Below are 57,671 nucleotides of genomic sequence, written 5' to 3'. Positions count from 1 at the left end.
AGAGGCAGATGGCAGATTTGTGTTATATGAGGACGATTTTGCTACTTTTGATTTTGAAGAAAAGCAGAAGCGGATCATAATCGAGAAACATCCGGGCAGCAAGCTGACGATACAAACAGAAGCAGGAGATACCTCAAGATATCGGTTCATATAATGAGGAATTGTTTCAGAACCAGACAAAATGCTTTTTGCATGTGGTCTGAAGCGTTACAAAGAACAGAAGGGATGAAACGCTATGGAAAATCTGTGCCTTAAAATTATGAATAAAAACATGGAGGCTTTGGCGGTAGCCAGAGGGGAAGACGAAGTGAATCTGGTCTATGCCGGAGAATACCAGGATGGAGATATTATTATCCTGGAAGTGTCTGAGGGCAGCCATTATGTGTGGCTGCAGTGGGATGATGCAGTAGGGCGGTCTTTAGTATATGTCACCGGAAATGTGACTTACAGAATTCCCTTCGGAGACCGGCGGATCAACCTGTCGCCCAGAGCTTTTCTGGGCAGGAAGCATCTGCTGTCGGCAAAGCTTGCCAAAGACTTTGAAATAAAATATTACCGCAATATGGCATATAATGTATGTGATCAGCATGAAATCGAACATCTCTATCCTCATGCTACGGCAAACGTGGAAACCAGAGGCGAGGCTGTATTTGCAGCGCAGAACGCTATAGACGGTATCACAGTGAGCAATTGTCACGGAGAATGGCCGTATCAATCCTGGGGAATCAACAGACAGGAGGATGCCAGAATCCGGATCGACTTCGGAAGAGAGATCCTGGCGGATACCGTAGTGATCTATCTGCGGACGGATTTCCCCCATGATAACTGGTGGCAGCAGGTGTCTCTGGAATTCTCCGACGGCAGCCGGATGGATGTCGCCATGCAGAGAAAAGAAGGATCTCAGAAGATCGCCATCGGGCAGAAGAAAATCAGCTGGCTGGAAATGTGCGATATGAAAAAATCTTCGGAAGCTTCTCCGTTCCCGGCACTGACACAGATGGAAGTGTATGGCACGGAAAGCGTTGATAAGGAGAAATAAGGAATGTTTCGAAATGGCGAAATGTGGCTGGATGACAGAGGGGAACCGATACAGTCCCATGGCGGATGTATCATACAGTATAAAGATATGTGGTACTGGTACGGAGAACATAAAGGAGCGGAAAACTGCCCCGGAACCACCAGGGTGGATGTGATAGGTATCAGCTGTTATTCCTCAAAAGATATGCAGAGCTGGCACTATGAGGGATTGGCACTGGATGTGAAGGACAGCCCGAAAGGCAGTCTCATACAGCCGGAAAATGTCTGCGAGCGTCCGAAGGTCTTATATAATGAAAAAACCGGAAAATTTGTCATGTGGATGCATCTGGACACTCCGAATTATACTTATGCGGGAGTAGCGGTAGCCGTAGCAGACCATCCCATCGGTCCGTTTACTGTGATCAGGGAAATGCAGCCGAACCGGACGGACAGCAGGGACATGACACTTTTTAAGGATGCGGACGGTACAGCGTGGTTGGTGCACAGCTCCGACTGGAATAAGACGCTGCGCCTGTCCAGGCTGACGGAAGATTTTACGGATGTAGATGGATTTTATGCATCCGCTCTGACGGATCAGACCAGAGAGGCTCCGGCACTCATGTACCGGGATGGAAAATATTATATGATCACCTCCGGATGTACCGGATGGCAGCCAAACAGTGCGTTATATGCCGAGTGCGATCATCTCTGCGGTCAGTGGAAGCTGATCGATAATCCCTGTGAGGGCGACAATTACAGACGCACCTTTGAAGGACAGAGTACTTATATTTTTGAAAAGGACGGGAAGACATATCTGATGCTGGATCACTGGCATCCGGAAGATCTGAAGAGCTCAGGATACAGCATTCTGCCGGTCGAAGTGGTGGAAGGAATATTGTCTGTCATCTGGCAGGAGAATTTTTGCGGATAAATGAGAAACGGGAGGTTTTGTTATGATTCATAATCCTATTTTAAAAGGCTTTCATCCGGATCCGTCCATCGTTCGTGTCGGAAAGGATTATTATATTGCAACATCTACCTTTGAGTGGTGGCCGGGGATCCGGCTGCATCACTCCACCGATCTGGTACACTGGGAACTGATCGAGTATCCGCTAAACCGGACTTCTCAACTGGATCTGCGGGGCGTGGGTGCATCCCAGGGAGTCTGGGCACCCTGCCTGACTTACGATAAAGGCACGTTTTATCTGCTGTATACCGTGGTGACGGCCTTCTATTGTAATATGTACGATACGAACAATTATCTGGTGACGGCAACGGACATTCACGGTCCATGGTCCGAACCCATAGCGTTAAATAATTTCGGCTTTGACCCATCACTGTTTCATGACGATGACGGCAGAAAATATATGGTAAGCATGGTAACAGATCACAGAGTGCCGAAAAAATATGTGGGACGTCTGGTATTGCAGGAATACGATCCGGTGCAGAAGAAGATGACCGGACCGGTGAAGGACATTTACCGGGCGGATAAAATCTTTTTGGAGGGACCGCATATTTTCAAGCGAAACGGATGGTACTATCTGTTCTCGGCGGATACCGGCACGGGAGAACTGCACGGGCAGACCATACAGAGATCCCGGGATATCTGGGGACCTTATGAGATGTACCAGGCAGACTTCATGGAGAGAACCGCGGACAATGAGGCCTATTCCATCCTGACTTCCAGGCATCATGAGGATATTCTGTTACAGAAATCCGGTCACTGCGATCTGGTGGAGACACCGGAGGGAGAATGGTATGCCGTGCATCTGTGCGGAAGAGCTTCCAACCGCAGAAATCCGGCAGATGCAGTAAGATTTGCCGGAGCGAGACGCTATATGCTGGGCAGAGAGACCGCCATTCAGAAGATGAAATGGACAGATGACGACTGGTTGGTGATGGCGGATGGTAGTACCGAGCCGAAGGAATATGTGGAGGAACCGGCGGGAAACAGCAGCACAACAAAACAGATGATGGAAGCCGCACAGGAAAGCATCGGCAGAAATAACCGGGATGATTTTACGACACCGGTGCTGGATCCCGATTACCAGTCTCTGCGTATCCCTATGACGGGGCATTACCTGTCTCTGACAGAGCGTCCCGGGTATCTGCGGATGTACGGAAGAAGCGGCCTTTCATCCAAATTCTCTCAGACCTTGATTGCAAAACGACTGACGGAATATGATATGGAGATATCCACAAAGCTGGAATTTGAACCGGAAGTGTTCAAGCAGATGGCGGGACTAATCTTAATGTACGATACGGATAATTATCTGTATCTGCATGTCTCCCGGGATGAGGACTGCGGAAAATGTATTACGCTGTTAAAGGCAGAAAACAAAAAATATGAATATCTGACAGAATATCTGCCGATCTATTCCGGATTGCCCATCTATCTGAAAGCGGATATGCGAAACGGTTATATTACGTTCGCCTACCGGCTGGAAGGCAGCGACTGGCAGACGATCGCAGAAAATATTGACGGCAGCTTTATGTCTGACGAAGCCTGCACGGAAGGGTGGTTTACCGGAGCTATGGCTGGAATCTGCTGCCAGGATCTCACTGGATTCGGCAAGTATGCTGATTTTGACTGGTTTGAAATGAAAACAAAATAGGTTCTTAAAAAAATGTACTTTGACCTTAAAAAAGTGCATTTTTTTTATGTCTGTAAATTGCTATATTACAATTACAACAACGGAAGGCCAACCGGAAAGTAATACATAAGCACGAAACAATATAGCAAGGAATCAAGGAGGTTACTATGAGAAAGAAATTACTGGCAAGTGTTCTGGTAGCAGCAATGGCAACAACCATGTTAGCAGGCTGCGGAAGCACCGATGACAATACAACAGGAAGCACTGCTCCTGCAGCATCCACCACAGAAAGCGCAGCAGCTACTACAGTAGCAACTGACGCAGAATCCATCGTGTCTGCACCCACCGAATTAACATTTATCTTCGCAGATGGTGATGAGGGAGCCAAGGCTTCCATGAACGAGATCGTTAACAGATTTAATGCGACATATCCCGATATTACCGTGACCATCGAGCCCGGTAACGGCGGTGCTTACAGCGAATTCATCAAGACCAAGGACAGCGTCGGAGAATTCCCCGATGTCATGGAGATGAGAGATACCGCAATGTATGTAAGAGCAGGCAAGCTGGAGCCTCTGTCCGAGGAGATTACCTCCCTGTTCCGCACCACCACAGAATTTAACGGTCAGGTATACACCGCACCTCTGTCCGGTGAGAATACCCAGGGTATTATTTACAACAAGAAATATTTTGATGAAAATGGTCTCACAGAGCCGACCACATATGATGAATTTATGACTCTGTGCCAGACCATTAAGGATAAAGGCGATATGGCACCGATCGTAGTCGGAGGTCAGGATATCTGGCATATGGGCTTTTTGTTCCACAAGGCTTACAATGATCAGGTACTGAGCAAGGATCCGGATTTCATCGAGCATTGCTACGAGGGAACCAAGGACTTCTCCGATGAGACCATGAAGGCAACCTTCCAGGAGCTGAAGGATATCTTCCAGTATGCACAGGATGGCTGGACTTCCACTCCCGATGCCCAGATCACGACTTTCCTGGTAAACGATATGGCAGCGATGATGTATTCCGGTACGCATATGTTCTCCCAGATCGATGCAGCAGATCCTGACTTCGAGTATGGATGGTTCGCAATTCCCAGTCCCGATGGCAAGACCCGTCTGGTAGGTGGTGCTGGCGTCGGCGGTCTGGCAATTTCCGCAGAAGCAGCCAAGGATCCGGACAAGAAGGCAGCAGCAGAAGCTTTCATCAAGTTCTTCTTTGCACCCGAGAACTACAAGGTATACTGCGAGACTCTGAACTTTATCCCCACTACCGTAGATGAGCCTCAGATGGATGTATCTCCTGTATTCCAGGAGGTTATCGATGCCAATGCAAGTGCAGATGACCTTGCACCTATGTGGAACGGTCGTGTAGGCAACAACGAGCTGCCCCCCGATTTCAGAAACTTTACCTACAAGACACTGACTGAAGTGCTTCAGGGAACCAGAGATATTGATTCTGCCTGTGATGAATTAAATAAGACCTGGCAGGTAAGCATGCAGAGCTTTAACCCCGTTACAGGTGTGGGAATCGAATAATCCACGGATTAGAGAGGAATCTCGTACTGTCAGGTAATTCTGACAGCTACGGGATTCTTTTTAGAAAGGAAGGAAATGCAATGCAGAAAAAAAGAAAATTCGATAAAACAGCCTTTGTGTTTATCGCTCCGGCATTTATCTTTTTCACACTGTTTATTATCGTACCGACGGTCTCCAGTGTATATTACAGTTTTACCTCCTGGGATGGCGTAAGCCCGAATGTAAAATTCATCGGACTGGCGAACTATAAAGAGATCTTTACCAGTGCACGTTTTGGAAATGCATTGAAGAACACAATATTACTGACGGTATTTATCTCTGTATTCGAAAATGCATTCGCGTTGGCACTTGCATTGATCGTGGATAATGTCAGATGGGGCAAGAATTTCTTCCGCAGTGCATTTTACGTTCCGGTTCTGGTCAGCGGTATTGTATCCGGTTTCATCTGGAAGATCATGTACAATTACAACTTTGGTACCATCAACACGATCCTGAAGGACATCGGCATGGGTGATTTTCGACAGGACTGGCTGGGCAACAATAAGCTGACACTGATCATGATTGGCGTAGTACTGGTATGGAAGGGTGCAGGCTACTATATGATCATCTATCTGGCTTCTCTGCAGAGTGTATCCCCGGACCTGATCGAAGCAGCACAGATCGATGGCGCAAGCCCCTGGCAGCGTTTTAAGTCCATCACCGTGCCTCTGATCTCCGGTGCATTTACCATCAACTTTACCTTATCCCTGATCAACGGATTAAAGGTATTCGACCAGATCAACGTTATGACGGACGGCGGCCCCGGATTCACCTCCGAGACACTGGTATACCTGCTGTATAAGGTAGGCTTCAACGAAGGCAGACAGGGCTTCGGTACCGCAGTCGGCATTATGCTGTTGTTTATCATCATTATCCTGAATACACTGCAGCAGAAATTCTTAAGAAGCAGGGAGGTGCAGATGTAATGAGCAAAGAAAAAGTTGTCAGAAAGCCCGTGGAGAAGATCAAACCCGGACAGATCGTATTATTTGTAGTTACCATTCTGCTGGCGATCCTGTTTCTGTATCCGGTATTCTTCGCACTGATCTCCGCATTTAAGAGTAACGGTGATATCCTGAAGAACCCGATTGCATTACCGACCTCCTTTTATACACAAAACTTTAAGGATCTGTTTGCACAGTCCGATTTCGCTACGGCAATCCTTCACTCCGTGTTCCTGACTGTGGTATCAGAAGTATTGATCGTATGTATTGTGCCTATGGCGGCATACGGGATTGAGAGAAGAAAAAGTAAGACAACATCCCTGATCTACACCTATTTCCTGGCAGGTATGATGATTCCTTTTCATCTGTACATGTTCCCTCTGTTCAAGGAGATGAAGGTTTTCCATATCTTCGGTAATATGGTGGGACCTATCGTATGCTATATTTCCGGCTCCATTGCATTCGGCACTCTGCTGTATTGCAGCTTTCTGAAGGGCATTCCTCTGGAGATCGAAGAGGCTGCACAGATTGATGGATGTACCCCGTTCCAGACCTTCTGGAAGGTTACCTTCCCTCTTCTCGGACCCTGTACCGGTTCCATGGTGATCCTCAATGGTCTGGGAATTTGGAACGACTATCTGATGCCTTATCTGGCACTGCCCAGCGGCAAGGCGAAGACCATCACTGTTGAGATCGCATCCTTCGTAGGACAGTATACCGCCAGATGGGATATCGTATTTGCAGGAACCGTGATCTCCATCGTGCCTGCGCTGATCATCTTCTGTATGTTCCAGAAATACTTCGTAAAGGGAATTACCGCAGGAGCAGCCAAGGGTTAGGCAAGTTGCGGAATGCATTGAAATTTGTTATTCTATAACTATGCAGAGTCATATGTCGGGATTCTGCATAGTTATTTTTATAATACGGGGTTTACGGTAGTATGGTAACGGTTCATTACCGGGACAACCTGGTCAGGAAGGAAACAACGAGAGGGGTAACTTTATTGAAACATTTTAATCTTTATCACAAATTTGCCCTGACAATGATATTGCTGGGGCTTTTGCCGATGCTCCTTCTGGCAACCTTTATTGCAAATAAAATGGTCAGAGATTACTCCAGGGCATTAAGTGCTCAATATGACCAGGCCTCAGAATATGTATTATCCAGTATGGAATCGGTATTTGATAATTATAATACGATATCCAAAATGCCTTATTTTTATAATATGGGTGTGGGAAACGGAGCAGACAGCTATCTGTCCTTCGATCATTTCCGTAAGATCCTCACAGGTGAGGAATATGAAGCGGAATCCATGGAGACGGACAGACAACGGGATATGCAGGGATTTCTGCAATATCTTCAAAGCGTGGACAACTATATTAACAGTGTTCATGTCCTTGCGGAACAGGAGAATGGGCAGAAGCTTTCTTTTCACTACAGTGTATACAATACCTTCTTCTCAAATGAAGAAAAATTCGAAGAACTGGTGTCCTATGAAGGACTGGACAGGGAAAACAAGAATCTGATACTGATACCGCCCCATACAACAGCTTATTATTATGGCGAGCCGGAGCAGGTATTTACCATAGCCAGGAATTATTTTGACCTGCGGGGACCGGTTGGACATACTCCGTATGTAGCTACGATTTTTATAGATGTAGATTTAAAGCGGATAGAAAAAATATTTCAGAGTGTTGATTTTACAAGTAATGAGCAGATCTATGTGGTAGATGAGAACGGAAAATGCTTTTACAGCAATGACGAAGAGGTTATCGGAAGTGATCTGGGGCAGAAGCTACAGGAAATTCAAAATGACAAGGAACGTTTCGTAGTCACCGCAGATGGAAAAAAATACGGTCTGTCAGTGTACATTTGTATGGATGCAGGGGTCGCATTTTCCGATATCCGTAATATGCAGAGGTTGATGTATGGTTGTATCTTAATTTCCATCCTGTTGTTGTTTGCGGGTTCCTTCTATTTTTCCGACAGACTGACAAAACCTATGCAGCGTCTGGTGAATCAGATGAAGAAAGTGGGAAAAGGTAATTTTGATATCGAGATCCCGGTACAGAGCTCGGATGAGATTGGGACACTGGCGGAAAGCTTTAATGAAATGAGTCGGGAACTGAAAAAGTATATCGATCAGTCCTATCTGGCACAGATCCGGCAGAATGAGGCAGAACTAACGGCATTGAAGTCTCAGATCTATCCCCATTTTCTGTATAATACGCTGGAGATCATACGAATGACGGCGCTGGAAGATGAGGAGAAGAGCAAGGTTCCCGAGATGATCGAGGCACTGTCGCAGCAGATCCATTATATTATCGGACCGATGCAGGATCTCGTACCGTTAGAGCAGGAGATCGATATTGTCCGGAAATATGTGTATCTGTTGAATTGCAGGATCAGTGGTAAAGTGAAGCTGATGGTAAACGCCCAGGGAGCTTCCATGATCCAAGTGCCTAAGTTGATTCTCCAGCCTTTGGTGGAAAATGCGTATGTGCACGGCATTAAGCCAAAACAGGGAAGCGGAAGCATTATGATCGAGGTACATAATAAGGGAGATACACTGGGAATTTCGGTGATGGACAACGGTGTTGGCATGGATCAGGACAGCATCGATAAGATTCTTCAGCTGTTACAAGGGGATGCTCCCGGTATCAAGAACCAGTATAACTGGCAGAGCATCGGACTGAAAAATGTTCATGACCGTATCCGCTATCTGTACGGTGAAGAATATGGAATTCAGATTACCAGTACGGTCGGGGTAGGTACCATGATCAGCGTGATATTGTCCTGGAATACTGAGGAGAAGGGAGAGAACCTGGATGATAAAGATGATATTGGCGGATGATGAACCGGTAATCACCAGAGGAATCCGGAAACTCATCGACTGGGAACAACTGGGAATTCAGATCATAGGGGAATATGAGGACGGGAAAAGTGCATTGGCGTCAATCCTGCGGGACCAGCCGGAGATTGCTCTGTTAGATATCTCCATGCCCGGAATGAGCGGCGTGGATATTATCCGGGAATGTCATGGCTTGCAATGCAGAACAAATATTATTTTTATCAGTGGCTTTCAGGAGTTCGAATACGCGAAGGCGGCTCTGGAATATGGGGCTGCGGATTATTTGCTGAAACCGGTGATCCGGGAGGAACTCATGAAAGCTGTCGAAAAATGTATTGCAAGATTGGAAGGAGACAGAAAAGTCACAGATCGGTCATCCGTAAATTATAAAGGCAAGATAGAATTTCCTGAAGAAACGGCAGGTCGGGATATGGCTTACCTTCCCCTGATTGTTTATCCTGTTTTTTCAAATAAGGAAAATGAACAGATCAGACATTTGATTCAGTTCTCTTTGTTAAGCTTTCTGGAAGAATATTTTGAAGAACACAAGGATGGAATAGTGTTCCAAAAGGAAAACCGGATCGTAGTTGTCTTGCAAAAAAATAAATGGAAAAATGTGTCGGAGGAACTGGAGAGACTGAAGGAAGGCACCGAAAATGCTGCCGGGTATCAAATGCTGCTGATCTGTGGAGATGAGATCTGTTCTATGCAGGAAATCCCCGAGATGTTCCGGAAATGTGTGGAACAGGAAGGATATTTATTTTTTGCGGATCAGATGAAGTACTCCGTGATAAATCTGCAGGAGACACCATTTCCGGGCAGAGCGGAAGTGCAAGACCTTGAATACGCGAAAAAGATGATTACAGACGGAATCCTTGGGCATGATAAAGATGCCATACGGGAGGGACTGGAGAGATGCAAGCAGGTCGTCTGCCGACTGTCTAAAGGAAGAAAAGAGGACGCCCTGTTTTATTACTGTACGGCATTGCAGTCCTTGGAAGAGATACTCAGCGGAAAAGGGGTAAAGCTTCCTCTCCCTCAAAATCGGGAGCTTTTAGAGAAGGGAAGAAACTGTGAGAGCTTTTCCGAAATGGAAAAGCTGTATGCGGATATGCTTTATGAGGCCTATGACAGCCTGAGTGAATCTGCGACCAGAAACGACAAAAAAGAGGTGAACAAAGCACTGGAATATATAGAGCTGCATTACGCGGAAAATCTGTCATTAAATATTCTGGCAAATGAGGTACATATGAACCCTTATTATTTCAGCAGCTTTTTTAAGAAAAGTACCGGCAAAAATTTCAAAGACTATGTGAATCAGGTACGGCTGAAACATGCGGTAGAACTTTTGCTGAATACAGATCAGAAGGTATATGAGATCGCCATGGAAGTAGGCTTCGGTGATGCTAGGGCTTTTAATGATGCATTTCAGAAGGCCTATGGTGAGACTCCGACAGGGTATCGGAAGAATCTGAAAAATTTTTAATCAAATAGTTTGTGGAGGGATGGAGGATGAACGATGCATGGTTAGATTTCGCAATCCGTATTCAAAGCATTGCGCAGGCGGGACTGCAATACGGAAAAGACAAATACGATAAAGAACGTTATGAAGAACTGCGCAGAATCTCGGCGGAAATGATTGCTGTAAAGACAGATATTCCCGTTGCCAAGGTTTATGACCTGTTTTGCAACGAAACAGGTTACCAGACTCCGAAAGTGGATACGAGAGCTGCTGTATTTGTGGATGGGAAAATTCTGCTTGTTCATGAAAACAACGGTACCTGGTCGTTGCCCGGTGGCTGGTGTGACGTTGACCAGTCTGTAGCTTCGAATACAGTAAAGGAAGTAAAAGAGGAAACGGGCTTTACTGTGACGGCGGAAAAGCTGATCGCTGTTCAGGACTGGCGTAAACATAATGTGACAAATTATGCATACGGCGTGGTGAAAATTTTCGTGCAGTGCAAATACGAAAGCGGTGAATTTGAAGACAATATCGAAACGACCGGCATTGCTTTTTTCGACAGGGACACGCTTCCCCAAAATCTTGCGGTGGAGAAATGTACCAGGGAGCAGATATTGATGTGTTTTGAGGCACTGCAGGATCCGAATGCGCCGACCGCGTTTGACTAAAGTGTATTAAGCTGTTTTGTTTATGTGATGAAATCATCAAGATTCAATGAAAAGAGGGATTGATTTCTCAACCCCTCATAGTGTATAATCTACTTAGAAAGGTGGTCGGAAGTGAAAATTCCGATTTGCCCTCAGTTAAATGTTAGAAAAGAAATAGCATTCACTTTGGACGGTGGGATGCTATTTCTTTTTATGATAATCTATGATTCATCATAGATTATCATAAAAAATATTGATCAAAAAATAGAGACAATAAAAGAGTGAGTTATATCATGGATACAATCAGAGGTAAATTTTTCAAACAACATTTATTATCGGATCAATTCTTGGATCTGATCGAGAAGAATAAGCGCCCCATGGACGAGCTGATGTCTTATTATCAGTGTGCCATCATGGAGGTGGAGACGAAATTCAAGGTATTGAATCAGGAGTATTCCCTGGAATACGACCGCAATCCCATCGAAGGGATAAAGACCAGAGTCAAATCGTATGACAGTATTCTGCGTAAGATCCGCCGGAAAAATATTCCCATGACGCTGGAAGGGATCGAAGAGAATATTCGCGATATCGCCGGGGTCCGGGTCATCTGTTCCTTCCCGGATGATATCTACGAATTGGCGGAGAGCTTTTTACGACAGGATGATATCACGCTGGTAGAACGTAAGGACTATATCAAGAATCCCAAGGAGAGCGGCTACCGGAGCCTGCATCTGATCGTGCAGGTGCCGATCTTTTTACAGAATACGAAAAAACTGGTCTATGTGGAAGTCCAGTTCCGCACGATTGCCATGGACTTCTGGGCCAGCCTGGAACACAAGCTGCAATACAAGAAAAATATTCCGGAGAGTCAGGCAAAGTTCCTGAAGGACGAGCTGTATGACTGTGCGCAGCAGAGTGCGGCACTGGATAAGCGGATGCAGAATATCCGGAACATTATTGCGAAAAGCGAAAATGAAGAAGAAAAAGTGGATTTTTTGCCTCCGTTTTTGCGCGATGAGAAAAATTGAGAATGGCTTGGAGAAACAGACAACATTTATCGTTTGAGCCGGATACAATAAAAGAGTAAGCCAAAGAGACATAAAGAATAAAAATAAAGGATAAGAAAAGAGTACACGAATGAAGATCAGGGAAATTTTAGCACAAGATACAGCAACTATTTCTTTTGAGGTATTTCCTCCGAAGAAGAGCACGGATTTCGGAAATGTGGAGGCAGCAGCACTGGGGATCGCGGCATTGCAGCCTGCTTATATGAGTGTGACTTATGGTGCCGGTGGCAGTACCAAGGGACATACCATTGCTTTGGCAGGAGAGATTCAGAAGCAGTACAATGTGCCTACTGTGGCGCATCTGACCTGTGTCTGCGCTGACAGGAGCAGTATCGGCGCAGCTCTTACAGAAATGCAGGCAGCAGGGATCGAGAATATTTTAGCTCTGAGAGGAGATATTCCGAAGGATTTTGATGGGGAGGTATTTACCGATTTTACCCATGCATCAGATCTGGTACGCTTTATCAAAGAAAACGGAGATTTCTGCGTGGGTGGCGCCTGCTACCCGGAGGTGCATCCCGATTCTGCTAACAAAAATGCGGATATTCAGGGACTGAAGGCGAAGGTGGATGCCGGGTGTGAGTATCTGACGACCCAGATGTTCTTCGACAACAATATCTTCTTCAACTTTATGTATCGTGTGCGGGAGGCAGGGATTACCGTGCCCATCGTTCCCGGCATCATGCCCATTACCCGCGGTGTACAGGTGAAGAATGCCGTAAAACTGTCCGGCTGTAATGTGCCGGAGCGCTTTAAGAATATCGTAGACCGCTTCGGAGACAATCCGGAAGCCATGAAACAGGCGGGTATCGCCTATGCCACGGATCAGATCATCGACCTGCTGGCGAACGGTGTAAAACATATTCATGTCTATTCCATGAATAAACCGGATGTGGCGGCAGGGATTCAGCGGAACATTTCGGAGATTTTGAAGGCCTGAGATAATGAACGCAAGTGAGCCAATACATTGACAGATGAAAAAGATGTACTATTATCTAAATCAGAAAATAGTACATCTTTTTATGTAGAGCTGCGGAAAGAAGCAGAATTGATGGGTGACGTGAGAAGGACAGGATTTGTCAATGCGGAAAAATGTGTGGAAGAAGGAGCAGGAGAGGATGAAACAGATATCTGAGGCAGCGAAAAAGGATCAGATCCTGTATTATTTCAAAACCCAGTGGCCGGTGCTGCTGGCGGTAACAATCTCCGGTCTGATCTATAACCTCGGACTGCTGGCAGGACCGTGGTTTGAGGGGCGGATGACGGGATGCCTGGTGGACATTCTGGGTGGGAAAGCAGGATACCGGGATATGCTGGTGCTGGTGACGGCATATGTGATATCTATTGCTATCGTGCAGATTGCCCGTTATATCAAGCGTTTCTATGTGCGTCGGTTTGCCAATAACGTAAACAAAGATATGAAGCAAACACTCTATGATTGTCTGGTTCATAAGAACCGTGCCGAACTGGAAGAAGAGGGTGTCGGAAATGTGATGACCAAGGCAATCCTGGATGTGGACGACTGCGCGGAGGGGATGCGGAAATTTACCACAGAGATCTTCGATACCGGTGTGGCACTGGCAGCATATGTGGGAATGTTGTTATTTTATGACTGGCGGCTGGCAATCTTAGGCATGCTGTTTTTACCGGTATCTTATGTGCTGGCGGAGAAGATGAAGCGTAACGTGCAACGCACCGGAGCTGCTTATAAGGAAAAGTCCGGAGATTTAAGTGCCGCAACACTGGACAGAACTGCCAATGCTATCACTTACCGTGTCTATGGCAGAGAGGAAGAGCGCAGGCAGGCCTATGAAGCGAACCTTACCGCTTATGAGAAATCCGCTGTGAAGGCCAATATCTGGAGTACTGCGTTCCCCTCGCTGTACCGGATCATCTCCATGACAGGAGTATTGTTTATCTTGTATTTCGGCAGCCAAAATGTGCTTGGAACCGGCTGGAAAATATGGGATGTGGCAGCCTTTACCACGTTTTTATCCTGTTTTTTGAAGTTAGCCGTGAAATCTTCTCATGCCGCGAAGCTATTCAATGCAGTACATAAAGCCCAGGTTTCCTGGAAACGTATCAAGCCACTGATGAAGGAAGCCACTTATGAGGACGACAGCCTGGTACAGGAGCCGGGAACGCTGGAAGTATCTCATGTAAGCTTTGCTTATCCCGGCGGAGAGAAGATCTATGAGGACTTCAATCTGTCAGCCACTCCGGGACAGATCATTGGTGTCACCGGCGCAGTGGCGTGTGGTAAGTCCACATTGGGAAAGACCTTCCTCTGTGAATACCCTTACGAAGGAAGGATCTGCTTCCACGGCAAAGAATTATCCGGGATGACCAAGGCAGAGCAAAACGGCATGGTGGGATATTTAGGACACGATCCGGAGCTGTTCAATGACAGTGTCCGTAACAATATACTGCTGGGCGATGATGACGATCCGGAGAAGTATCTGAAGGCAGTCTGTTTCGACGGTGAGGTGGCAGAGATGGAAGAGAGTATGGACACCATTGTGGGAAATGGCGGCGTCCGGCTCTCCGGTGGCCAGGCACAGCGGCTGGCATTGGCGAGAACCCTATGCCATAAGCGTCCGGTCCTGATCCTGGACGATCCTTTTTCCGCACTGGATCGCAAGACGGAGAAAGAGGTTTTTGCCAATCTACGGAAGTTTACAGCGGACAGTATCGTGATCCTATTGTCCCACAGACTCTATCTGTTCCCTGAAATGGATCAGGTGCTGTGGATGGAGGATGGAAAAGTGACCGCGGGAACCCACGAACAGATCCTTGAAAAGTTCCCGGAGTATGCGAGACTGTATGAAGCACAGGCGGATGACGCTGAAGCACACAGTACGCAGGAGGGAGGTCCGGATCATGCAGAAAAATAAACAGATGCAGAAAAATAAGAGACAGAATGTGAAAAATGTCCGCAGCGTGATCCGGCAGACTGTGACAGACTATGCAGGGTTGTCACTGGGAATCGTGCTGGCAGTCGTAGGTGCCATTGTAACCGCGCTGTTGCCGCCCTGGATCCTGGGAAGCATCGTTGATACGATCACCGCAGGAAACGCAGTTCCGGTTGCATTGGTGATACTGTATTTTGCTTTTACGGTGCTCACCGGGCTGACCGAAAGCCTTCGGGAAGGTCTGCTGACGGTCTTCGGTCAGAAGATCACCCACGCACTGCGGAGCAGCATGATGGAGAAATACACGAACCTGACGGCAGGGGAACTGACGGAGCAGGAGCCCGGTACGATCGTATCCCGGTTCGTGGGAGATGTGGATACGGTGGAGAACCTGTTTACCTCCGGAATCATCAGCATGTTTGCGGATGCTTGTAAAATTATAAGTATCCTGGTGGTGATCTGGTTAAAAAACAGAGGACTGGCGATCGTACTTTTGGTCCTGCTGCCATTTTTGTATTGGTTCACCCGGACGGTGCAGAAAAACATGCTGGAAGCCCAGATCGAGAACCGTCGTGCCGTGGGCAGAGCATCCGGACATGTGCCGGAGACGCTGCACAATATCCGCACCATTCATACGTTGGGAAAAGAGCGCTACATGGAGCAGCGGTATGAGGAATATATTGAGGAGAGTTATCGCGCGGTAGATCGCACGAATTTTTATGATGCCATATATTCCCCGGTGATCCTGATCCTGAATGCTATCGTGGTGGCGGTTGTGATGCTGTTTTCTGCCTCCGGCAATGCAAAGGTGCTGACACTGTTTGGCATGTCTGCCGGTACAGCGGTAGCTGTAATTAACTATATCTCCCAGATCTTTACCCCTGTGGAGAGTCTGGGAATGGAGATACAGACCATCCAGTCCGCCATTGCGGGCGTGCACCGGATCAATGAATTCTATGAATTAGAGGAATTGCCGGAGAAAAATTCCGGGGAAAAACCCGCAGAACCACAGAATAGACCGGAAAAACCTTTTGTGGAACTGCAAAACGTGACCTTTGGCTATGAGGATGATGATCGTAAGATTTTGCAGGCTTTAAATTTTCAAGTGTATCCCGGAGAACAGGTCACTCTGTCGGGCAGAACCGGCGCGGGGAAGAGTACGGTCTTCAAACTGTTGCTGGGACTCTATCAGCCGGGAGAGGGTAAAGTGCTGATTCAGGGAAGAGATGCTTTTCAGATTCCGGAAAATGAAAAGCGCAGTCTGTACGGCTATGTGGAGCAGACTTTTCACAGAGTACCCGGTACCGTGAAGGATCAGATCACGCTGTATGACGATTCTTTTACTATGGAAGAGGTACGGGAGGCCGCAAGAATTGCGGGACTGGATGCAACGATAGAACAGCTGGAAAAAGGCTATGACACGATCTGTACTTCGGAGATCTTCTCGCAGGGACAGTGGCAGCTGTTATCTATTGCCAGAGCCGCCGTGGCGAAGCCGAAGCTTCTTCTGCTGGATGAGATTACGGCAAATCTGGATGCCCAGACTGAGGAAGAGGTGCTGCAGGCACTGAAGAGGGCTTCCGAAGGAAGAACGGTAATCTCAATTTCACATAGAGTAAATGCGGAAACGGGACGGATCATTCCGATATAGCATGATGCCAATCCTGTCCGGTATTCGCATATCGTGAAGCAGACGCTTCCCTTTTATGCGAATATCGGAGCGGGTCATGAAACAAGAATCCCACGCTTGTGCGAGCACAGCGTGGGGTTTTGTTTATGACCCTGGCATTTTACATAGAAATAAGTCCAAATGCATTTGCTACAGAACTTAATAAAATAATCGCGGCAAATACCGGGCAGAGATACTTGATCATGAAGTTGAATATTTTTTTGCGGCGGAAAGCGGCTTCACCGTGCATGACTTCTTCTTCCACAGCCTTTACTCCGATGACGCGGGATACCAGCAGACAGATGGTGATGGCAGCGATAGGCATCATCACGGAGTTGGTCAGGAAATCGAAGAAATCAAGGAACTGCATGCCGATGATCTTCACAGCACCAAGCGGTCCGTAACCCAGTGAGGATAACGTTCCCAGTGCCAGCATGATCACACCCATGATCACGGTAGATTTTTTACGCCCCCAGCCAAGCTCGTCCTCGAAAGTAGACACAGCACTTTCGGTAAGTGCAATGGAGCTGGTCATGGCTGCAAACAGTACCAGTACGAAGAACATAATACCTACGAAGGTGCCCATTCCCATGCTGTCGAAGACCTTGGGAAGTGTGATGAACATCAGGGAAGGACCAGCCTGTAAGGTATCGGGATCCCCACCGGAGAATGCGAACACGGCGGGAATGATCATCAGACCTGCCATGATAGCGATGGCGGTATCAAAGATCTCCACATTTTTCGTGGAGCCTTCAATGGAGACATCTTTTTTCATGTAAGAGCCGAAGGTGATGAGAATACCCATGGCAATGGACAGAGAGTAGAACATCTGACCCATGGCAGCTACGACTGTCATCCAGGAAAAATTCGCAGGATTCGGGATCAGGAAATACTTCACACCGCTCAGTGCTCCCGGTCTGGTAACGGAATAGACTGTGATGACCACGGAGAGCACTACCAGGATCGGCATCATAATGCGGGATACGCGCTCGATACCGTTGCGGACACCGGCGTAGATGATGCCCAACGTACACAGAGTGAATACGATAAAGCACAGCTCAGTAGAGACGCCATTGGAAATAAACGTGGAAAAATAACCGTCTGCTGCCAGATCATGTCCGTGACCCTTGGCATATTCCACCAGATATTTGATCACCCATCCGCCGATGACGGAATAATAAGGAACGATCAGAATAGGAATAATAGCGTTGATCCATCCACCGAAGGACAACCATTTGGATTTCCCGAAGGTATGAAAGGCACCTACGGGACTTTTACCTGTCATGCGTCCCAGTGAAGTCTCTGCCACGATCATGCTATAACCGAAGGTAAGCGCCAGAATAATATAGATCAACAGGAAGATTCCACCGCCGTATTTGGCTGCCAGATACGGGAAACGCCAGATATTGCCCAGTCCCACCGAGGCGCCGGCAGCAGACAGGACGAAACCGATCTTGCCGGAAAATGAACTTCTGTTACTATTTTTGTGATTCATAGTTTAATCTCTCCCACACTTAATATTTTGTCGCAAGTAGATTAAGTGTAACACAGAAATATAGGAAATACAAAGAAAAAAACATTTTGGTAAATGTCACATAATTTCTCCATGCTTTCCACATACTACCCACACAGCACAATTATGGAAAGTAATCTGGAAAGCAGGAGGTTTATCAATGAAAGCAACCGGAATTGTAAGAAGAATAGATGACCTGGGACGCATCGTGATCCCGAAGGAGATCCGCCGCACGTTACACATCAGAGAGAGTGACCCGTTGGAGATCTTCACCGACAGAGAGGGGCAGGTTATTTTGAAAAAATATTCCCCCATCGGAGAAATGACAACTTTTGCAAGACAATATGCGGAAAGTCTTGCGCAGGTGTCCGGACATACGGCACTGATTGCAGACAGGGATCAGTTTATTGCGGTTGCAGGTGGCTGCAAGCAGCTGCTCAATAAGGCAGTAAGCCGTCAGCTGGAAGAGAAGGTCAATAACAGAGAGACTGTGATCGCCGCAAAAGGAGACCGCAACTACGTCAACATTGCGGAAGACATTGCCGTGGACTATGCATGGCAGCTGATCACACCGATCATCTGCGAAGGGGATATCATCGGAAGCGTGATCCTGTTGGAAAATGACGGGAAGAGCAAAATGGGAGAAGTGGAACAGAAGCTGGCGCAGTCCGCAGCGGGCTTCCTGGGCAGGCAGATGGAACAGTAAAAAGAGGTCGTAACCGGGTTAAGATACCACCTGGTTACGACCGTTTGTCTTACCGATATATAATTTCTCATCAGCTTCTTTTAATAATGTATGAATATCTTTGTCGGACTCACAGACCAGTCCGAAGGTCATATTTACTTTTACGTGTTGCCCGTCATAGAGCGTATCCAGTTCGTGGATCTTGTCCATGAGAAGCTCCAGCTGTTTCTGTGCTTCTGTAAGATCTGCCTTTTCAAATACTAAGAGAAATTCCTCACCACCCCAACGCGCGGCAAAGCCACGGCGCCACATATGCTGCTTCAGCAGGGCAGAGACATTTTTCAGTACGGCATCACCGCATTCATGACCGTAGGTATCGTTAACCTTTTTGAAAAAATCAATGTCTCCGATGGCGAGCGCAAAAGAAAGGCGGGAGGATCGGGCTTCCTCGAAGATCTGGCGCAGCTTTTTTTCCCCGCTGCGGCGGTTGTACAGCTCGGTCAGGGCATCCTGCTCGATCATGGTACGAAGGGAGCGCTGCATGGACAGGGCACAGCGACCGATATCACCTAATTCATCACTGCGTTTTGTCACGGAAGCATCCAGTGTGGCGTTCAGATTCCCGGAGGCTACCTCCGACAGGAAGCTGTGAATATGGAGTAATACAGCCACGAATCTTCTGGTGTAAAAATAGATGCAGACAGCCACGAGAGCCACAAAACCGATGATCAGCCATGTCAGCGGATAGACATAACGTTGAATGGATTGAGATACGGCGGCACTGGATTTTCCTATAAAAAGCATGCCGACTATGCTGCCGTCCTGATTGCGGACAGGACTATAATAGGAAAAATAAGTCTTTCCATTGATCAGAGTGTGGGTATAAAAATGATCTTCACCGGTATTCAGGACATCACGGATCACCACGTCCGGAGCACCGGAGCCGATAATGCGGTCACCCTGGGCGTTATACAGGGTCGTCAGAACGCGGGTATCCTGATAGAACAGAGTGATGTCCAGTCCGGTATCCTCTTTGAATTGATCAAATAGAGAATATTCACGGGTGATATCTGCATCGCCCTTATACAGAAGGTAGGCAACATCACCTTCCAGCCGGTAATCACCGGGATAGGCAGCGTTCAGAAGTGTAGTGGCACTTTTCGTGGCATCATACAATTCACGTTCCACTTCCTGATACATAGTTTTTGTGAACCATTGGGAAGTGAAAAATAACATGACGATCCCCAGCGCCAGCAGGGGAATCAGGCCGATCGCCTGCAGAGTATATGATATTTTACCGCCGCTTCTTTTCGGCGTATTTTGCGTTTTTTCCATAGAATTCCCTATCCCTTCCGGTAAGATCGGTACACATATCAGTATTAAAATAATTATATGAAATAAATGTCGGAAAAGCAAGAAATAAAAGCTTTACAGGCAAATCTCAACATCCGGCTTGACAACGCAAAAAAATGAGATATATAATAGCGGTATATCTAAAATGCATTGACGAAGAGAGTAACTTTTCCGCAGAAAGGCAAAGCGAGCCGGTGATGGTGAGAGACCGGTGCGAGTAAGGGAATCGTGAAAATCACTTCTGAGCTGTCAGAACAAAAGCCCAGGTCAGTAGTTCTGAACGGAATCCTGCCGTTACCGGGAAGCATATCACTCCTGTGAGATTACACATGTGGAATCGTATGGGAAGTATGTTGTAAGAGGTGGTCAACGAATGCATGAGCTTCGTCCTGTTACGGGACGAAGCTTTTTTTGATACTATTCAGGAAAGCATCGAAACTGCGATTTTGTGAATGAGGCGCTGAATAGTATGATGCTGTAATAAGAAAAGAAAGGAAGCACACTATGTACAAGCAGGTACCCACAAGCCTGAATTTCGTAGACCGTGAGAAAGCCGTCGAGAAATTCTGGGAAGACAACAACATTTTCAAAAAAAGTATGGAGCATCGTAAGGAAGGCGAGACCTATACCTTCTACGACGGACCGCCTACCGCCAACGGTAAGCCCCACATCGGTCATGTAGAGACCCGTACCATCAAGGATATGATCCCCAGATACCGTACCATGAAGGGATATATGGTTCCCCGTAAGGCAGGCTGGGATACCCACGGACTTCCCGTAGAGCTGGAAGTTGAGAAGCTGCTGGGTCTGGATGGTAAGGAGCAGATCGAGGAATACGGTCTGGCACCTTTCATCGACAAATGTAAAGAGAGTGTCTGGAAATACAAGGGAATGTGGGAAGATTTCTCCCGTACTGTCGGTTTCTGGGCTGACATGGATAATCCTTATGTTACCTACGATGACAATTTCATCGAGTCCGAATGGTGGGCTTTGAAGACCATCTGGGATAAGGGACTTCTGTACAAGGGCTTCAAGATCGTTCCTTACTGTCCTCGTTGCGGAACCCCGCTGTCCAGCCACGAAGTGGCACAGGGATATAAGGCAGTCAAGGAGCGTTCCGCCATCGTACGTTTTAAGGTAAAGGGCGAAGATGCATATTTCCTGGCATGGACCACCACCCCCTGGACTCTTCCTTCCAACGTGGCACTGTGTGTGAACCCGGAGGAGACCTACCTGAAGGTGAAGGCTGCCGATGGTTATACCTATTATATTGCAAAGGCACTGGCAGACAAGGTTCTGGGACGTCTTGCAGAAGAAGGCAAGGATGCTTACGAAGTACTGGAGACTTATGTTGGTAAGGATCTGGAGTACAAGGAGTACGAGCCTCTGTACAAGTGTGCGGGAGATGCCGCCAAGAAGCAGAAGAAAAAGGCACATTTCGTAACCTGCGATGGTTATGTAACTATGACCGATGGTACCGGTATCGTTCATATCGCACCGGCTTTCGGTGAAGACGACAGCCGTATCGGACGTAACTACGAACTGCCCTTCGTACAGTTCGTAGACGGCAAGGGTGATCTGACCGCAGAGACCCCTTATGCAGGAAAATTCGTAAAAGACGCAGATCCTCTGGTACTTAAGGATCTGGATGCAGAGGGCAAGCTGTTCGATGCACCGAAGTTCGAGCATGATTATCCCTTCTGCTGGAGATGTGATACTCCGCTGATCTATTATGCAAGAGAGTCCTGGTTCATCAAGATGACCGCTGTGAAGGATGATCTGGTACGTAATAATAAGACCATCAACTGGATCCCCGCTTCTATCGGTGAGGGACGTTTCGGCAACTGGCTGGAGAATATTCAGGACTGGGGCGTATCCCGTAACCGTTACTGGGGTACTCCGTTAAATATCTGGGAGTGCGAATGCGGACATCAGCATTCCATTGGCAGCCGGGAAGAGCTGTACAAGATGAGCGGCAATGAGAAGGCGAAGACCGTAGAATTCCATCGTCCTTACATCGACGAGATCACCATCACCTGCCCCGAGTGCGGCAAGCAGATGAAGCGTGTTCCCGAGGTGATCGACTGCTGGTTCGACTCCGGAGCAATGCCTTTTGCACAGCATCATTATCCGTTTGAAAATAAGGATCTGTTCGAGCAACAGTTCCCCGCCAACTTTATCTCCGAGGCAGTGGACCAGACCCGTGGATGGTTCTACTCTCTGTTGGCAGAATCCACCCTGCTCTTCAATAAGGCTCCTTACAAGAACGTTATCGTAATGGGTCATGTACAGGATGAGAACGGTCAGAAGATGAGTAAGAGTAAGGGCAATGCGGTAGATCCCTTCAACGCACTGGAGACCTACGGTGCAGATGCCATCCGCTGGTATTTCTATACCAGTTCCGCACCCTGGCTGCCGAAGAGATTCTCCGGCAAGGCCGTACAGGAAGGACAGCGTAAGTTCATGGGTACCCTGTGGAACACCTACGCATTCTTCGTACTGTATGCAAATATTGATAATTTTGATGCTTCCAAATATACACTGGAATACGACAAACTGCCCGTAATGGATAAGTGGCTGCTGTCCAAGCTGAACTCTACCGTTGCAGAAGTAGACAGCAATCTGGATCAGTACCGTATCCCCGAGGCTGCCAAGGCTCTGCAGGACTTCGTCGATGAGATGAGTAACTGGTATGTAAGACGCAGCCGTGAGCGTTTCTGGGCAAAGGGTATGGAGCAGGATAAGATCAATGCCTACATGACGCTGTACACCGCACTGGTGACCATCTGCAAGGCAGCCGCACCCATGATCCCCTTCATGACAGAGGATATTTACCAGAACCTGGTAAGAAGCAACGATGCAAATGCACCCGAGAGTATCCATCTGTGTGACTTCCCGGTAGTGAACAAGGATCACATCGACAAGAAGCTGGAAGAGGATATGGAGGATGTACTGGATGCTGTGGTTATGGGGCGTGCATGCCGTAACGAGGCTGCCATCAAGAATCGTCAGCCTATCAGCAGAATGTATATCAAGTCAGACTTCACCTTAAGTGAGTTCTACCAGGAGATCATCGAGGATGAGTTGAACGTCAAGGAAGTCGTATTTACCGATGACGTACGTGACTTTACCTCTTACACCTTCAAACCTCAGCTGCGTACCGTAGGACCCAAGTACGGCAAACAGTTGGGCGGAATCCAGAAGCACCTTGCAGCACTGGATGGCAATGCAGCAATGGATGAACTGAATGCAGACGGCGCATTAAAGTTCGATGTAGACGGTGTGGCTGTGGAACTGACCAAGGACGATCTGCTGATCGACATGGCACAGAAGGAAGGTTATGTATCTCAGGAAGACAACAGAATGACCGTTGTTCTGGATACCAACCTGACACCGGAACTGGTAGAGGAAGGCTTCGTCTACGAGATCATCAGCAAGATCCAGACCATGCGTAAGGAGAGCGGCTTCGAAGTGACCGATCACATCCGCGTATCCATCAACGGCAACGATAAGCTGTCCGAGATCGCACAGAAGAACAAAGAAGCCATCAGCAGCAAGGTTCTGGCTGACGAACTGACAAGCGGTATGGAATACGGCGTATCGAAGGAATGGAACATTAACGGCGAGAACGCAGTGATCGCTGTGGAGAGAGTATAAAGAATCCATTCGGATGTAGAAACACAATAATTTTAGTACAAAGAAGTACAGGCTCTGCCCGCTGATTGTGGGTGGAGCCTGTTTTGCATCACAGAGTGAGAATTTATGGGAGGTGCCCTATGAATGTTACCTGTAAAAATATATTATCACTGCCTTATGCAAATCAGTTGAAACTGCTGGCGGGAAAAGAAGGACTGAATCATGTGATCTCATGGGTCTACTACATGGAAGATTACCACTATGTGGACTGGCTAAAGGGCGGCGAACTAGTCATTGTCACAGGACTGATCACGAGGGAAGAAGAGGGAATGCTCCTTGACCTGATCAATGCCCTCTACGAGAAAAATGTTGCGGGTGTGGTGATCAACTTAAGCTTTTACATCCGGGAGATCCCCCAGGCGGTTATCGACAGGGGGAATTTTTTGGGACTTCCCATTTTCGAGATGCCGGCAATGTTGCGTATTGTGGATGTCAGTCAGAGCATCTGTTTTGCCATTTTCAAAGAGGAGACCTCCCAGTACGATGTGAATGTCACGCTATTCGGAATCCTGTCGGGCAGCCGGATCACAGCAAAGCGGCTGAATCGGCTGGAACTGGCGGGCTTCCAGCCGGGTGCGCCGTATCGTGCAATCGTTATTCAAATTAGGGAAAGCGCGACGATGCCGGAGCCGGGGATGGCAATCGAGCCGGAAGAATTGTATCAGGAGGCACAGTGGGATCGGGAATTCCACAGACTGGACCAACTAATCCGGGAATATTTGGGGACAGAGCAGGTGCTGACGACATCGGACGAGGATTCCTATATCTGGATCGCACAGATGGATGAGAATCTGAGTTCGCGGGAAGTCGGCGACAGATTCCTTACGCATCTGCACAACCGTACAACCGGGACGTCGTATCGCATTGGAATCGGAAGTGTATTCCGAGATTTGAAGGATATGAAAGCCAGTGTTGACAATGCCCAGCGGGCGATCCGACTCGGACAGAATGAGATCCCGGAGGGCGAACTGTATTTATATGATAATATGATTGTACTGCGTCTCTTCGAGAAGTTCGAAGATAAGGAGGAGCTGAGGGAAATCGCAGCACAGATACTGCAAGATCTGATGCTTCCGGAACGAGAGGAACTGTTACGTACCCTGATTCAGTATGTGAAATGCGGATTCCAGGCGAAGCGGGCGGCGGAAACACTGTTCATCCACGAGAATACCATGCACTATCGCCTGCGAAAGATCGAGGAGATGTTGAAAGTGGATTTGAAGGATCCACATGATGCCTTCAGTCTGACTTTGGCAGTAGAAATTGTGAATGCAACACAAAAATAGAGGAAATATTTGTGACATAATAACAAACACTTTAAAATCTTATAACGTGCAAATTAACAGAAAAAATAGTGGAAATCATTTAAAATACAAAATATTTCACAAAAATGAGTACAAACGAACGGTTTCACGGTGAAAACAAAGGGAGAAAATTAGAAAACCTTATTTCAAAATGCGGTGTTGTGCTTTTTCGAGAAGAAAGTATAATCGGTTACAAGCAAAGGAGCTGACAGAAGATGTCGGTTCCTTTTTTTATTTCTCCAATTGCAGAACAAACGGAAGCGGAGGGAAGAGTATGGCAGGAGAAAAGTTGAAGAAATATGATATCAGCGGATCTAAAGCATTGCATGAGGAACTGGTGAAATACCTGCCCGGAGGCGTGGGAAGTTCTTTTCACAAACCAAAGTACAGAGATTACCCGGTAGCGATGGATCACGGCAAGGGATCCAAACTCTATGATGTGGACGGCAATGAGTATATCGACTATATTGCGGGATTCGGACCGATGTTGCTGGGATATGCACCGGACAGTTTGAACCGTGCAGTGGAGGAACAATTACAGAGAGGTTCCCAATTTTCAGCTCCCACGAAGCAGATGTTGAAGCTGTGCAGGGAACTGACCGAGATCATTCCTTCCGCTGAAATGGTAAGCTTTCAAAATTCCGGAACAGAAGTTGTGATGCATGCGCTGCGGCTGGCCAGAGCTTACACCGGAAAATATAAGATCATCAAATTTGAAGGACAGTATCACGGATGGTCTGATGAGGAAAAGGTAACGATCTCAGCTTCTAAGGTAGAAGACTTAGGAGACAGAGAACATCCCAACAAGATTCTCCCCACCAAGGGAATGAAACCCAATAGTGCGGATTATCTGATCATCGCTCCTTGGAACGATCTGGATTATTTAGAGAAGATCATGAAGGAGCAGGGAGATGAGATCGCAGCAGTCATCACAGAACCGATCATGTGTGACTCCGGTCCCATCTTACCGAAGAAAGGCTTTTTACAGGGGCTGCGGGAACTGACGAAAAAATACGGAATCGTGTTAATCTTCGATGAAGTCATTACAGGATTCCGGGTGTCCATCGGAGGAGCACAGAAGTATTACGGAGTGACACCTGATATTTCGACCTTTGCAAAGGCATCCACCGGAGGTTATCCCTTCGGTATCGTAGCCGGCAAACGTGAAATCTTAAACTGCGGCGTACCTTCTTCCGGTACCTTTAACGCCAACCCCATCGGTGTGGCAGCGGCGCTTGCCACCATCGAGGAGTTGAAGAAGCCGGGAACCTACGAACACTTACAGGAGATCGGAGATGCCTTAGTAGATGGGTTCCGAAAGTTAGCAGTCAAGCATCACCTGAAGATCTACACCAGAGCCATCGGAGGAATCTTTATTTTATACTTTGGGTTTGAGGAAGATACGGAGGATTTCCGGGACTGGCTAAGTAAGGCCGACACCGCATTTTACGGAGAGTTCGTAAAACGTTGTGAGGAATACGGAATCCGATTTACAGATGACAGAGGAAGAGAATATATCTCCGTAACCCATACCATGGACGATGCCTATCGTACTTTACAGGTAGCGGATGTGGTGCTGGGAGAGATGTTGGGAGACTGATGGGAGCGTGAGAGATTATGAAAGAATTCCAATTTTATAATCCCGTAAAAATATATTTCGGAGTCGGAGCAATAGAGAATCTGAAACAGGAACTTCCCGGTATGGGACAAAAGATTCTGCTGACCTACGGTGGCGGAAGCATTCAGAGAAACGGTATCTATGATACAATTGTCAGGCTACTGACCGATGCCGGGAAAAAGGTTTATGAACTTCCCGGTATCATGGCGAATCCCCGAACCACCAAAGTGGATGAGGGTGTACGGATCTGTAGGGAGAAAGGAATCGATTTTATCCTGGCCGCAGGAGGGGGCAGCGTGATCGACTGTTCCAAAGCAATTGCCACAGTGGCAAAGCTTCCGGAAGGATATGATTATTGGGAGAATCTCTTCGTAAGAAAAGAGAAAACCGAAGAGGCCATTCCCTTGGGATGTGTCCTGACCATACCTGCTACCGGAAGTGAGATGAATATGGACTGTGTCATCACGAACTGGGAAAAGCAACTCAAATATTCCTATTCATCTGTACACCAGTATCCGAAGTTCTCTATCCTGGATCCTGAATATACCTACACTCTTCCCAAAGAGCAGATGTTGTACGGAGCAGTAGATACCCTGTCACATATTTTTGAAATCTATTTTTCCACACCGGATGAGAGCAATGTCAGCGATGATGTGGCAGAGGCGCTGATAAAAAATGTGATAGAAAATCTGAACGGGGCCTTGAAAAATCCACAGGATGCGGTGGCAAGATCCAACCTTATGTGGGATTCAACCATGGCACTGAACGGCATCATTGAAGTGGGAAAAGACGAAGACTGGATGGCACATAAGATCGAGCATGCCCTGTCAGCATTTTACGATATTCCCCATGGGGCGGGTCTGGCAGTGTGCCAGGTACCGTATCTGGATTATATCTGTGAGGAGGCGCCGGAGAAGTTTGCCAGATATGCGGTGCGGATCATGGGGTGCGACCCCATCGGGAAGACGGACATTGAGCTGGCACATGAAGGACTGGCGAAGACGAAAGAGTATTTCCGCCGTATCGGGGCACCGGTTACATTACAGGAAGTGGGAATCCCAGAGGAAGCAATTCCCGCGATTGCGGCGAAGACCTTACTGATTCCAGGAAGCTATAAACGATTACAGACAGAGGATGTGGAAGAGATCCTTAGGAACTGTAGATAAAGCAACATACCGGAAAGAGAGGGAAAACATATGAGTCATAAGAGATTTGCTGTAACGATCACAAGAGATTTTGGAAGCATGGGAAGACCTATCGCAAAAAAAACAGCGGAGATCCTCGGAATCGAATGCTATGACAGAGATATCGTGGAGGAGACGGCGAAGCGCATGAACATGCCGCTGTCTTCCGTATCGGATCTGGAGGAAAGCGCGAAAAATATGTTCTTCGGCATGAAATATCCTCTCGGCATGGGAACCACGGATGTGCAGGACAATATTTTCATTGCCCAACAGAAGATCATCAATCAGCTGGTGGAGAAGGAGTCCTGCATCATAGTTGGCAGATGTTCCGATTACATTTTGAAAAATATGGAAAATGCTTTCCATGTATATATTTATGCCTCCTATGAGGATAAGTTAGATAACTGTGTGAACCTGCTGGGGATGAAAGAAGCGGAAGCCCGCAAGATGATTAACGATGTGGATAAGGCAAGGATGCAGTATCACAAACACTATGCAGGATATGCCATGAACGATCCGAAGTATAAGGATCTGATGATCAATTCTCATTTTCTGGGAGTGGACGGAACGGCAGAGCTGCTGGCAGATATCGTTCGCAAGAAGTTCCTGACAGAAGAAGAGTAGGAGGGATGGCTATGGCTTTACTGGAGATCAAGAACCTGTCCAAATCCTTTGGGGATCTGCAGGTATTAAGAGATATCAATATTGAAGTGCAAAAGGGTGAAGTGATCGTCATCATCGGTCCTTCCGGTTCCGGCAAAAGTACCATGCTTCGGTGCTGCAACCTGTTGGAGAAGCCCTCTGGAGGCGAGATCATCTACCAAGGCGAGGATATCACGAAGCTTGGCAAAAAAGTGAAAAACTACCGGAAAAATGTAGGCATGGTGTTCCAGAGATTCAACTTGTTCAGCATGAAGACGGTACTAGATAACATTACGGTGGCACCTATGCAGTTAAACAAGCTGTCCAAAGAACAGGCAGAAGAAAAAGCGTTGGAGCTGTTAGACAAAGTAGGACTGAAATCTAAGGCAAATGTCTATCCGGAGACGTTATCCGGTGGACAGCAGCAGAGAGTGGCTATTGCCAGAGCACTGGCAATGGATCCTGAGGTACTGTTATTCGACGAACCAACATCGGCGTTGGATCCCGAACTGGTGGGAGGTGTGCTGGGGGTCATGAAAGATCTGGCAAAAGAAGGCATGACGATGTTAGTAGTAACCCATGAGATGGGATTTGCCAGAGATGTGGCAGACAGAGTCATTTTTATGGACGGAGGCTACATTGTCGAGGAGGGAACTCCGGATGAAATATTCACTGCACCGAAGAATCCCAGAACACAGGCATTTTTATCCCGTGTATTAAATAAATAGACAGGAGGATGACTATATGAATCTGCATTGGAAAAAAGCATTTGATCAGTTATTACCGAGTCTCGGACAGGGGATCGGCGTTGTCCTGTATGTAACTGTATTGGGATTCTTGGGAGCATTGATCATCGCATTGCTGTTGGCAATCGGAAGAGTCAGCAAAAATAAGGTACTGAACCGCATCTTAGTACTTTTCATTGAATTTATCCGCGGTACGCCGCTGTTGGTACAGTTTTTCTACATCTATTATGTAGTGCCCATGCTGATCGACGGACTGGCAGCCGTGTTCGGAGCGGAAACCAACGTCCAGATCTCCGCCACTTTATCCGGTATCATCGGATTCTCCATTAACTATGGATGCTATATGTCGGAGGTTATCCGTTCCGCCATCCTGGCAGTGGATCCCGGACAGCGGGAAGCCGGCCTGGCACTGGGATTTTCCGAGACACAGGTATTATTCAAGTTTATTATTCCGCCTGCCATCCGGAATTCCATTCCGGTGTTTGGCAACTATCTGGTCATGATGATCAAGGACACATCACTTCTGGCAATGATCTCTGTACAGGAACTGTTACTGCGGGCGAAGACTTTTGCCTCCCAAACGTTTCTGACAGTGGAAGCTTATACCATTGTAGCAGTAGTGTATCTGCTGCTTTCCGTACCTCTCTCCAGACTTTCGGTGGCACTGGAAAGTCATCTTAAGAGAGCAAGGATGAAACGGAAATAAAATAAGCAAAACAAGTAGAAAGAGAGGAGAAAGATTATGAAAAAATTAATGGCAATGGTGCTGATGGGAACTATGATGGCAACACTTTTCACCGGGTGCGGATCCGCGCAGGAGACCGCTACTTCTACAACAGCAGGCAGCACTGTAGCAGAGAGCACAGGCACCATGGAAGAGAGCACAGATGGAGAATCTGCTCTGTTAAAAGAAATCAAGGAGAGAGGTTATATCAACATCGCCACTTCCAATGATGCTCCTTTCTGTTATTACGATGTGGATACAAATGAACTGAAAGGTCTGGATGTGGATATCCTGAAGGAAATATGCAACCGCCTGGGGATTCCTGAGGTGAGAGCGCAGGTAACAGATTTTTCCAATATGTTGTTGGAACTGAATAACAAAAATGTAGATATGGTGGCAGATGCCATGTACATCAAGGATGAGCGGCTGGAGGTAGCACTGTTTACTGATGTATGGTACACCGAGAGCGAAGCCGTAACTGTAAAAGAGGACTCTCCCATTACTTCCAAGGAGGATCTGAAGGATGCTGTAATGGGTGCACAAACTGGTGCAGCCATGTATGAAATGGCTCAGAAATGGAAGGATGAAGGTAAAATCAAAGATCTCGTAGGCTATGAGAACCAGGCAACCTTGATGACCGCAGTCAATACCGGTAAGGTAGATGCGGTAGTTACCGACGGTATCCTCTCAGCCTATGCCATCGAGCAGGATTCCAATCTGAAGTTACGACTGTTAACTCCTTATGAAGCGGAAGCGGTAGGACGGATCGGTGCTGCTATCCGTTTTGAGGACAAAGATTTTCTGGAAGAAGTCAATGGTGCCTTGAACAGTATGAAGGAAGATGGCAGGCTGATGGATATTCTTGCTTCCTACGGATTAAATGAGGACTACTTCATCGGTGTGGAAGAGGGCAAGACAGAGAATATAAAATAAATCATATATAAAAACTTTGAAAAGAGCTTTATCTGTTTCTTTCAGATAAGGCTCTTTTTTTACGAAACTTACGAAACTAGTTGGAATGAGTGTATATATTTGTTATAATATTACCTGTATTTGGTTAAGAATATGGATGAAATCATAACGCTATCCGGCGCGGAATATCTTGAGAAGAGTGCAGTACCGGAGAGGTAATGGAGAGGAGAACATAGGTGAAAAAATCAGTAGTAGCCAGCGAGAAGCCGGTAAAGGCAAAAGAGTTCGACAAGGAGCTCTTCAAGAGAAGTGTGGAATATAATGTGCGCACCCTGTATCGTAAGAATCTGGAAGAGGCAGATGCACAGCAGATCTTCCAGGCAGTATCTTATGCGATCAAGGATCGTATCGTAGAGAACTGGATGGAGACGCAGAAGGCATATGAGAAGGAAGACCCTAAGATGGTCTACTACATGTCCATGGAATTTTTGATGGGAAGAGCACTGGGCAATAACCTCATCAATTTAAAGGCATACAAGCCCGTAGCGGAAGCTCTGGAAGAGCTGGGACTGGATCTGAACCTGATCGAGGATCAGGAGCCGGATGCAGCGCTGGGTAACGGTGGACTGGGACGTCTGGCAGCATGTTTCCTGGATTCCCTGGCAACTCTTGGATATCCCGCATATGGCTGCGGTATCCGTTATCGTTATGGTATGTTCAAGCAGGAGATCCGCGACGGTTATCAGGTAGAGGTTCCCGATAACTGGCTGATGAATGGCAATCCTTTTGAACTGCGTAGACCTGAGTATGCGAAAATGGTGAAATTCGGCGGCTATGTAAGTGTGCATACCGACGAGAATGGCAGAAATGTATTTACCCAGGAGGGTTATCAGTCTGTTAAGGCCATTCCTTTTGATTTTCCCATCGTGGGCTATGGCAACGGTATTGTAAACACCCTGCGTATCTGGGATGCGGAGCCCGTAGAGTGCTTCCAGCTGGATTCCTTTGACAAGGGTGATTACCAGAAGGCGGTAGAGCAGGAGAACCTGGCACGTAATATCGTAGAGGTTCTGTACCCCAATGACAATCATTATGCAGGTAAGGAACTGCGTCTGAAGCAGCAGTACTTCTTCATCTCCGCATCCGTACAGGAAGCAGTTGAGAAGTACATGAGAAAGCATGATGATATCCATAAGTTCTATGAGAAGGTTACCTTCCAGCTGAACGATACCCATCCTACCGTAGCTATCGCAGAGCTGATGCGTGTGCTGATGGATGATTATTATCTGACCTGGGAAGAAGCGTGGGAGATCACCACCAAGACCTGTGCTTACACCAACCATACCATTATGGCGGAAGCATTGGAGAAATGGCCCATCGAACTGTTCTCCAGATTACTTCCCAGAATCTACCAGATCGTGGAAGAGATCAACCGCAGATTCATCATTGACATTCAGCAGAAGTACAGCAATGTACCCGGCGTGGATGTACAGGAGAAGATCCGCAAGATGGCGATCATCTATGACGGACAGGTGAAGATGGCAAATATGGCAATCGTCTCCGGCTACTCTGTCAACGGTGTGGCAAGACTGCATACCGAGATCCTGGAGAAGCAGGAGCTGAAGGACTTCTATGAGATGTTCCCGGAGCGCTTCAATAATAAGACCAACGGTATCACCCAGAGACGTTTCCTGCTGCATGCAAACCCGCTGTTAGCTGACTGGGTAACGGCTCATGTAGGTGACGACTGGATCACCGATCTGCCTCAGATCTCCCGCCTGAAGGTATATGCGGATGACAAAAAGGCACAGCAGGAGTTCATGAACATTAAGTACCAGAACAAAGTACGTCTGGCAAAATACATTTTAGAGCACAACGGTATCGAAGTAGATCCCAGATCCATCTTCGATGTGCAGGTAAAGCGTCTGCATGAGTACAAGAGACAGTTGCTCAATATTCTGCATGTAATGCACCTGTATAACGAACTAAAGGAGCATCCGGAACTGGATTTCTATCCCAGAACCTTTATCTTCGGCGCGAAGGCAGCAGCCGGCTACCGTAATGCGAAGCTGACCATCAAGCTGATCAATTCCGTAGCGGATGTGGTAAACAACGATCCCGCTATCAACGGTAAGATCAAGGTCGTTTTTATTGAGAACTACAATGTATCCAACGCAGAGATCATCTTCGCAGCAGCAGATGTCTCTGAGCAGATCTCTACCGCAAGTAAGGAAGCATCCGGTACCGGTAACATGAAGTTCATGCTGAACGGCGCCCTGACCCTGGGAACCATGGACGGCGCTAACGTGGAGATCGTAGAAGAGGTGGGCGAAGAGAATGCCTTTATTTTTGGTCTGTCCGCACAGGAAGTTATCAACTATGAGAACCATGGCGGTTATGATCCCATGGAAATCTTCAATAACGATCAGGATGTCCGCAAGGTACTGATGCAGCTGATCAACGGAACCTTCGCACCGGGAGATCCCGAGCTGTTCCGCCCGCTGTACAATTCTCTGCTGAACACCCAGTGCACTGCGAAGGCAGACACCTACTTCATCCTCAAGGACTTCAAGTCCTACGCAGAGGCACAGAAGAGAGTGGAAGCCGCTTACCGCAACGAAGACAACTGGGCTAAGAGCGCTATCCTGAATGTGGCATGCTCCGGCAAATTCACCTCTGACAGAACCATCCAACAGTATGTGGATGAAATCTGGCACCTAGATAAAGTAGTGCTCAAATAAATTGAGAGTTTACGAAAGCATAGCCGCGCATAGGCAAAATAAGAACCGTGATTGGGAGCTTGCTCACAAATCACGGTTCTTACTTTTGGCGTGATGTGGCGAACACCTGCCGCAGACATTCTGGAATATATAATTCCCTTGTTGTACCTTCCGATTTTCACAATTTGGGTATCAGCAACAAAACAAGCTTCTCATACCCACAAACTTTCTAAACTACTACCTATCTAGTGGACATTTCTTTTTCTGTATATACCCATTTAAAATGGCAAAACCAATAAATGGACACCCATTTTATTCCTTTAGAACCTTTTTCGTGATATTCTTGATCTAGAAAGGATTTTGCCTATGTCACAGAGCCATTTTTTTACAGATGAAGAAAAAGCCGAACTATTGAGCAATCCATATACCAGCTATGTCTCTAACTGCAGAGTTTACTATTCCCTTGCATTTAAGCAGCTGGTCATCAACAATCTTAATAAAAACGGAATGACTTCCACAAAGATTTTTCGCCTTGCAGGCTATCGTGATGATCTGTTTTCTCATTCTTATCGAAAACACATTATAAAAAGAATCCGTATGGAAGCCGAAACTCCGGAAGGGCTTCGGGAACCTGCCCGTCCAAAGAAATCACCTGCTAAAAAGAGGCATAGCGAAACAGAATTTCGCGAATTAGAAAAACGTGTTCAACTTTTGGAACAGCAGATTGAATTCTTAAAAAAAGCCGTCATTTACGGGAAACAGGTCAGTTGATTCCACCGCGCAATTCCAGCTGATTCAAATGACTCTGGCTTCTCCGGAAAATATTTTAAATGTAACCGAATTATGCCGTATAGCAGGGGTTTCCCGTTCCGGTTATTATAACTGGGTGAAAAATGGTCAGAAGCCAAGTCAAAAAGAATATCAGGATCAGGCAGACTTTGCTTTAATTCAGGAAGCATATGCATTTCGAGGCTATGATAAAGGTGTAATGGGAATTTATATGCGCCTTCTACATATGGGTATCCGTATGAATCATAAAAAAATCCGACGGCTGATGCGAAAGTATGGGCTTTTCTGTCCGATACGAAAAGCAAATCCCTATCGAAGAATGGCAAAAGCCATGCAGACAAATTCTGTAGCGGATAATCTTTTAAAACGGGAGTTTAAACTCCACGGCCCAAGGAAAATATTTTTAACTGACATTACATATATCTCGTTTAAGGACAGCTTTCTGTATTTGTCTGTTATCATGGATTCGTTTACGGATGAGGTGCTTTCTTATGTCCTCAGCGAAAGCTTAGAAGTAGATTTTGTTTTACAAACAGTAAAACAGCTTATTGAGAAGCATGGAATCTCTCCTGATTCCGAAGCACTGATACATAGTGACCAGGGATGCCACTACACAAGTACATCTTTTCAAGAGGTTATAGCAGATGCAGGACTTCGTCAATCCATGTCAAGACGCGGAAACTGCTGGGATAATGCTCCTCAAGAAAGCTTCTTTGGTCATATGAAAGAAGAGATCCATCTTAAATCAAGGAGATGGGCAACTTTTTCCGAAGTAAAAGAAGCCATTGATGACTGGATTGATTATTATAATAATGACCGATATAAAATGGGATTAAAGAACCTGTCTCCCAAAGAATTTTATAACTATATACTAACTGGAGAGTATCCGATAAAGATGCTTCGTTAAAATTGGGCATAGAAAGAGCTGACTGTCCTTGACACGGGTAGTAGTTTAAGGAGGAAGAAGGGTACAGAGAAGCTTGATCCTATCTCCTGTGCCCACGCTGAGGCGGAAGAAGGGGCACAGGCGGGCGTTCGTCCGGTTTACGACAACCCTACGTTACGAGCCATGCACTCAATTCATAAATGTGTCGTAAAGGGCACTCCACATTTATTTCATTGACGGTTGTCGCCGTATAAAAATAGAACGAAATAACCTCTTGTGTGAGCAAGCTCCCACCGAGGTATTCCGTTCTATTTTTGCATGGCTCGTAACTTTCAATTTAATCTCCGACACGATTCAGTGTTACATCATCTAAAGTTCCCCAACTGTTCATATTACACTGATATCTCACTCCAATAGTCAGGGTGCCGTCGGTGACTTTGATCCCGGAGACGATGGGATTCTGCCAGTCGGCATAGGTGGTGAGCATAAAGGGATCCGTAAGCTCCTTGCCATCGACAACTGCATACAGTTCCATGGAAGCATCTGCAGACAGATCACCGCCCTGCGAGAAAGCGGACAGCTCATAAGTACCCGGTTCCAAATCGGTGAACCTCTGCTCAATGGAGAATTCCATATCGGAAGATCCGGACCAGAAATGGAACGCTATTTCACCGCTGTGGGCATCCGCAGCCTTCACCTGATAGTCAGTAGGATCCGTATCTCCTGCGTAGGTTACGGTCCACATGGAGGTATCGGCATCTTCGAAGCTGGGATTCTGCACGTAGTTCACTCGCTCTACCGTTACTGTCGCAGTAACTTCACTGCCATCATCCAGAGAACCGGAAACAATGAAAGTACCTCCGGTCTCCGTGTCAATAGCAGCCACATCATCCGCATTCCAGGTAACGGGAACCTGTTTTTCGGACCGATCGTTGTAGATGACACTTACGGTCTCCGGAAGTTCTGCTTCTGTACCGAGATTGCAGGATACGGTAAGCGCGGGGATACTCTCTACTGTCAGGGGTGCCGTAGCACCGTATTTCAGATACTTAAAGACATTCAGAGAAGCCAGAGGATGTCCGGTGAAATCAAACATTGCCTGATTATCCCAGGAGCATCCGCCGTAATACTGTCCGGCATCTTTGGGATCGTAATCGGAAGCGTAGCTGCTTGCCCAACCACTGCCGTATTTTTCCCAGATAGCGGAATTGTCAGCATCTGCAGGACCTACCGGGATCCAGGCGCCTTCCCAGTAGAAGATACCTTCAGCACCGGCTTCACTGGCAGCCGCACAGACATCCCTTACTTCATTTGCCTGTCCCTGCACACTGGCGGAATAGCCTTCTGCAAGATCGCCTGTTCCCTCCACACTGTTGGCGGATCCGTCGCCGTCTTCTGCGGTATAGCAATAAGCATTTTCAGCGACATATACCTTTTTGTCATAAGTATCCCGGATATGGATAATTGCATTTTTTAGATCATCCATGGTCCCATGCCAGTAGGGATAGAAGGAGAGCCCAACAATATCGTAGTCAATTTCTTTTACCTGTAAACCAGTCAGTAATGTATCCAGCTTCTTCATATCATCGATATTTGTATAGTGTACAGCTACAAGAATATCTTTGCAGGAATCCGCTGCTGCTTCCCGGACAGCCTTGCTGCCGGCGGTCAGAAGCTTTCTCACATTTGCTACATCCGTTTCACCGGACATACCATTGTTGATCTCATTTCCAATCTGTACCATGCCTACATTGACGCCGGCCTCTAGAATCTGAGTGAGACTGTCCAGTGTGTAGTTGTAGAGAGCATCCGCTTTTTCTTCAATATTCATGCCTTCCCATGCCTTGGGAACGAACTGCTTCTTCGGGTCAGCCCAGAAATCGGAATAATGAAAATCGATGCAGACCTTCATGCCATACTGCGTAGCACGCTGACCCAGGGCAATTGCGGTTGCTACGTCGTTGTTACCGCCGCCGTAACCGTTGCCGTTCTCATCATAGGGATCATTCCAGACACGGAGACGGATATAGTTCACACCGGCCTGTGCCAGCGTCATGAAAACATCCTGTTCTTCCCCGTCGAAATTATAATATTTCACGCCGCTGTTCTCCAGGGCAAGTACTGCGGAAGCGTCCATGCCCCGGTAAAAATCATCGGAAATGCCGTCGACCGGTTCCACATAGATGGTAGATTCCTCAGGCCCTTCCGGCATGGGAAACGCAGTAATATCGGTAACATCTGTTGAAGACGTACTTGCGGATTCGGCTATGGTATCCGTGGTACCGTTGCCCTGACCCTGATTACTACAGCCGGACAGACTGCCCATAATCAGTCCTGCGCTGAGACATAGAGCCAACAGGCGTGTGTGTGAATGCTTTGTAAAATGATGCATAAGTAATCCTCCCGTAAAACTATAATCGCACAACCGATTGCGCACATATATTATAACATATTATAGCGTATATGCATTATAAAATATTGCAAAACTGCGCAACAAAATCAGAAACCATTGCGCAAATTTACAATTGACAGTTGTACTTATATTTGTTATCATCAAGACACACATTGGGAAGCAAGTCTGATATTTCAAGACCATTCGGTCGCTTGTCCCATTTTGATAAAAGTAAATATGGGAGGCGGCAAACCTCTCGTATGTATATAAGAGAGGAGAATGCAAATGATAGCAAGACCCAAGTGGGATTACTGCATGAAAGAACTGTTCCGTAATTTTATTATTCTAAAATATTTTATCAGTGATATTTTAGACATTCCGATAGAAAAGATCCGGAGCCTGAAATTACGGAATACGAATTTATGGCGCAGATATAAATACCAGAAACAGGGAATTGTAGATGTATTGTTGGAATTGAATGACGATACGAAGATCAGTATAGAGCTTCAGATTCATACAGTAAAGCATTGGGATAAACGTCAGCTTTTCTATATGGGAAAGCTTCTGACGGAAGAACTTTCTGTCGGAGACGACTATGAACGGATGAAGAAATGCATCACCATCAGTATTCTGAATTTTAATATGACAACAGATAGTACTTATCACAGAAAATATCTGTTAAGAGAAGAAAATGGTGAAGTGTTCAGTAATCTGGTGGAACTGCACATTCTGGAACTGAACAAAGCATTGACCGGGCAACGGATTGATGAGTGGATACAATTGTTCAATGTAGAAACGGAGGATGATCTGAAGATGTTGGAAACTTTGACAAAGAACCCCGGAATTCTGGAAGCGGTGAAAGAGGTAAGACATATGAGTCTAGGAAGATGGGCGAGAGCCATGTACGATGAACATATGAAAATGGTACGGGATCAGCATGCCAGAGATGAGTATGTCCGTGACCTTGGTGCGGAACAGGAACGTAATCGTCTTACGAATTTGATTGCCCGCATGAATGCCGAAGGTGACGAAGACAACATCCCTCGTCTGCAGGATCCTGAGTTTGTGCGGGAAATGTTGAAGAAATACAATTTATAGATTCAGGATACAGACTTTAAAGAGCAGCTGTGGCGTATGCACAGCTGCTCTTTAAAGTTGCGTATTTAGAAGTATTCTACGGTGTTCCCAGTCTGGAATCGTAGTAGTATTCAGTACCGGTACGGATCAGGGTGGATAAGTCGGAGGCATGTCCGGTCTGGATGTATTCCACCATGTGTTTTTCACCGACACCATCATTGAGATCATAATATAGGTATCGTCGTTCTCTCTGCTGCCCCTCAGTCCAGGCAAAAGCCTCTTCTCCGGATTGCCCTTCCATCAGATTAAGAAAAGATGCAGGTAGATCAGAGAAGGACAGGGGAATGTCCGATGTAACATAAGGATGATGTTCGCCGACGCCTTTTACGAACAGAATAGGGTTCTGTCTGGCCTCAAATGTCCGGCCTTCATCCGACAATTCGGAGTTGAAGCCGTGATCCGCCATCACAATGATGACAGAGTTATCATATACACCGGCTTCTTTTAATTTCTTCAGATAGCTGTCTGTCAGAGTCATGGAAGCCTGGATACAGGTAGGATAATCGGAAGATTCTACGACATTCAGGTCTTTGTCATAGCAGAAGGGAGCATGGGCACCCTCTAAATGGATAAAGCGGAAACATTTGTCCGGTGTCGTGGTGATATCGGTGGTCTGAAGGTCGTCGTAGAAGGTGCGGTCGCCCCATTCGAAGACATCGAAATCGTAACTATCCGGAAGCTTGCGGACCTTGCCGAAATTATAAGCAATAGCGTAGCAATACGGTTTCAGATCATAGGGGGCGAATTTGATTCCCCCCAGCTTTACCAACAGTTTGGCAAAACGAAAATAAGAAGTGACTTCCGCCCGAACCGGCTGCATGTTCTCGAAACGATCCAGATTACCTTCCGCAGTGGGATTCAATTCACTGTCATAGAGTCCCATGCGGTAGGAATCATTCTCCAACGCCTGAAATACCGGTGACTCTTTAAATACGGTATTCAGATAATCGTTATAAGTGCGATCATTTTCATACCAGAAGCCGGACAGAATATAAGGTATCGCATGTTTGGTACAGGAATAAGCACCTACGGTGTTCGTATAATAAGTGAAATCCTCAAAAGTATCTTCCAGTCCCTCCATTTTACCGTCGGCAATCATCTGATTCAGGGTCGGAGCATCTACGGCATCCAGCAACAGGATGATAAAATTGGTATCCTCCGACATTTCAAACATATTTTCCGTCGTGGCGGTCAGCACATCCTTGTTGAGACTATCCCGGGAGGACAGAGACAACGTAAATAGTGTCACAAGCAGCATCAGTGCCATGCAGAAACTTACGATTCCGGCAGCTTTCAGAAATTTCCGCAGATGAAATATCCGGATCAGGACGATAAACACGATCAGCATGATGATCCATAAGCCGATGGATTTATAACGGGAAGCCTGGTACTGATTCCAGTCGATTGCCAGTCCGTCCAGTCCCGGCAGACCAAAGATCAGGAAAGTCCCCTGAATGTAGGAGCAGATCATCAGGAGAGCGAAGCCGGCAGATGCAATCTGATAGAGTGTATGAGAGATCAGGTTGCAGAAAAACAACAGCAGAACAGAGGCGAGTACAGTAACCGCAAAAGTTCCGAGCACTGCGGGGAGCATGGTATACAAAGTGAACCAGAAGCTGGACTGATTGGTTAAAAACAGCTCCGTTGGCGCATACACAAACAATAAAAAGCAGGTAGAAATGGCAATAACGGCACCATTACCCGTGGAACGGATTATATCCGGTAATTTTCTTTTCACATTTTTTTCAGATATAGACATTCTATGATCTCCCTTAAATCTACACAAACAACTCAATCAAAAATACCAGCACACAACAGATCACGGATACCGGGAACAGCCCGGCACCGAGCCATGCGGCGATGATTCCGGCGATCAATGCCACCAGTCCGGAGATGGGAGTCTGGGTAGCATGGATGATGGCCGGGAAGGTCATGACAGCCAGTGTTACATAAGGCACATAGTACAAAAAGGACTGAATAAACTGATTCTTGATCGGTTTGCGGATCAGTGTCAGGGGTAAGACACGGATCGTATAGGAGACGGCTGCCATAACGGCAATATAGATATAATTATTCATTTGTCAGAGTCTCCTTTCCGGGCACATTCCGTTGATTTATCCGTCTGTTTCACTGGGAACAGGATCGCTGCGGCACCGGAGATGATCACGGTTAACAGGATGGTTCTCGTACCTTCCGACAGAGAAGAAATACCGGGCAGATAGTTGCAGACAAAACTCAATGCGAAGCTGATGGCTACCAGTGCTGCCACGATCTTACTTTTTCTGGCAGGGGGAATAATGATCGCTAAGAACATGCCGTACAAAGCAACGCTCAGCGCACTGACCGCACGTAAGGGAAGCGCATTTCCGGCGATGATGCCGCAGGCGGTTCCGCCCGCCCAGGCCGGAGCGGCTAACAGGATCGCACCGTAGGTATAGTATGGATTCAGAATGCCGGGTCGGGCAATGGTGATGCCGAACAGCTCGTCCGTCACATCATAAGCAATGATCAGACGGTGGAAAAAAGGAGTTCCGGGGGAGAACTTCTGTGCCAGTGCACAGCTCATGAGCAGATATCTGGCATTCGCGATCAGCGTAATGATCGCCACCTCCAGATAGGTTGCCTGAGCAGCCACCAGGGTAAAGGCTGCATATTCTCCGGCAGAAGCATTATTCAGAAGACTGGCCAGGAATCCCTGCAAGGGAGTGAAACCAGCGTGCCTTGCAGCAATTCCCAGGGAGAAGGATACGGCGAAATATCCCAGCGCGATGGGAAAACCATCCCGCATGCCGTCGCAGAATACTTTTCTGCTGAATTTATCATCCATAATTATAATCCTCATCTTTCTGTAAGGCGCCTTTGGGCGCACCTGCTCTATTATAGCGCACATCCGGATCAGAGAAAAGGAGTAAAATTAATGTATATCGCTACATTTTTCACATAAATATAGGATAAGTAAGTATTCGCGGTGGATCGTGTATGAAAATCAAGAGAAAACGGTGGAAAAATGTGGCGGCTGCAATGCTTTTGCTGTGTGTGGTGCTGACCGGATGCGGGATGTCCGGGGAAGGGAACATCAAACTGCGTGATCTGGATTTTACAGTGCTCAGTGAAGAAAAAATTCCGGAAGAATTAAAAACTGTGATTGCGGAAAAGGGAAGCGAACCTTTTCGACTGACATATAGCGATAATCAGAACCTCTATATCAGCATCGGTTACGGGGAACAGAAGACCGGCGGTTACAGCATCGCAGTGGATGAATTATACCTGACAGACGATGCTGTTCATGTCAGCACAAGCCTCTTGGGTCCTGATATCACCGGACAAAAAAGCGGCGCAGGGAAACCCACTACGCCGTATATTGTGATAAAAACAGAACTTTTGGATAAAACAGTGATCTATGACTGACCCCTGATTTAAAATGTATTTTAAAGCTCCCTCAGATAATGACAAAAGGTAGCGGCTGCCCGGCTCTGACTGCGGCTTTTATCCCACAACATTTTCACCTCGCGGGAAGGAAGCGGTACATTTAAGGTTAGGGGAACGAGACTGCCGTTTTCAAAAAAAGGAGCCGCTAACGGTTCCGGTACAAATCCGACGCCCAGATTGTTCTGGAGCAGTGGGATGACCAGATCTGCGGTAGCTACTTCCATGGCAGGTTCGTAGTCCAGATGCTGTTCGATAAATACTTTCCGGTAATAATCATAACTGGCGGTTCCATACCCAAGACCGATGATAGAATGGAGACGGAACTCCTTCAGAGTCATGGGATGATCGGACAATGCAGCGCAGTCGGAACCGCCGGCAGGAACTTCCTGAAAAGTCATCAGATCTTCACATTCCATGGTATCCCTGATCTCGAACGGCGTGGTTACCACAGCGAGATCCAGACGACCGTTCGCCAGTGACTTGAGAATGTCAGGTGTTGTATTGTTCTGAATACGGATTTTAATATCCGGGTAAGTGCGCTGAAAATCATGCAGGTTCCTAAGCAGAAATAAATGCAGGGCAGTCTCGGTGACGCCAAGCTCGATGGTTCCGGCGCAGATGTCTTTCTCCCGGCACAGTTCAGCCTCCGCATCCAACAGATGCTGGCAGGCGATCGCTACATGGGCGTAGAGTCTTCTGCCTTCCTCGGTAAGCTTCAGTCCCCGGGGCTCCCGGAGAAAAAGACGGCAGTCCAGCTGATCCTCCAGGATATGTATGATCCGGGTGACATTGGGCTGGCTGCTCTTTAATACCATAGCGGCCTTTGTAATGTTTTCATATTTGGCAACGTAATAAAAAATTCTGTAATATTCAAAACTGATATCCATATAAAAATAATATGCCTCACATATAAACTATATATTTTTAGTATTCATCAGAATATAGTATAATACGCGGTTGAAAAAAAGTAAACAGAGGAGAAAAGGTTATGCGACATTTGATTGATTCACTGGATCTGTCGGTAGCGGAAACGCAGGAGATCTTAGACCTGGCGGACAGAATTGCAGGAGATCCCGCAGCGTATGCTCACTGTGCGGACGGGAAAATACTGGCTACTTTATTTTATGAGCCAAGCACCAGAACGAGACTTTCTTTTGAAACAGCAATGCTGAACTTAGGCGGCAGAACACTGGGATTCGCAGGGGCGGAGCAGTGCAGCGCCACAAAAGGCGAGACCGTGGCGGATACCGCACGAGTGATAAGCTGCTATGCAGATATTATCGCCATGCGTCATCCGAAGGAAGGCGCGCCGCTTCGTGCATCCATGTATTCTAAAATTCCGGTGATCAATGCCGGGGATGGTGGACATAATCACCCGACACAGACCATGATCGATCTGTTGACCATAAGACAGCGCAAGGGACGCCTGGATCATCTGAAAGTAGGTTTCTGCGGGGATTTGAAATTTGGCAGGACCGTACATTCTCTGGTAAACAGTCTGGTTCGCTATTCGGGCAACGAATTCTATTTCATCTCTCCGGAGGAGCTGAAGGTACCGGATTATCTGGTGGAGGATACCCTGAAACCGACGAAAACGCCTTACCATGAGGTGATCAGTCTGGAGGATACGCTGCCCAGGCTGGATGTACTTTATATGACCAGGGTGCAGAAGGAACGTTTTTTCAATGAAGAAGATTATATCCGTCTGAAAGATATCTATATTCTGGATCAGGAGAAATTAAACTTGGCGAAAGCGGACATGCCGGTTCTGCATCCCTTGCCAAGGGTGGATGAGATTGCCACGGAAGTGGATGCTGATCCGAGAGCTGCATATTTTCAACAGGTATTAAATGGAAAGTTTATCCGTATGGCACTTATCTTAAGTCTGTTAGACCTTACGGATCCTGTGACGGGAAAGAAGGTGCTTGTATGTTAAACGTAGAATCGATTCAGAACGGTGTCGTGATCGACCATATTCCCGCAGGAAAGGGAATGGATATTTACAGATTGCTGGAACTGGAGTCCAAGACCCAGTCCGTAGCTCTGTTGCAATCCGTAAAAAGTCAGAAATACGGATGTAAAGATCTGATTAAGATCGAAGGAGAGACACTGCCGGAACGCCTGGATATTTTGGGATATCTGGACAGTCAGATCACCTTGATCGTGATCCGGGAAGGAGAAGTTGTAAAAAAGTATCATCCGGTTCCTCCACAAAGACTGGTAAATGTGATAAAATGTAAAAATCCACGCTGTATTACCAGTATAGAGACGAACTGTGATCATATTTTTGAATTATCACCATCCGGAAGATATCGTTGCTTATACTGTAATCAGGAGATGCCTGTAGGGAGGTAGATTTTTATGCAACGCAAAATACATGGACAGATGTCAGAGTCTTTTCTGATCGCCGGGATCCTGTCAATCTCCGGTGGTCTGCAGGATGCTTATACCTATATGTATCGGGGAAAGGTATTTGCCAACGCGCAGACCGGCAATATTGTATTACTCAGTCAGAATCTGGTAGATCGGAACTGGCAGGCGGTACTTCGATATTTTTCCCCGTTACTGTTCTTCGCGCTGGGAGTGGCAATGGCAGAATGCATCCGTATGAAATACCAGAAGGCACAGAAAATCCACTGGAGGCAGCTGATACTGGTAACGGAAATAGTTTTATTATTTGCAGTCGGATTCTTTCCGAATGAGATGGATCTGCTGGCCAATGCCATGGTATCTTTCGCCTGCGCTATGCAGGTACAGGCGTTCCGCAAGGTGAACGGCTATGCTTTTGCCAGTACTATGTGCATCGGCAATCTGCGCAGCGGCATGGAATCCCTGTGCGCTTACGGAAAAACGAAAGATAAAAAGGTATTGCAAAAATCCGGTTATTATTTCGGAATCATCCTCTTGTTCGCCATCGGTGCGGCACTGGGAGGACATATGATCAAATACATAGGAGCGAAGACCATCTGGATCTCCTGTCTGATTTTACTGATCAGCTTCTTATGTATGTTCATTAAAGAAGAAAAAGAAGAGCATCCCGAGATCATGGAAGAAGAGCAGGAGATCCGGGATAATCTGAAAAACATCCGCAAAGAAGCAAAAGATGTGGAGCATATTTTGGAGGATGACTTCCGTTCCCAGATCGAGAAAAAATAACTTAAAAACTGGCGAAAAAAGACACCTTATAGTATAATAGCAAAGATTGCGCTATAAAAATATAAGGAGTGTTCAAAAATGACAGAGGTTAATAAGAATATAGATAACGGGAAACTGAAAAAGACAGAAATCTTACAGAAAACCTGGGTAGTCTGTGCCCTGGCACTGGTGTGTACCTTCCTGTGGGGAAGTGCATCCCCCTGTATCAAGTTAGGCTATGCCTTGTTCGAAATTCCTTCCGGAGAGACCTGGACGCAGGTATTGTTTGCCGGAATGCGCTTCGTACTGGCGGGCATCCTGACAGTGCTGATCGGAAGCCTTTTACAGAAAAAGGTACTGGTGCCTGCGAAAACTTCCGCGCCCAGCATCGTGAAGCTGGCAATCTTCCAGACAATTTTACAGTATATCTTTTTCTACATCGGACTGGCGCATAACAGCGGAGTCAAGGCTTCCATCATCAATGGTTCCAACACCTTTTTCGTCATTCTGGTGTCTGCCCTGATCTTCAGACAGGAGAAGCTGGATCTGAAGAAGGTACTGGGATGTATCATCGGTTTCGCAGGTGTCATTGTCGTCAGCATGAATGGTCAGAAGATCGATATGGATTTAAGCCTGATGGGAGACGGCAGCCTGTTTTTATGTGCTCTGTCCTATGCGGTGTCTTCCTGCCTGATGAAGAAATATTCCAAAAAGGATAACCCGGTCATGCTCAGCGGTTACCAGTTTATCCTGGGAGGCATTGTCATGGTTATCCTGGGCTTTATCCTGGGCGGCAGGATCACCCATGTATCTGCAAGCGCTCTGCTCATGCTGTTCTACCTGGCATGTATCTCCGCAGTGGCATATTCCCTGTGGGGCATTCTGTTAAAATACAATCCCGTCTCCAAGGTGGCAATCTTCGGTTTCACGAATCCGGTATTCGGTGTGCTGTTATCCGCATGGTGGCTGGGAGAGGGCTCCGCAGAGCTTGGATGGAATGCGCTGATTGCGTTACTCTTAGTATGCATTGGTATCTGTATCGTCAATGTAAAAATAAACACCGGAAATAAAACGGTATAGTCAAAAATTTAAAACTTCATTCCGTATTTTACCAGATCAACCCGGTTATTTATCACTGCAATGCCATCTGCCCGTAAGCGGTTTGCCTGTTCATCGGCGCCGCCGAAGGCAAAGGCGCCGGAGAGTTCTCCCTTGGAATTGACGACGCGGTAGCAGGGGATATGGTCGGGATCCGGATTTTTATGCAGGGCATTGCCCACGGCACGGGCCATCTTCGGCTCTCCCGCCATGGCAGCCACCTGACCGTAGGTGGCGACACAGCCCTTCGGAATCTCTTTCACCGCTTCATAGATCCGCTTTGTGGGACTGTCGGTGACGAGATCATAGCTCTCTGCGATCATCCGGCGGATATCTTCATCGGGTATGGTGCCGTCTAAGATAATGGTGTTCCAGTGTTCTTTATTCTGATGATATGCGGGAATAACGGAAGAAAAGGTACTGCGCCAGAAGTCCCGCCAGGCAGGATCGGTCTTCACATTCAGGTGTAGACAGCCATCCTTTTCGTAAGTCCATAAAAAAGCCTTTTTATTGCCCTTCACCCGTACCAGCTGCCAGTTGGGATCGTGGAAGGGCATTTCTGTATAAGTATCCGGAAAAGACAATCCGTATTCCAGTGCTTCTTCTCTTGTTTTCATGCCGTCAGACCTCCTTTTTAAATCATTTCCTAATAATGATGCCTACGGATTGTTCCGTGCTATGCACTCTCATGTGGTTTTAGACCTTTTGCCCCTGGCATCTTATTATTTTACTATAACTCCCTTTTCTTTTCTATGAAAACATGGTAAACTTTTTCGAGAAACAGGTCATGGAAACGGGCTGCAAAAGCCCGGGAACGGAGACAATATGATACTGATACAGGATGGTTATATGATCGATCCCAAGTCAGGAAAAGAGGGCAACTTTGATATCCTGATCGACGGAGACAAGATCGTAAAGATCGCAGAAAAAATCGAACCGAAGGGTAAGGTGACAAGGATCAATGCGGAAGGGCTGTTAGTCGCTCCGGGACTGGTGGATGTGCATGTGCATTTCAGAGATCCCGGTTTCACGGCGAAGGAAGATATCAATACCGGCGCTGCGGCAGCGGCGAAGGGCGGTGTGACCACCGTGGTGCTGATGGCGAACACGAAGCCCACCGTGGACAGTGAGGAGACCCTGAAGTATATCCTGAACAAGGGAGCGGAGACGGGGATCCATGTGACGACCTGCGCCAATGTGACCATGGGTATGCAGGGGAAGCAGCTGACGGATATGAAGAAGCTGGCAGCGGCAGGTGCTGTGGGATTCACGGATGATGGTGTGCCCCTGATGGATGCGGAACTGGTGCGCCATGCCATGGAGATCTCCGCAGAGCTGGACATGCCCATCAGTTTCCATGAGGAAGATCCGAAATATATCGAGAACAACGGTGTGAACCGGGGAAAGGCCAGCGAATACTACGGAATCGGCGGCTCTTCCAGAGAGGCTGAGATCGCTTTAGTGGAACGAGATCTGAAGCTGGCGGAGGAGACCGGTGCCTGCATCGATATCCAGCATATCAGCAGTAAGGAAGCGGTAGAACTGGTGCGGCAGGCGAAAAAGAGATGTTCCAATATTCATGCGGAAGCCACACCCCATCATTTTACTCTGACCGAAGATGCCGTGATCAAATACGGCACTCTGGCGAAGATGAATCCTCCTTTGAGAGAGGAAGAGGATCGCCAGGCAGTGATCCGGGGACTGATAGATGGAACAATCGACATGATCGCGACAGATCATGCGCCCCATACCGCCGAGGAGAAGGCAAAGCCCATCACTGAGGCTCCCAGTGGGATTACCGGACTGGAGACTTCTCTGGCACTGGGTATCACAGAACTGGTGGACGAGGGGTATCTGACCATGAAACAGCTGCTTCGTCTGATGAGCACGAATCCTGCGGCCATGTATCATCTCGATGCCGGATATCTGGCGGAGGGAGGTCCTGCAGATGTGATCCTGATCGACACCGCGGCAGAGTTCATCCCGGAGACTTATGCCTCCAAGGCAACAAACACTCCTTTTACCGGATGGAAATTAAAGGGTGAAGTGAAGATGACCATCTGCAACGGACAGATTGTTTACCGGGCGTAGAATCAGGATGTGTATGTGAAAACGCTATTTTCCGATAGATAGAACATAGTTCGGAAGCATTTCAATAAAGTAGGAAGAGAATAGGGTAACCGGAACATTACGTGAGTGAAACGTGCCGAAACCGGAGCCCGGAAAGAGGAATCATGAAACAGAAACAGACAGCAACCGTGCTTTCTCAGAAAGAGATCGCACCCAAAATCTATGATATGTGGATCGCTACGGATCTGGCGGTATGCGCGAGGGCCGGTCAGTTCATCGGCGTCTACCCTAAGGACCGCAGCACTCTGTTACCCCGCCCCATCAGTATCTGTCAGGTGAGCGATAAAAAGGATGCCCTGCGCATTGTGTACCGTATCGCCGGACAGGGCACTGCGGAGTTTTCCTCTTATCAGGAAGGAGACAGCGTAGAGATCCTGGGAACCTTAGGCAACGGCTTCCCCACAGAGGCAGCGGAAGGCAAAAGGGTATTCCTCATGGGCGGCGGCATCGGCATCCCTCCGATGCTGGAACTGGCAAGAGAGCTTCCGGCATCTGCAAAACAGCAGATCATCGTGGGTTATCGTGATAATCAGCTGTTCTTAAAAGAGGACCTGGAGAAAAACGGAACCGTATATATTGCCACCGAGGATGGCAGTGTCGGCACGAAGGGCAATGTCATGAATGCCATCGAGGAGAACCATTTGCAGGCAGATGTGATCTTCGCCTGCGGACCGATGCCTATGCTTCGTGCAATTAAAAAGTACGCAGAAGAAAAAGGAATTGAGGCATATATCTCTCTGGAAGAGCATATGGCGTGCGGCGTGGGAGCCTGTCTGGGCTGCGTCGTGAAGACGAAGGAAGTGGATCATCATTCGCATGTGCACAACGCGAGAATCTGCACCGACGGACCCGTATTTGAAGCCAAGGAGGTAGAGATCTGATGAATACACAGACAACGATCGCAGGAGTTACTTTTAAAAATCCCGTCATGACAGCTTCCGGGACCTTCGGCTCCGGTATGGAATATGAAGAGTTTGTAGATTTAAACCGCCTGGGTGCGGTAGTGACCAAGGGAGTGGCAAATGTGCCCTGGCCCGGCAACCCTACCCCCCGCGTGGCAGAAGTATACGGCGGCATGCTCAATGCCATCGGATTACAGAATCCCGGCATTGACGTATTCATGGAGAGAGACATTCCTTTCCTGAAAAAATATGACACGAAGATCATAGTAAATGTCTGCGGCAAGTCCGTGGAGGATTACGTGGACGTGGTGGAACGTCTGGGAGACGAGCCGGCAGTCAGCATGCTGGAAATCAACGTATCCTGCCCCAATGTGAAGGAAGGCGCCATTGCCTTCGGACAGAAGGCAGATGCCTTATACAATATTACTTCCGAGCTGAAAAAGCATGCAAAACAGCCCATTATCATGAAGCTGAGCCCTAACGTAACGGATATCACAGAGATGGCGAAGGCAGCGGAGGCAGCAGGAGCGGATGCATTGTCCCTGATCAACACCATCACCGGTATGAAGATAGATATTCACCGCAGGAAATTCGCCATTGCCAACAAGACCGGCGGCATGAGCGGTCCTGCCATTAAGCCTGTCGCAGTCCGCATGGTATACCAGGTGGCGCAGGCAGTTAAGATTCCCATCATCGGTATGGGCGGTATCGCTACGGCGGAAGATGCCATTGAATTTATTCTGGCGGGTGCCAGCGCTGTCAGCGTAGGAGCCATGAATTTCGTGGATCCCTATACTACAGTAAAAGTCGTGGAGGGCATTGAAGATTATATGCGCACCTATCACGTAGAGAACCTGACAGATCTCATCGGCGCGGTGGAATAAGCGGACAGAGAACAGAATACGGTATAAAACAGCACAGACCTTCATATATATAGACATATCTGTATATATGGAGGTCTGTTATTGTGGAACTGATCAAGAGAAATATACATATGGACCGGGTGAAACGGTCCACCGTCATGCAGTTTACCATGGAGGAGGATCTGAATCTTCCGGAAGATAAACCGGATATCAGTACCCTGAATCTGGAAAAAGGGGAGATCGTCATCGAAGAGATCCGTCCGGGTACGGACGAAGTGACCGTGAGGGGAAAGCTGGGCTATGCCATTTTGTACCATACCCAGGAGGCGGGCAGCAGTCTGATCCTGTTAAGCGGAGCGCTTCCTTTTGAGGAGAAGATCCATATGGAGGGAACCCTGCCTTCGGACACGGTGGCAGTGGATGGAACAGTGGAGGATTTCACTGTTAATATGATCAATTCCCGGAAGTTGAACCTGCAGACACTGTTATGTCTGACCGCCCGGATCGAGGAAATCTACGACGAGGAGCTGCCCGTTGGTATCCGGGAGGATAACGCGGGAGACGGCGTGGAATATCGGATCGCCCCCATGGAAGTGACACAGCTTGCCATTTGCAAAAACGATATTTTCCGGAAAAAGGAGGAGATTCCGCTGCCCTCTAGTTATCCAAATGTGTATCAGATCCTATGGAGCAACATCTCCCTTCGGGATGTGGAGATGAAGCCTCAGGAGGAGAGTATTTCCATCCGGGGAGATATTCAGATCTTCGTCCTCTATGAGGCAGAGGGAGAAGAACGGTCCATCCGGTCATACGAGACGACGATCCCCTTAGACGGTACGCTGGAATGCCAGGGCTGTCGGGAGACTCTGCTGCCGGACATCCGCTATGCGCTGGTCAGACAGGAGCATGGACAGCCGGAACTGACGATCCAACCGGATCTGGATGGGGAGGAGCGGATCCTGGGACTGGAATGCGCGCTGGAATTGAATATCCGCCTCTATGAAGAGGAAGAAATTGACATTCTAAGAGATATCTACGGGGTGACGAAAGAAGTGATCCCTAGCACAAGGGATGCAAATGTGCGTCAGCTACTTTCGAGGATCACGGGCAAGACCAAGATAACGGATCACAGGCAGACGGATATCGGTGCCCCGGTACTGCAGATACTTCACAGCGAAGGAACGGTAAGTATCGACCACCGGGAGATCACAGAGGAAGGGATCCGGCTGCAGGGCAGTATTGATCTTACGGTGCTGTGCGTTACGGAGAAGGATGAGACCCCTTATATGAGCATCAGAGAACAGATCCCTTATGACTATACGTTGAATGTAGCGGGAGTGACTGCGGGAGATCAGGCACAGGTACACAGTGAACTGGAACAGCTGCAGGTGAATCTCTTAGAGGGGGAAGAACTGGATGTGAAGGCGGTGCTGTCTTTTTCCACAACCGTGATGAAGAATGTTCCGGTGAATGCCATCGAAGAAGTGGAGGAACAGGAGATCGACAGTGCCGTGCTGGCAGGTCTGCCCAGTGCGGTGATCTACATTACCGCACCGGGAGATGACCTGTGGAGCATCGGCAGAAAATATCACATGCCGGTGAATACTGTGAGAGAATTGAATGCCCTGGACAGTGATGAATTACGACCCGGGCAGAAAATATTGCTGGTAAAAGGAATTTAGCTATCGAAATTTAGTCTTGGGTGGTCAGTCCGGCGTCTGCTGCCAGCTTGTCGAACTTCTCCATCACGGCATCGTAGGTCTTCTGGGAGATCTCGGGAAGAGAACCGCCCCAGGTCTTCTCCGCCTGTGCATAGCCTTTCTTGAATGCATCACGCATAGCTTCGATCTTGTCCGGGTCGCCGCCGGTCAGAGCAGTGGCGAACTGGATGATACGGTCGGAGGTCTGGGTGACACCCCAGTAACCGTCCTCTGCGATATCCGCCTGTGCCTGCGCCTTGGTCGCAGGATCTACGGTATAATTGCCGGAACGCAGGAAGGACCAGATATCATTGGCGTTGCCATAGGTGGTAGCCTGCTTCCCCATCATCTGCTCTACCAGAGAACGCAGCTGGCTGGTACGTGCATCTGCATCTGCTTTTAATTTGTTGATCAAAGCAGTGTCCGGTTTATAAGTCTTTTTGGTGGAAGAAGTATTGGTGTCGGTGCTGTGCTCATAGATCACACCGGTATCTTCCGTAGTCTTAGTGGTTGCTTCCTCTGCGGAAGTCTTTTCTTTTGCTGCACTTGTGCTGTTATAGCTGTAGGCTGCAGCTGCCTGGGTAGATGTAACTCCGTTTACGCTCATAGTTTCCTCTTTTCTGTCATCCGTGACTTCGCTTAAAATACCTTTTGAAAGTTTTGGGTTTCACTTGTTATATCGTCCCATAATAGTGGATTCTTTAGATGATTTTTGGGAAAATAGGAAAATAGAAAAATCCGCAGAAAACCCCACACTCCATTGACAAAGTACACAGGATTGTATAAAATTAAGTACAATATGTGTATACAAGCTATTCTGGATAGCGCAGCTAGGAGACAAAAATGAACGAATATCGGATAAAAGCGTATGCCAAGATCAATTTGGGACTGGATGTGGTCAGAAGACTCGAGAACGGTTATCACGAAGTGAAAATGGTCATGCAGACCGTAGGTATCTACGATGTGTTGGATTTTAAACGGATACAGAACGGTATCGTCATTACCACGGATTCCGGTGAACTTCCGACGAACGAGGATAACCTGATCTATAAAGCGGCAAAGCTCATGATGGAACAGTATCATATCAGCGAAGGCGTGGAGATCCACCTGGAGAAGCACATCCCCATTGCAGCGGGAATGGCGGGAGGCAGTACAGATGCGGCAGCTACCCTGAAGGGAATGAACAGGCTGTTTGATCTGGGATGTACGTTGAAGGATCTGATGGAACTGGGCGTGAAGATCGGTGCGGATGTTCCCTATTGCGTCATGGGCGGTACGGCTCTGGCGGAGGGTATCGGCGAGAAGCTGACGCCGCTTGCTCCGGCACCGGACTGCTATGTGTTGGTAGCGAAACCGGACATTAATGTATCGACGAAATATGTCTATGAGCACCTGGATGCCCAGGAGATCATAAAGCATCCGGATATCGACGGCATGGTAGAAGCCATTGCCGAGGAAAGCTTACAGGGAATTCTGGATCGCATGGAAAATGTGTTGGAGACGGTAACGGTGAGTGCGTATCCTGTGATACAGACCATCAAGGATCGGATGAAGGAGCTGGGAGCCATCAACAGCCTGATGAGTGGCAGCGGTCCCACGGTATTCGGTATTTTTGTAGAGAAGGATATGGCCCGCAGGGCATATGAAAAATTAGAGGAGGAACAGCTGGCTAAGCAGATATTCCTGACGGAATTCTGCGAGTAATGTCAGAGAAGAGGTATGCAGGATAATTTACAGGTGACAATGGATGAGTTTCTGCCACTCAGAGATGTGGTATTCAATACGTTGCGGCAGGCCATTCTCACGGGAGAACTGAAGCCCGGAGAGCGGCTGATGGAGATCCATCTTGCCAACAAGCTGGGAGTCAGCAGGACTCCGATCCGGGAAGCTATCCGCAAGCTGGAGCTGGAAGGACTGGTGACCATGATCCCCAGAAGGGGCGCGGAAGTGGCACAGATCACGGAGAAGAGCATGAACGATGTGCTGGAGGTCCGCAGGGCTATGGATGCTCTCTGCGTGGAGCTGGCATGCGACCGGATCACTCCGGAAGAACTGCAGGAACTGAAGAAAGCCTGTGATAATTTTGAGGCGGCGGTGAAGACCCAGGACGTGAAGCAGATTGCCCGGGCGGATGTGGCATTACATGATATTATCGTGCAAGCCACCGGGAATCAGCGACTGATCCAGCTGGTGAACAACCTGTCCGAGCAGATGTATCGTTACCGGTTCGAATATATCAAAGATTTCAGCCAGCATGACCGGCTGGTGGAGGAACATAAGGTCATCTACCAGGCGATCGTGAAAAAAGACAAAGAGACGGCATCGAACATGGCGAAGGTGCATATCGATAATCAGAAAAAGGCAATTATCCGCCAGATCCGTCTGGAGCGGGAGAAAAATTAATCATTTCAATAGTTTTCCAAAAGTATAATCTGTCCGGAAAGTGGTAATGATTTCCATATATCAAATAAATATGGAAAGAGGACTACTGATGGATAGATTATATGTTTATTATGAAAAAATTCGCAACATTGTTCGTAAGAGAGGATTCCTGTGCCGGCTGGTGCAGGGATGGAAAGTCGCTGTGGTGGCACTTGCATGTTATGGCTGGTGGGGAGTGATCTACCCGGAACTGACCATGCTGCCTTCCACCTATGAGATCGTATACGAGGAGCAGGCAGAGGAGACCAAGACTGTACAGAAGGATGCGGAAGTGGTAGAATGGAATTCCGACAGTCAGATTTACTGGAAGCTTCTTGAAGCGGATCCGGAACAGATCCACTTCAAGAGCAGACTGCTTGCGATGTTAAAAAGATAGAAGGAGAAATCCCATGTATCAGGAGAATATAACTGCGCTGAAAAAAGATGCTCCTATCGGTGTATTTGATTCCGGCATCGGCGGACTGACCGTAGCCCGGGAGATCATGCGGCAGATTCCCAATGAGAAGATCATATATTTCGGAGATACGGCGAGAATGCCCTATGGTAGCAAGTCCAAGGAAACGGTCACCGGCTTCTCCAAACAGATTGTGCGTTTCCTGGAAACTTTTCAGGTGAAGACCATTGTGGTGGCATGCAATACGGCAAGCGCCTATGCACTGGATGAACTGGAGAGGGAACTGGATATTCCCATCATTGGTGTGATCAAGCCGGGAGCGAAGACCGCAGCGGAAGTGACCCGCAACGGCCGTATCGGCGTTATTGCCACCGAGGCTACCATCGGCAGCCAGATGTACAATAAATACATACAGGAACTGAACAAAAATGTTACCATCTACGGGAAAGCCTGTCCCCTGTTTGTGCCACTGGTGGAAGAGGGGCTGTGGGAGGATCCCGTGACGGATGAGATCGCCAGAAGATATCTGACGGAGCTGATCGACATTGATATTGATACCCTAATCCTGGGATGCACGCATTATCCGCTGATCCGCTCTACGGTAGGACGGATCATGGGAGATCAGGTGACACTGGTGAACCCGGCATACGAGACCGCCAGAGAACTGAAGGAGCTGTTACAGCAGTATAATATTCTCAATGAGGAAGAACCTCATCTGGGAGAAAATAAATATCAGTTCTATGTCAGCGACGGTGCGGAGAAGTTCAAACGTTTTGCCAACTCTATTATTAAATATGGTATTTTGTCAGCGAAGACGATCAAGATCGATGAGTATTAAAAGGACGGATGAAGATGAACCGGGAAGTAGAACTCGTCCTGTCCGGTCTGCACGATACCGAGGGCGCTTCGGATAAGAATGCAGTTAAGACCGCACAGACAGCACAATATTTTAAGAGAAACGACAGCCATTATCTTCTCTATGAGGAGAATATGGAGGGATTCGACGGAGTCTGTAAGAGCCGGATCAAGTTCCGGGATAACCTCCTGGAGCTGACCAGACAGGGAGCCGTGGACATGCATATGATCTTCGAGGAAAATAAGAGACATGTGGTGCCCTACAATACGCCCTACGGACAGCTGATGCTGGGGATCGAGACCCGCAGGGTGCAGGTGGAAGAACAGGAAGATCAGATCCGTGTGACGGTGGAATATACCCTGGACCAGGAGGGAGAACCCTTCAGTGAGAGCTGTTTAAAGCTACATATCCGGGAGAAACAGTAACGATTCGGAATTCTATGCAAAAAAATAGCAGGTGCTCATGCCTGCTATTTTTTAGTTCTGAATCGTTATTTACTTGACAGGCTTTGCTCCTGCCTTTTCCTGTGCGGAAGCGATCATGCGCTTGAAGAAGCCTTTCTTTTTCTCCGGAGCGGCTTCGGTCTTGCCGTGCAGTCCCTTGACATCCAGTACATAGATACCGCTGACAACGGCCTTAACTTCCTTTTTCACGGGAACACTTTCGAAGATCTTCTCATCACAGATCAGGGATACGATCTGGGGTCCGACCTTTGCCTTGATGATGGGAAGCTTGGAACCACGCATCATCTTCGGTGTCTGATCGATCACCATCTGGGGAAGACCGGCATCTTTCATTTTCATGCGTTTCTTATCGATGATCAGCATGGATACGGTCTGTTTGTTGGCATCTAACAGCTCCTGCTGTTCTGCCTGCTTTTTCTGTGCCTTCTTGCCTAAGAAATATAATACTGCAATGATGATAGCCAGAACTATCACGATAACTAATAATGTAATTGCAACCGGACTCATTTTCAGTCCCTCCTTCAGTTAATAGGAACAAATTCCTAAAAATATTGTACCATATATCTGATGAAATACGCAACCATACATTTATGATTTCCGTTTAAATCATCTTTTTCTGATTACCGTGGTATGTTATACTATATCCGGAGGGTATATATGGACGAAGCATTTGAGATCATAAAGACAGGAATAGATTTTTTCTGCAGTCATCTGGTATTTTTTAATATGTTATTTGCCATCGTGATCGTGTTTTTCCAGCGACGGGATCCAAAGAGCGTGTGGGCATGGCTGCTTTTATTGTATTTTATACCGGTACTGGGATTCGTGTTCTATCTGTTCCTGGGACAGGATATGCATAAGCGGAAAATGTTCCGGATCAAAGAGGTGGAGGATCACATTAGCAAGGATATCAGACAGCAGGAGTACCGGCTGAGATCCCGGGATGTCCAGGAAATGGATGACAGTATCCGGGGGTATGAGGATCTGGTCATGTATAATCTGGAGGCCGGAGAAGCCATGCTGACGAAGGATAACGATGTGGATATCTTCATTGACGGCAATGAGAAGTTCCGGGCGCTGATGGAAGATCTGCGGAATGCGGAGCATTTTATCCATATCCAATACTACATTATTAAAAACGACGTATTATTCAATCAGATCAAGGATATTCTGATCGAGAAGGCGGCGCAGGGCGTGGAGGTCCGGGT

Annotated in this window: 53 protein-coding genes (2 of these 53 cut by a window edge); 43 read left to right on the top strand and 10 right to left on the bottom strand. The window is 47.4% G+C overall.

Translation table 11 applies throughout. The annotated features are described in order from the left end of the window. From ACTRDR_RS01305 to ACTRDR_RS01235, 15 genes are all read left to right on the top strand, one after another. Positions 1 to 154 carry the 3' portion of a TIM-barrel domain-containing protein gene (locus tag ACTRDR_RS01305; RefSeq protein ID WP_440525867.1) on the top strand. The gene continues 1,898 nt to the left of window position 1, outside the view, so the window shows 154 of its 2,052 coding nt (coding positions 1,899-2,052); its start codon lies off the left edge, out of view; it ends in the stop codon at positions 152 to 154. A gap of 81 nt (positions 155 to 235) precedes the next feature. Continuing rightward, positions 236 to 1,039, top strand: a complete 804-nt coding sequence (locus tag ACTRDR_RS01300) for a carbohydrate-binding protein (RefSeq protein WP_440525866.1) — start codon at positions 236 to 238, stop codon at positions 1,037 to 1,039. 3 nt (positions 1,040 to 1,042) lie between these two features. Continuing rightward, positions 1,043 to 1,948 (top strand): family 43 glycosylhydrolase, encoded by a 906-nt coding sequence (locus ACTRDR_RS01295; RefSeq protein WP_176865261.1) that lies wholly within the window; start codon positions 1,043 to 1,045, stop codon positions 1,946 to 1,948. A 22-nt stretch (positions 1,949 to 1,970) separates the two neighbouring features. After that, positions 1,971 to 3,632 carry a family 43 glycosylhydrolase gene (locus tag ACTRDR_RS01290; protein ID WP_176865263.1) on the top strand — a complete coding sequence of 554 codons (1,662 nt, stop codon included), beginning with the start codon at positions 1,971 to 1,973 and terminating at the stop codon, positions 3,630 to 3,632. Between the two features lie 146 nt (positions 3,633 to 3,778). Beyond that, positions 3,779 to 5,158 carry an extracellular solute-binding protein gene (locus ACTRDR_RS01285; protein WP_176865266.1) on the top strand — a complete coding sequence of 460 codons (1,380 nt, stop codon included), beginning with the start codon at positions 3,779 to 3,781 and terminating at the stop codon, positions 5,156 to 5,158. An 80-nt stretch (positions 5,159 to 5,238) separates the two neighbouring features. Then, positions 5,239 to 6,123: an ABC transporter permease subunit gene (locus ACTRDR_RS01280; RefSeq protein ID WP_176865267.1), complete on the top strand. Its 885-nt coding sequence runs from the start codon at positions 5,239 to 5,241 to the stop codon at positions 6,121 to 6,123. Beyond that, positions 6,123 to 6,980, top strand: a complete 858-nt coding sequence (locus tag ACTRDR_RS01275; protein ID WP_176865269.1) for an ABC transporter permease subunit — start codon at positions 6,123 to 6,125, stop codon at positions 6,978 to 6,980. The genes ACTRDR_RS01280 and ACTRDR_RS01275 overlap by 1 nt, the downstream gene beginning before the upstream one ends. Positions 6,981 to 7,144: 164 nt before the next feature. Continuing rightward, positions 7,145 to 8,995: a sensor histidine kinase gene (locus ACTRDR_RS01270; protein WP_440525865.1), complete on the top strand. Its 1,851-nt coding sequence runs from the start codon at positions 7,145 to 7,147 to the stop codon at positions 8,993 to 8,995. Beyond that, the gene (locus tag ACTRDR_RS01265; RefSeq protein WP_176865273.1) at positions 8,970 to 10,478 is read left to right on the top strand and encodes a helix-turn-helix domain-containing protein; all 1,509 of its coding nucleotides are present in this window, start codon (positions 8,970 to 8,972) and stop codon (positions 10,476 to 10,478) included. The genes ACTRDR_RS01270 and ACTRDR_RS01265 overlap by 26 nt, the downstream gene beginning before the upstream one ends. A gap of 26 nt (positions 10,479 to 10,504) precedes the next feature. Beyond that, positions 10,505 to 11,122, top strand: a complete 618-nt coding sequence (locus ACTRDR_RS01260) for an NUDIX hydrolase N-terminal domain-containing protein (RefSeq protein WP_440525864.1) — start codon at positions 10,505 to 10,507, stop codon at positions 11,120 to 11,122. A gap of 272 nt (positions 11,123 to 11,394) precedes the next feature. After that, complete coding sequence (locus tag ACTRDR_RS01255) at positions 11,395 to 12,129, top strand: GTP pyrophosphokinase (protein ID WP_440525863.1); 735 nt, start codon at positions 11,395 to 11,397, stop codon at positions 12,127 to 12,129. Between the two features lie 109 nt (positions 12,130 to 12,238). Further along, the gene (gene metF, locus ACTRDR_RS01250) at positions 12,239 to 13,108 is read left to right on the top strand and encodes a methylenetetrahydrofolate reductase [NAD(P)H] (RefSeq protein ID WP_440525862.1); all 870 of its coding nucleotides are present in this window, start codon (positions 12,239 to 12,241) and stop codon (positions 13,106 to 13,108) included. Between the two features lie 27 nt (positions 13,109 to 13,135). Continuing rightward, complete coding sequence (locus ACTRDR_RS01245; RefSeq protein ID WP_440525861.1) at positions 13,136 to 13,303, top strand: hypothetical protein; 168 nt, start codon at positions 13,136 to 13,138, stop codon at positions 13,301 to 13,303. Next, a complete protein-coding gene (locus ACTRDR_RS01240) occupies positions 13,287 to 15,062 on the top strand; it encodes an ABC transporter ATP-binding protein (protein ID WP_440525860.1) in 1,776 nt (591 codons plus the stop codon). Before ACTRDR_RS01245 ends, ACTRDR_RS01240 begins: the two co-directional genes overlap by 17 nt. Continuing rightward, a complete protein-coding gene (locus ACTRDR_RS01235; protein WP_440525859.1) occupies positions 15,049 to 16,731 on the top strand; it encodes an ABC transporter ATP-binding protein in 1,683 nt (560 codons plus the stop codon). The genes ACTRDR_RS01240 and ACTRDR_RS01235 overlap by 14 nt, the downstream gene beginning before the upstream one ends. A gap of 139 nt (positions 16,732 to 16,870) precedes the next feature. Here the strand turns inward: ACTRDR_RS01235 and ACTRDR_RS01230 are convergent, their stop codons facing one another. After that, a complete protein-coding gene (locus ACTRDR_RS01230) occupies positions 16,871 to 18,244 on the bottom strand; it encodes a sodium-dependent transporter (protein ID WP_176865282.1) in 1,374 nt (457 codons plus the stop codon). Positions 18,245 to 18,422: 178 nt separating this feature from the next. Here ACTRDR_RS01230 and spoVT point away from each other — a divergent pair, with 178 nt between their 5' ends. Next, positions 18,423 to 18,968 carry a stage V sporulation protein T gene (gene spoVT, locus ACTRDR_RS01225; protein ID WP_440525858.1) on the top strand — a complete coding sequence of 182 codons (546 nt, stop codon included), beginning with the start codon at positions 18,423 to 18,425 and terminating at the stop codon, positions 18,966 to 18,968. Positions 18,969 to 18,986: 18 nt separating this feature from the next. On the opposite strand, the gene ACTRDR_RS01220 is transcribed toward spoVT, so the two are convergent. Continuing rightward, on the bottom strand, positions 18,987 to 20,282 hold the full coding sequence (locus ACTRDR_RS01220) for a diguanylate cyclase (protein WP_440525857.1): 1,296 nt from the start codon (positions 20,280 to 20,282) through the stop codon (positions 18,987 to 18,989). Positions 20,283 to 20,804: 522 nt separating this feature from the next. On the opposite strand from ACTRDR_RS01220, the gene ileS reads away from it, so the two are divergent. The 11 genes from ileS (at position 20,805) to ACTRDR_RS01165 (ending at position 35,542) form a co-directional block, all read left to right on the top strand. Next, the gene (gene ileS / locus ACTRDR_RS01215; protein WP_440525856.1) at positions 20,805 to 23,957 is read left to right on the top strand and encodes an isoleucine--tRNA ligase; all 3,153 of its coding nucleotides are present in this window, start codon (positions 20,805 to 20,807) and stop codon (positions 23,955 to 23,957) included. Positions 23,958 to 24,076: 119 nt separating this feature from the next. Beyond that, positions 24,077 to 25,282, top strand: a complete 1,206-nt coding sequence (locus ACTRDR_RS01210; RefSeq protein WP_440525855.1) for a PucR family transcriptional regulator — start codon at positions 24,077 to 24,079, stop codon at positions 25,280 to 25,282. Positions 25,283 to 25,574: 292 nt separating this feature from the next. Continuing rightward, positions 25,575 to 26,900: an aspartate aminotransferase family protein gene (locus ACTRDR_RS01205; RefSeq protein WP_440525854.1), complete on the top strand. Its 1,326-nt coding sequence runs from the start codon at positions 25,575 to 25,577 to the stop codon at positions 26,898 to 26,900. A 17-nt stretch (positions 26,901 to 26,917) separates the two neighbouring features. Continuing rightward, positions 26,918 to 28,084, top strand: a complete 1,167-nt coding sequence (locus tag ACTRDR_RS01200) for an iron-containing alcohol dehydrogenase (RefSeq protein ID WP_440525853.1) — start codon at positions 26,918 to 26,920, stop codon at positions 28,082 to 28,084. A gap of 30 nt (positions 28,085 to 28,114) precedes the next feature. After that, a complete protein-coding gene (locus ACTRDR_RS01195; protein ID WP_440525852.1) occupies positions 28,115 to 28,726 on the top strand; it encodes an AAA family ATPase in 612 nt (203 codons plus the stop codon). Positions 28,727 to 28,737: 11 nt separating this feature from the next. Beyond that, positions 28,738 to 29,472 (top strand): amino acid ABC transporter ATP-binding protein, encoded by a 735-nt coding sequence (locus tag ACTRDR_RS01190; RefSeq protein WP_440525851.1) that lies wholly within the window; start codon positions 28,738 to 28,740, stop codon positions 29,470 to 29,472. A gap of 16 nt (positions 29,473 to 29,488) precedes the next feature. Further along, positions 29,489 to 30,196: an amino acid ABC transporter permease gene (locus ACTRDR_RS01185; protein WP_440525850.1), complete on the top strand. Its 708-nt coding sequence runs from the start codon at positions 29,489 to 29,491 to the stop codon at positions 30,194 to 30,196. Between the two features lie 36 nt (positions 30,197 to 30,232). Continuing rightward, the gene (locus ACTRDR_RS01180; protein ID WP_440525849.1) at positions 30,233 to 31,147 is read left to right on the top strand and encodes an ABC transporter substrate-binding protein; all 915 of its coding nucleotides are present in this window, start codon (positions 30,233 to 30,235) and stop codon (positions 31,145 to 31,147) included. 215 nt (positions 31,148 to 31,362) lie between these two features. After that, complete coding sequence (locus tag ACTRDR_RS01175; protein ID WP_440525848.1) at positions 31,363 to 33,867, top strand: glycogen/starch/alpha-glucan phosphorylase; 2,505 nt, start codon at positions 31,363 to 31,365, stop codon at positions 33,865 to 33,867. A gap of 345 nt (positions 33,868 to 34,212) precedes the next feature. Continuing rightward, positions 34,213 to 34,617 (top strand): HTH domain-containing protein, encoded by a 405-nt coding sequence (locus ACTRDR_RS01170; RefSeq protein ID WP_440525847.1) that lies wholly within the window; start codon positions 34,213 to 34,215, stop codon positions 34,615 to 34,617. A 28-nt stretch (positions 34,618 to 34,645) separates the two neighbouring features. After that, positions 34,646 to 35,542: an IS3 family transposase gene (locus ACTRDR_RS01165; RefSeq protein ID WP_440525846.1), complete on the top strand. Its 897-nt coding sequence runs from the start codon at positions 34,646 to 34,648 to the stop codon at positions 35,540 to 35,542. A gap of 316 nt (positions 35,543 to 35,858) precedes the next feature. Here ACTRDR_RS01165 and ACTRDR_RS01160 read toward each other — a convergent pair whose 3' ends face one another. Beyond that, a complete protein-coding gene (locus ACTRDR_RS01160; RefSeq protein WP_440525845.1) occupies positions 35,859 to 37,913 on the bottom strand; it encodes a glycosyl hydrolase 53 family protein in 2,055 nt (684 codons plus the stop codon). Between the two features lie 285 nt (positions 37,914 to 38,198). Here ACTRDR_RS01160 and ACTRDR_RS01155 point away from each other — a divergent pair, with 285 nt between their 5' ends. Next, positions 38,199 to 39,011 carry an Rpn family recombination-promoting nuclease/putative transposase gene (locus ACTRDR_RS01155; RefSeq protein WP_440525844.1) on the top strand — a complete coding sequence of 271 codons (813 nt, stop codon included), beginning with the start codon at positions 38,199 to 38,201 and terminating at the stop codon, positions 39,009 to 39,011. A 76-nt stretch (positions 39,012 to 39,087) separates the two neighbouring features. Here ACTRDR_RS01155 and ACTRDR_RS01150 read toward each other — a convergent pair whose 3' ends face one another. Genes ACTRDR_RS01150 through ACTRDR_RS01140 form a run of 3 tightly spaced genes read right to left on the bottom strand, consistent with a single transcriptional unit; the run spans position 39,088 to position 41,877 of the window. Next, complete coding sequence (locus ACTRDR_RS01150) at positions 39,088 to 40,809, bottom strand: sulfatase-like hydrolase/transferase (protein WP_440525843.1); 1,722 nt, start codon at positions 40,807 to 40,809, stop codon at positions 39,088 to 39,090. A 19-nt stretch (positions 40,810 to 40,828) separates the two neighbouring features. Further along, positions 40,829 to 41,128: an AzlD domain-containing protein gene (locus tag ACTRDR_RS01145; RefSeq protein ID WP_176865012.1), complete on the bottom strand. Its 300-nt coding sequence runs from the start codon at positions 41,126 to 41,128 to the stop codon at positions 40,829 to 40,831. Further along, positions 41,125 to 41,877 (bottom strand): AzlC family ABC transporter permease, encoded by a 753-nt coding sequence (locus ACTRDR_RS01140; RefSeq protein ID WP_440525842.1) that lies wholly within the window; start codon positions 41,875 to 41,877, stop codon positions 41,125 to 41,127. The genes ACTRDR_RS01145 and ACTRDR_RS01140 overlap by 4 nt, the downstream gene beginning before the upstream one ends. A gap of 152 nt (positions 41,878 to 42,029) precedes the next feature. Between ACTRDR_RS01140 and ACTRDR_RS01135 the strand changes: the two genes are divergently transcribed. Further along, a complete protein-coding gene (locus ACTRDR_RS01135) occupies positions 42,030 to 42,458 on the top strand; it encodes a protease complex subunit PrcB family protein (protein WP_176865014.1) in 429 nt (142 codons plus the stop codon). A gap of 20 nt (positions 42,459 to 42,478) precedes the next feature. Here the strand turns inward: ACTRDR_RS01135 and ACTRDR_RS01130 are convergent, their stop codons facing one another. Next, positions 42,479 to 43,366 carry a LysR family transcriptional regulator gene (locus ACTRDR_RS01130; RefSeq protein WP_440525841.1) on the bottom strand — a complete coding sequence of 296 codons (888 nt, stop codon included), beginning with the start codon at positions 43,364 to 43,366 and terminating at the stop codon, positions 42,479 to 42,481. Positions 43,367 to 43,467: 101 nt separating this feature from the next. Between ACTRDR_RS01130 and pyrB the strand changes: the two genes are divergently transcribed. From pyrB to ACTRDR_RS01110, 4 genes are all read left to right on the top strand, one after another. Further along, positions 43,468 to 44,415 (top strand): aspartate carbamoyltransferase, encoded by a 948-nt coding sequence (pyrB, locus tag ACTRDR_RS01125; RefSeq protein WP_440525840.1) that lies wholly within the window; start codon positions 43,468 to 43,470, stop codon positions 44,413 to 44,415. After that, the gene (locus ACTRDR_RS01120) at positions 44,409 to 44,834 is read left to right on the top strand and encodes an aspartate carbamoyltransferase regulatory subunit (RefSeq protein WP_440525839.1); all 426 of its coding nucleotides are present in this window, start codon (positions 44,409 to 44,411) and stop codon (positions 44,832 to 44,834) included. The genes pyrB and ACTRDR_RS01120 overlap by 7 nt, the downstream gene beginning before the upstream one ends. 6 nt (positions 44,835 to 44,840) lie before the next feature. Further along, entirely contained in the window at positions 44,841 to 45,635 is a 795-nt protein-coding gene (locus ACTRDR_RS01115) for a YoaK family protein (RefSeq protein WP_440525838.1), read from the top strand. Between the two features lie 78 nt (positions 45,636 to 45,713). Then, positions 45,714 to 46,694 (top strand): DMT family transporter, encoded by a 981-nt coding sequence (locus tag ACTRDR_RS01110; RefSeq protein WP_440525837.1) that lies wholly within the window; start codon positions 45,714 to 45,716, stop codon positions 46,692 to 46,694. Positions 46,695 to 46,702: 8 nt separating this feature from the next. On the opposite strand, the gene ACTRDR_RS01105 is transcribed toward ACTRDR_RS01110, so the two are convergent. Further along, complete coding sequence (locus tag ACTRDR_RS01105) at positions 46,703 to 47,329, bottom strand: methylated-DNA--[protein]-cysteine S-methyltransferase (protein WP_440525836.1); 627 nt, start codon at positions 47,327 to 47,329, stop codon at positions 46,703 to 46,705. Positions 47,330 to 47,537: 208 nt separating this feature from the next. Between ACTRDR_RS01105 and ACTRDR_RS01100 the strand changes: the two genes are divergently transcribed. The 4 genes from ACTRDR_RS01100 to ACTRDR_RS01085 all read left to right on the top strand — a co-directional run bounded on the left by ACTRDR_RS01100 (position 47,538) and on the right by ACTRDR_RS01085 (position 52,289). Beyond that, positions 47,538 to 48,803: a dihydroorotase gene (locus ACTRDR_RS01100; protein WP_440525835.1), complete on the top strand. Its 1,266-nt coding sequence runs from the start codon at positions 47,538 to 47,540 to the stop codon at positions 48,801 to 48,803. A 143-nt stretch (positions 48,804 to 48,946) separates the two neighbouring features. After that, positions 48,947 to 49,723, top strand: a complete 777-nt coding sequence (locus ACTRDR_RS01095) for a dihydroorotate dehydrogenase electron transfer subunit (protein WP_440525834.1) — start codon at positions 48,947 to 48,949, stop codon at positions 49,721 to 49,723. Further along, a complete protein-coding gene (locus tag ACTRDR_RS01090) occupies positions 49,723 to 50,628 on the top strand; it encodes a dihydroorotate dehydrogenase (RefSeq protein WP_440525833.1) in 906 nt (301 codons plus the stop codon). The genes ACTRDR_RS01095 and ACTRDR_RS01090 overlap by 1 nt, the downstream gene beginning before the upstream one ends. 83 nt (positions 50,629 to 50,711) lie before the next feature. Beyond that, positions 50,712 to 52,289 carry a DUF3794 and LysM peptidoglycan-binding domain-containing protein gene (locus ACTRDR_RS01085; protein ID WP_440525832.1) on the top strand — a complete coding sequence of 526 codons (1,578 nt, stop codon included), beginning with the start codon at positions 50,712 to 50,714 and terminating at the stop codon, positions 52,287 to 52,289. Positions 52,290 to 52,299: 10 nt separating this feature from the next. On the opposite strand, the gene ACTRDR_RS01080 is transcribed toward ACTRDR_RS01085, so the two are convergent. After that, positions 52,300 to 52,914: a hypothetical protein gene (locus ACTRDR_RS01080; RefSeq protein ID WP_440525831.1), complete on the bottom strand. Its 615-nt coding sequence runs from the start codon at positions 52,912 to 52,914 to the stop codon at positions 52,300 to 52,302. A 236-nt stretch (positions 52,915 to 53,150) separates the two neighbouring features. On the opposite strand from ACTRDR_RS01080, the gene ispE reads away from it, so the two are divergent. The 5 genes from ispE to ACTRDR_RS01055 all read left to right on the top strand — a co-directional run bounded on the left by ispE (position 53,151) and on the right by ACTRDR_RS01055 (position 56,424). Further along, entirely contained in the window at positions 53,151 to 54,011 is an 861-nt protein-coding gene (ispE, locus tag ACTRDR_RS01075) for a 4-(cytidine 5'-diphospho)-2-C-methyl-D-erythritol kinase (protein WP_176865024.1), read from the top strand. Between the two features lie 15 nt (positions 54,012 to 54,026). After that, entirely contained in the window at positions 54,027 to 54,710 is a 684-nt protein-coding gene (locus ACTRDR_RS01070; RefSeq protein WP_176865025.1) for an FCD domain-containing protein, read from the top strand. Between the two features lie 88 nt (positions 54,711 to 54,798). After that, complete coding sequence (locus tag ACTRDR_RS01065; protein ID WP_440525830.1) at positions 54,799 to 55,125, top strand: hypothetical protein; 327 nt, start codon at positions 54,799 to 54,801, stop codon at positions 55,123 to 55,125. A gap of 13 nt (positions 55,126 to 55,138) precedes the next feature. Continuing rightward, positions 55,139 to 55,981 (top strand): glutamate racemase, encoded by an 843-nt coding sequence (murI, locus tag ACTRDR_RS01060; protein WP_440525829.1) that lies wholly within the window; start codon positions 55,139 to 55,141, stop codon positions 55,979 to 55,981. An 8-nt stretch (positions 55,982 to 55,989) separates the two neighbouring features. Beyond that, positions 55,990 to 56,424: a DUF1934 domain-containing protein gene (locus ACTRDR_RS01055; protein WP_440525828.1), complete on the top strand. Its 435-nt coding sequence runs from the start codon at positions 55,990 to 55,992 to the stop codon at positions 56,422 to 56,424. 69 nt (positions 56,425 to 56,493) lie between these two features. Here ACTRDR_RS01055 and ACTRDR_RS01050 read toward each other — a convergent pair whose 3' ends face one another. Beyond that, complete coding sequence (locus tag ACTRDR_RS01050) at positions 56,494 to 56,970, bottom strand: hypothetical protein (protein ID WP_118546603.1); 477 nt, start codon at positions 56,968 to 56,970, stop codon at positions 56,494 to 56,496. Positions 56,971 to 57,120: 150 nt separating this feature from the next. Between ACTRDR_RS01050 and cls the strand changes: the two genes are divergently transcribed. Beyond that, positions 57,121 to 57,671: the 5' end (the start) of a cardiolipin synthase gene (gene cls, locus ACTRDR_RS01045; RefSeq protein ID WP_440525827.1), read on the top strand. Its footprint extends 922 nt past the window's final position; only the first 551 of its 1,473 coding nucleotides appear in the window; it begins with the start codon at positions 57,121 to 57,123; the stop codon falls past the right edge of the window.

Origin of the sequence: Simiaoa sp., assembly GCF_051972595.1 — a bacterium.
Taxonomy (GTDB): domain Bacteria; phylum Bacillota; class Clostridia; order Lachnospirales; family Lachnospiraceae; genus Acetatifactor; species Acetatifactor hominis.
Note: the sequence above shows the minus strand (reverse complement) of the source record. Positions and strands in the feature narration are given on the sequence as shown.

Excerpts from the sequence above, each read along its gene's own strand:
- ACTRDR_RS01300 (WP_440525866.1), top strand. The coding sequence starts at position 236 with ATGGAAAATCTGTGCCTTAAAATTATGAATAAAAACATGGAGGCTTTG.
- ACTRDR_RS01295 (WP_176865261.1), top strand. The coding sequence starts at position 1,043 with ATGTTTCGAAATGGCGAAATGTGGCTGGATGACAGAGGGGAACCGATA.
- ACTRDR_RS01290 (WP_176865263.1), top strand. The coding sequence starts at position 1,971 with ATGATTCATAATCCTATTTTAAAAGGCTTTCATCCGGATCCGTCCATC.
- ACTRDR_RS01285 (WP_176865266.1), top strand. The coding sequence starts at position 3,779 with ATGAGAAAGAAATTACTGGCAAGTGTTCTGGTAGCAGCAATGGCAACA.
- ACTRDR_RS01280 (WP_176865267.1), top strand. The coding sequence starts at position 5,239 with ATGCAGAAAAAAAGAAAATTCGATAAAACAGCCTTTGTGTTTATCGCT.
- ACTRDR_RS01275 (WP_176865269.1), top strand. The coding sequence starts at position 6,123 with ATGAGCAAAGAAAAAGTTGTCAGAAAGCCCGTGGAGAAGATCAAACCC.
- ACTRDR_RS01265 (WP_176865273.1), top strand. The coding sequence starts at position 8,970 with ATGATAAAGATGATATTGGCGGATGATGAACCGGTAATCACCAGAGGA.
- ACTRDR_RS01260 (WP_440525864.1), top strand. The coding sequence starts at position 10,505 with ATGAACGATGCATGGTTAGATTTCGCAATCCGTATTCAAAGCATTGCG.
- ACTRDR_RS01255 (WP_440525863.1), top strand. The coding sequence starts at position 11,395 with ATGGATACAATCAGAGGTAAATTTTTCAAACAACATTTATTATCGGAT.
- metF (WP_440525862.1), top strand. The coding sequence starts at position 12,239 with ATGAAGATCAGGGAAATTTTAGCACAAGATACAGCAACTATTTCTTTT.
- ACTRDR_RS01240 (WP_440525860.1), top strand. The coding sequence starts at position 13,287 with ATGAAACAGATATCTGAGGCAGCGAAAAAGGATCAGATCCTGTATTAT.
- ACTRDR_RS01235 (WP_440525859.1), top strand. The coding sequence starts at position 15,049 with ATGCAGAAAAATAAACAGATGCAGAAAAATAAGAGACAGAATGTGAAA.
- ACTRDR_RS01230 (WP_176865282.1), bottom strand. The coding sequence starts at position 18,244 with ATGAATCACAAAAATAGTAACAGAAGTTCATTTTCCGGCAAGATCGGT.
- spoVT (WP_440525858.1), top strand. The coding sequence starts at position 18,423 with ATGAAAGCAACCGGAATTGTAAGAAGAATAGATGACCTGGGACGCATC.
- ACTRDR_RS01220 (WP_440525857.1), bottom strand. The coding sequence starts at position 20,282 with ATGGAAAAAACGCAAAATACGCCGAAAAGAAGCGGCGGTAAAATATCA.
- ileS (WP_440525856.1), top strand. The coding sequence starts at position 20,805 with ATGTACAAGCAGGTACCCACAAGCCTGAATTTCGTAGACCGTGAGAAA.
- ACTRDR_RS01210 (WP_440525855.1), top strand. The coding sequence starts at position 24,077 with ATGAATGTTACCTGTAAAAATATATTATCACTGCCTTATGCAAATCAG.
- ACTRDR_RS01205 (WP_440525854.1), top strand. The coding sequence starts at position 25,575 with ATGGCAGGAGAAAAGTTGAAGAAATATGATATCAGCGGATCTAAAGCA.
- ACTRDR_RS01200 (WP_440525853.1), top strand. The coding sequence starts at position 26,918 with ATGAAAGAATTCCAATTTTATAATCCCGTAAAAATATATTTCGGAGTC.
- ACTRDR_RS01195 (WP_440525852.1), top strand. The coding sequence starts at position 28,115 with ATGAGTCATAAGAGATTTGCTGTAACGATCACAAGAGATTTTGGAAGC.
- ACTRDR_RS01190 (WP_440525851.1), top strand. The coding sequence starts at position 28,738 with ATGGCTTTACTGGAGATCAAGAACCTGTCCAAATCCTTTGGGGATCTG.
- ACTRDR_RS01185 (WP_440525850.1), top strand. The coding sequence starts at position 29,489 with ATGAATCTGCATTGGAAAAAAGCATTTGATCAGTTATTACCGAGTCTC.
- ACTRDR_RS01180 (WP_440525849.1), top strand. The coding sequence starts at position 30,233 with ATGAAAAAATTAATGGCAATGGTGCTGATGGGAACTATGATGGCAACA.
- ACTRDR_RS01170 (WP_440525847.1), top strand. The coding sequence starts at position 34,213 with ATGTCACAGAGCCATTTTTTTACAGATGAAGAAAAAGCCGAACTATTG.
- ACTRDR_RS01165 (WP_440525846.1), top strand. The coding sequence starts at position 34,646 with ATGACTCTGGCTTCTCCGGAAAATATTTTAAATGTAACCGAATTATGC.
- ACTRDR_RS01160 (WP_440525845.1), bottom strand. The coding sequence starts at position 37,913 with ATGCATCATTTTACAAAGCATTCACACACACGCCTGTTGGCTCTATGT.
- ACTRDR_RS01155 (WP_440525844.1), top strand. The coding sequence starts at position 38,199 with ATGATAGCAAGACCCAAGTGGGATTACTGCATGAAAGAACTGTTCCGT.
- ACTRDR_RS01150 (WP_440525843.1), bottom strand. The coding sequence starts at position 40,809 with ATGTCTATATCTGAAAAAAATGTGAAAAGAAAATTACCGGATATAATC.
- ACTRDR_RS01145 (WP_176865012.1), bottom strand. The coding sequence starts at position 41,128 with ATGAATAATTATATCTATATTGCCGTTATGGCAGCCGTCTCCTATACG.
- ACTRDR_RS01140 (WP_440525842.1), bottom strand. The coding sequence starts at position 41,877 with ATGGATGATAAATTCAGCAGAAAAGTATTCTGCGACGGCATGCGGGAT.
- ACTRDR_RS01135 (WP_176865014.1), top strand. The coding sequence starts at position 42,030 with ATGAAAATCAAGAGAAAACGGTGGAAAAATGTGGCGGCTGCAATGCTT.
- ACTRDR_RS01130 (WP_440525841.1), bottom strand. The coding sequence starts at position 43,366 with ATGGATATCAGTTTTGAATATTACAGAATTTTTTATTACGTTGCCAAA.
- pyrB (WP_440525840.1), top strand. The coding sequence starts at position 43,468 with ATGCGACATTTGATTGATTCACTGGATCTGTCGGTAGCGGAAACGCAG.
- ACTRDR_RS01120 (WP_440525839.1), top strand. The coding sequence starts at position 44,409 with ATGTTAAACGTAGAATCGATTCAGAACGGTGTCGTGATCGACCATATT.
- ACTRDR_RS01115 (WP_440525838.1), top strand. The coding sequence starts at position 44,841 with ATGCAACGCAAAATACATGGACAGATGTCAGAGTCTTTTCTGATCGCC.
- ACTRDR_RS01110 (WP_440525837.1), top strand. The coding sequence starts at position 45,714 with ATGACAGAGGTTAATAAGAATATAGATAACGGGAAACTGAAAAAGACA.
- ACTRDR_RS01105 (WP_440525836.1), bottom strand. The coding sequence starts at position 47,329 with ATGAAAACAAGAGAAGAAGCACTGGAATACGGATTGTCTTTTCCGGAT.
- ACTRDR_RS01100 (WP_440525835.1), top strand. The coding sequence starts at position 47,538 with ATGATACTGATACAGGATGGTTATATGATCGATCCCAAGTCAGGAAAA.
- ACTRDR_RS01095 (WP_440525834.1), top strand. The coding sequence starts at position 48,947 with ATGAAACAGAAACAGACAGCAACCGTGCTTTCTCAGAAAGAGATCGCA.
- ACTRDR_RS01090 (WP_440525833.1), top strand. The coding sequence starts at position 49,723 with ATGAATACACAGACAACGATCGCAGGAGTTACTTTTAAAAATCCCGTC.
- ACTRDR_RS01080 (WP_440525831.1), bottom strand. The coding sequence starts at position 52,914 with ATGAGCGTAAACGGAGTTACATCTACCCAGGCAGCTGCAGCCTACAGC.
- ispE (WP_176865024.1), top strand. The coding sequence starts at position 53,151 with ATGAACGAATATCGGATAAAAGCGTATGCCAAGATCAATTTGGGACTG.
- ACTRDR_RS01070 (WP_176865025.1), top strand. The coding sequence starts at position 54,027 with ATGCAGGATAATTTACAGGTGACAATGGATGAGTTTCTGCCACTCAGA.
- ACTRDR_RS01065 (WP_440525830.1), top strand. The coding sequence starts at position 54,799 with ATGGATAGATTATATGTTTATTATGAAAAAATTCGCAACATTGTTCGT.
- murI (WP_440525829.1), top strand. The coding sequence starts at position 55,139 with ATGTATCAGGAGAATATAACTGCGCTGAAAAAAGATGCTCCTATCGGT.
- ACTRDR_RS01055 (WP_440525828.1), top strand. The coding sequence starts at position 55,990 with ATGAAGATGAACCGGGAAGTAGAACTCGTCCTGTCCGGTCTGCACGAT.
- ACTRDR_RS01050 (WP_118546603.1), bottom strand. The coding sequence starts at position 56,970 with ATGAGTCCGGTTGCAATTACATTATTAGTTATCGTGATAGTTCTGGCT.